General features: G+C 41.6%; 46 protein-coding genes, 2 tRNA genes, 4 pseudogenes and 1 riboswitch (1 of these 53 running past the window's edge). Of the genes and pseudogenes, 19 read left to right on the plus strand and 33 right to left on the minus strand.

The genetic code is table 11. The annotated features are described in order from the left end of the window. Nucleotides 1-190 precede the first annotated feature (190 nt). The 4 genes from DMI82_RS11800 to DMI82_RS11815 are packed head-to-tail and all read right to left on the minus strand — an operon-like array spanning nt 191 to nt 7,060. Nucleotides 191-2,230, minus strand: coding sequence for a hypothetical protein (locus DMI82_RS11800; RefSeq protein WP_110103424.1), 2,040 nt, complete (start codon nt 2,228-2,230; stop codon nt 191-193). Next, nucleotides 2,227-5,733 (minus strand): hypothetical protein, encoded by a 3,507-nt coding sequence (locus tag DMI82_RS11805; RefSeq protein ID WP_110103425.1) that lies wholly within the window; start codon nt 5,731-5,733, stop codon nt 2,227-2,229. Before DMI82_RS11805 ends, DMI82_RS11800 begins: the two co-directional genes overlap by 4 nt. Then, entirely contained in the window at nt 5,730-6,371 is a 642-nt protein-coding gene (locus tag DMI82_RS11810) for an HsdM family class I SAM-dependent methyltransferase (protein ID WP_110103426.1), read from the minus strand. Before DMI82_RS11810 ends, DMI82_RS11805 begins: the two co-directional genes overlap by 4 nt. Nucleotides 6,372-6,418: 47 nt before the next feature. Further along, nucleotides 6,419-7,060, minus strand: coding sequence for a CatB-related O-acetyltransferase (locus DMI82_RS11815; RefSeq protein WP_055166451.1), 642 nt, complete (start codon nt 7,058-7,060; stop codon nt 6,419-6,421). Between the two features lie 312 nt (nt 7,061-7,372). On the opposite strand from DMI82_RS11815, the gene DMI82_RS11820 reads away from it, so the two are divergent. Then, nucleotides 7,373-7,690, plus strand: a complete 318-nt coding sequence (locus DMI82_RS11820; RefSeq protein WP_227574206.1) for a DUF6061 family protein — start codon at nt 7,373-7,375, stop codon at nt 7,688-7,690. Here DMI82_RS11820 and DMI82_RS11825 read toward each other — a convergent pair. From DMI82_RS11825 to DMI82_RS11900, 16 genes and pseudogenes are all read right to left on the minus strand, one after another. Further along, entirely contained in the window at nt 7,587-10,031 is a 2,445-nt protein-coding gene (locus DMI82_RS11825; protein WP_110103427.1) for an ABC transporter permease, read from the minus strand. The genes DMI82_RS11820 and DMI82_RS11825 overlap by 104 nt on opposite strands. Then, on the minus strand, nt 10,028-10,702 hold the full coding sequence (locus DMI82_RS11830; protein WP_006426335.1) for an ABC transporter ATP-binding protein: 675 nt from the start codon (nt 10,700-10,702) through the stop codon (nt 10,028-10,030). Before DMI82_RS11830 ends, DMI82_RS11825 begins: the two co-directional genes overlap by 4 nt. 177 nt (nt 10,703-10,879) lie before the next feature. Continuing rightward, nucleotides 10,880-12,145 (minus strand): sensor histidine kinase, encoded by a 1,266-nt coding sequence (locus DMI82_RS11835; protein ID WP_110103428.1) that lies wholly within the window; start codon nt 12,143-12,145, stop codon nt 10,880-10,882. Beyond that, complete coding sequence (locus DMI82_RS11840) at nt 12,121-12,810, minus strand: response regulator transcription factor (protein ID WP_008120506.1); 690 nt, start codon at nt 12,808-12,810, stop codon at nt 12,121-12,123. Before DMI82_RS11840 ends, DMI82_RS11835 begins: the two co-directional genes overlap by 25 nt. A 20-nt stretch (nt 12,811-12,830) precedes the next feature. Then, nucleotides 12,831-13,001, minus strand: a pseudogene (locus tag DMI82_RS20690) (tRNA (uracil-5-)-methyltransferase); the annotation flags it as partial. 425 nt (nt 13,002-13,426) lie between these two features. Next, nucleotides 13,427-14,464, minus strand: coding sequence for a virulence RhuM family protein (locus DMI82_RS11850; RefSeq protein ID WP_110103429.1), 1,038 nt, complete (start codon nt 14,462-14,464; stop codon nt 13,427-13,429). 65 nt (nt 14,465-14,529) lie between these two features. Then, on the minus strand, nt 14,530-15,600 hold the full coding sequence (gene mcrC / locus DMI82_RS11855; protein WP_110103430.1) for a 5-methylcytosine-specific restriction endonuclease system specificity protein McrC: 1,071 nt from the start codon (nt 15,598-15,600) through the stop codon (nt 14,530-14,532). After that, complete coding sequence (locus DMI82_RS11860) at nt 15,597-17,993, minus strand: AAA family ATPase (RefSeq protein WP_110103431.1); 2,397 nt, start codon at nt 17,991-17,993, stop codon at nt 15,597-15,599. The genes mcrC and DMI82_RS11860 overlap by 4 nt, the downstream gene beginning before the upstream one ends. 15 nt (nt 17,994-18,008) lie before the next feature. After that, a complete protein-coding gene (locus DMI82_RS11865; protein ID WP_199579969.1) occupies nt 18,009-21,080 on the minus strand; it encodes a type I restriction endonuclease subunit R in 3,072 nt (1,023 codons plus the stop codon). Nucleotides 21,081-21,093: 13 nt separating this feature from the next. Then, a complete protein-coding gene (locus tag DMI82_RS11870) occupies nt 21,094-21,852 on the minus strand; it encodes a toll/interleukin-1 receptor domain-containing protein (RefSeq protein WP_110103432.1) in 759 nt (252 codons plus the stop codon). Further along, nucleotides 21,852-23,138 (minus strand): restriction endonuclease subunit S, encoded by a 1,287-nt coding sequence (locus DMI82_RS11875; protein WP_110103433.1) that lies wholly within the window; start codon nt 23,136-23,138, stop codon nt 21,852-21,854. Before DMI82_RS11875 ends, DMI82_RS11870 begins: the two co-directional genes overlap by 1 nt. Before the next feature lie 12 nt (nt 23,139-23,150). Further along, entirely contained in the window at nt 23,151-25,253 is a 2,103-nt protein-coding gene (locus DMI82_RS11880; RefSeq protein ID WP_110103434.1) for a type I restriction-modification system subunit M, read from the minus strand. 83 nt (nt 25,254-25,336) lie between these two features. Beyond that, a complete protein-coding gene (locus DMI82_RS11885; RefSeq protein WP_110103435.1) occupies nt 25,337-27,613 on the minus strand; it encodes an AAA family ATPase in 2,277 nt (758 codons plus the stop codon). A 21-nt stretch (nt 27,614-27,634) separates the two neighbouring features. Next, nucleotides 27,635-27,835 carry a helix-turn-helix domain-containing protein gene (locus DMI82_RS11890; RefSeq protein ID WP_008976224.1) on the minus strand — a complete coding sequence of 67 codons (201 nt, stop codon included), beginning with the start codon at nt 27,833-27,835 and terminating at the stop codon, nt 27,635-27,637. A gap of 41 nt (nt 27,836-27,876) precedes the next feature. Continuing rightward, the gene (locus DMI82_RS11895; protein ID WP_110103436.1) at nt 27,877-28,524 is read right to left on the minus strand and encodes a hypothetical protein; all 648 of its coding nucleotides are present in this window, start codon (nt 28,522-28,524) and stop codon (nt 27,877-27,879) included. After that, nucleotides 28,514-29,416: a hypothetical protein gene (locus DMI82_RS11900; RefSeq protein WP_110103437.1), complete on the minus strand. Its 903-nt coding sequence runs from the start codon at nt 29,414-29,416 to the stop codon at nt 28,514-28,516. The genes DMI82_RS11895 and DMI82_RS11900 overlap by 11 nt, the downstream gene beginning before the upstream one ends. Before the next feature lie 311 nt (nt 29,417-29,727). Here DMI82_RS11900 and DMI82_RS11905 point away from each other — a divergent pair, with 311 nt between their 5' ends. From DMI82_RS11905 to DMI82_RS11940, 10 genes and pseudogenes are all read left to right on the plus strand, one after another. Next, nucleotides 29,728-30,246, plus strand: a complete 519-nt coding sequence (locus tag DMI82_RS11905; RefSeq protein WP_110103438.1) for a helix-turn-helix transcriptional regulator — start codon at nt 29,728-29,730, stop codon at nt 30,244-30,246. A gap of 144 nt (nt 30,247-30,390) precedes the next feature. Beyond that, entirely contained in the window at nt 30,391-30,600 is a 210-nt protein-coding gene (locus DMI82_RS19655) for a hypothetical protein (RefSeq protein ID WP_146207156.1), read from the plus strand. Next, nucleotides 30,536-30,850, plus strand: coding sequence for a DNA ligase (locus DMI82_RS11910; RefSeq protein ID WP_110103439.1), 315 nt, complete (start codon nt 30,536-30,538; stop codon nt 30,848-30,850). Before DMI82_RS19655 ends, DMI82_RS11910 begins: the two co-directional genes overlap by 65 nt. Before the next feature lies 1 nt (nt 30,851). Further along, nucleotides 30,852-31,964: pseudogene (locus tag DMI82_RS11915) on the plus strand (DUF2800 domain-containing protein); the annotation flags it as partial. An 18-nt stretch (nt 31,965-31,982) separates the two neighbouring features. Further along, the gene (locus tag DMI82_RS20095; RefSeq protein WP_173740051.1) at nt 31,983-32,555 is read left to right on the plus strand and encodes a DUF2815 family protein; all 573 of its coding nucleotides are present in this window, start codon (nt 31,983-31,985) and stop codon (nt 32,553-32,555) included. 15 nt (nt 32,556-32,570) lie between these two features. Further along, the gene (locus DMI82_RS11920; RefSeq protein WP_015524375.1) at nt 32,571-32,759 is read left to right on the plus strand and encodes a hypothetical protein; all 189 of its coding nucleotides are present in this window, start codon (nt 32,571-32,573) and stop codon (nt 32,757-32,759) included. Between the two features lie 66 nt (nt 32,760-32,825). Continuing rightward, nucleotides 32,826-33,011 carry a hypothetical protein gene (locus tag DMI82_RS11925; protein WP_110103440.1) on the plus strand — a complete coding sequence of 62 codons (186 nt, stop codon included), beginning with the start codon at nt 32,826-32,828 and terminating at the stop codon, nt 33,009-33,011. 54 nt (nt 33,012-33,065) lie between these two features. Continuing rightward, nucleotides 33,066-33,419 (plus strand): annotated as a pseudogene (locus DMI82_RS11930) (hypothetical protein); the annotation flags it as partial. Continuing rightward, nucleotides 33,415-33,768: pseudogene (locus tag DMI82_RS20695) on the plus strand (ATP-dependent helicase); the annotation flags it as partial. The pseudogenes DMI82_RS11930 and DMI82_RS20695, both read left to right, overlap by 5 nt. After that, nucleotides 33,687-34,718: a recombinase family protein gene (locus DMI82_RS11940; protein WP_270406393.1), complete on the plus strand. Its 1,032-nt coding sequence runs from the start codon at nt 33,687-33,689 to the stop codon at nt 34,716-34,718. The pseudogene DMI82_RS20695 and the gene DMI82_RS11940, both read left to right, overlap by 82 nt. 64 nt (nt 34,719-34,782) lie before the next feature. Here DMI82_RS11940 and DMI82_RS11945 read toward each other — a convergent pair whose 3' ends face one another. The 3 genes from DMI82_RS11945 to DMI82_RS11955 all read right to left on the minus strand — a co-directional run bounded on the left by DMI82_RS11945 (nt 34,783) and on the right by DMI82_RS11955 (nt 39,001). Next, a complete protein-coding gene (locus tag DMI82_RS11945; RefSeq protein WP_110103442.1) occupies nt 34,783-36,408 on the minus strand; it encodes a hypothetical protein in 1,626 nt (541 codons plus the stop codon). Between the two features lie 280 nt (nt 36,409-36,688). Then, nucleotides 36,689-38,050, minus strand: coding sequence for a 23S rRNA (uracil(1939)-C(5))-methyltransferase RlmD (rlmD, locus tag DMI82_RS11950; RefSeq protein ID WP_110103443.1), 1,362 nt, complete (start codon nt 38,048-38,050; stop codon nt 36,689-36,691). Nucleotides 38,051-38,053: 3 nt separating this feature from the next. After that, complete coding sequence (locus tag DMI82_RS11955; RefSeq protein WP_022426377.1) at nt 38,054-39,001, minus strand: 3'-5' exoribonuclease YhaM family protein; 948 nt, start codon at nt 38,999-39,001, stop codon at nt 38,054-38,056. Between the two features lie 308 nt (nt 39,002-39,309). Between DMI82_RS11955 and DMI82_RS11960 the strand changes: the two genes are divergently transcribed. The 3 genes from DMI82_RS11960 to DMI82_RS11970 are packed head-to-tail and all read left to right on the plus strand — an operon-like array spanning nt 39,310 to nt 43,814. After that, nucleotides 39,310-41,691: an endonuclease MutS2 gene (locus DMI82_RS11960; RefSeq protein ID WP_110103444.1), complete on the plus strand. Its 2,382-nt coding sequence runs from the start codon at nt 39,310-39,312 to the stop codon at nt 41,689-41,691. 15 nt (nt 41,692-41,706) lie between these two features. Beyond that, entirely contained in the window at nt 41,707-42,408 is a 702-nt protein-coding gene (locus DMI82_RS11965) for a response regulator transcription factor (RefSeq protein WP_110103445.1), read from the plus strand. Next, nucleotides 42,405-43,814, plus strand: a complete 1,410-nt coding sequence (locus tag DMI82_RS11970) for a sensor histidine kinase (RefSeq protein WP_110103446.1) — start codon at nt 42,405-42,407, stop codon at nt 43,812-43,814. Before DMI82_RS11965 ends, DMI82_RS11970 begins: the two co-directional genes overlap by 4 nt. Nucleotides 43,815-43,915: 101 nt before the next feature. On the opposite strand, the gene trmL is transcribed toward DMI82_RS11970, so the two are convergent. The 3 genes from trmL to DMI82_RS11985 all read right to left on the minus strand — a co-directional run bounded on the left by trmL (nt 43,916) and on the right by DMI82_RS11985 (nt 46,890). After that, complete coding sequence (gene trmL, locus DMI82_RS11975; RefSeq protein WP_015524365.1) at nt 43,916-44,416, minus strand: tRNA (uridine(34)/cytosine(34)/5-carboxymethylaminomethyluridine(34)-2'-O)-methyltransferase TrmL; 501 nt, start codon at nt 44,414-44,416, stop codon at nt 43,916-43,918. 72 nt (nt 44,417-44,488) lie between these two features. Beyond that, nucleotides 44,489-45,100 carry an AIR synthase-related protein gene (locus DMI82_RS11980; protein WP_110103447.1) on the minus strand — a complete coding sequence of 204 codons (612 nt, stop codon included), beginning with the start codon at nt 45,098-45,100 and terminating at the stop codon, nt 44,489-44,491. Between the two features lie 104 nt (nt 45,101-45,204). Continuing rightward, entirely contained in the window at nt 45,205-46,890 is a 1,686-nt protein-coding gene (locus DMI82_RS11985; protein ID WP_110103448.1) for a B12-binding domain-containing radical SAM protein, read from the minus strand. 376 nt (nt 46,891-47,266) lie between these two features. Here DMI82_RS11985 and DMI82_RS11990 point away from each other — a divergent pair, with 376 nt between their 5' ends. Next, nucleotides 47,267-47,947, plus strand: coding sequence for a Crp/Fnr family transcriptional regulator (locus DMI82_RS11990; protein ID WP_110103449.1), 681 nt, complete (start codon nt 47,267-47,269; stop codon nt 47,945-47,947). On the opposite strand, the gene DMI82_RS11995 is transcribed toward DMI82_RS11990, so the two are convergent. The 3 genes from DMI82_RS11995 to DMI82_RS12005 form a co-directional block, all read right to left on the minus strand. Further along, complete coding sequence (locus DMI82_RS11995) at nt 47,944-49,767, minus strand: DUF6020 family protein (RefSeq protein WP_110103450.1); 1,824 nt, start codon at nt 49,765-49,767, stop codon at nt 47,944-47,946. The genes DMI82_RS11990 and DMI82_RS11995 overlap by 4 nt on opposite strands. A gap of 102 nt (nt 49,768-49,869) precedes the next feature. Continuing rightward, on the minus strand, nt 49,870-50,169 hold the full coding sequence (trxA, locus tag DMI82_RS12000) for a thioredoxin (RefSeq protein ID WP_021651804.1): 300 nt from the start codon (nt 50,167-50,169) through the stop codon (nt 49,870-49,872). Nucleotides 50,170-50,218: 49 nt separating this feature from the next. Next, the gene (locus DMI82_RS12005; RefSeq protein WP_021651805.1) at nt 50,219-51,121 is read right to left on the minus strand and encodes an NAD(P)/FAD-dependent oxidoreductase; all 903 of its coding nucleotides are present in this window, start codon (nt 51,119-51,121) and stop codon (nt 50,219-50,221) included. 312 nt (nt 51,122-51,433) lie between these two features. Here DMI82_RS12005 and DMI82_RS12010 point away from each other — a divergent pair, with 312 nt between their 5' ends. Then, nucleotides 51,434-52,618, plus strand: coding sequence for an iron-containing alcohol dehydrogenase (locus tag DMI82_RS12010; RefSeq protein ID WP_015524359.1), 1,185 nt, complete (start codon nt 51,434-51,436; stop codon nt 52,616-52,618). A gap of 130 nt (nt 52,619-52,748) precedes the next feature. Further along, nucleotides 52,749-52,821, plus strand: a tRNA-Phe gene (locus DMI82_RS12015). A gap of 104 nt (nt 52,822-52,925) precedes the next feature. Here the strand turns inward: DMI82_RS12015 and DMI82_RS12020 are convergent. Then, complete coding sequence (locus DMI82_RS12020; RefSeq protein ID WP_015524358.1) at nt 52,926-54,005, minus strand: 3D domain-containing protein; 1,080 nt, start codon at nt 54,003-54,005, stop codon at nt 52,926-52,928. A gap of 162 nt (nt 54,006-54,167) precedes the next feature. Between DMI82_RS12020 and DMI82_RS12025 the strand changes: the two genes are divergently transcribed. Both DMI82_RS12025 and DMI82_RS12030 read left to right on the plus strand, forming a co-directional pair. Beyond that, the gene (locus DMI82_RS12025) at nt 54,168-54,857 is read left to right on the plus strand and encodes a lysozyme family protein (RefSeq protein ID WP_044961647.1); all 690 of its coding nucleotides are present in this window, start codon (nt 54,168-54,170) and stop codon (nt 54,855-54,857) included. A 166-nt stretch (nt 54,858-55,023) separates the two neighbouring features. Continuing rightward, nucleotides 55,024-55,096 (plus strand) — tRNA-Gly (locus tag DMI82_RS12030). A gap of 164 nt (nt 55,097-55,260) precedes the next feature. Here DMI82_RS12030 and DMI82_RS12035 read toward each other — a convergent pair. The 3 genes from DMI82_RS12035 to DMI82_RS12045 all read right to left on the minus strand — a co-directional run. Continuing rightward, a complete protein-coding gene (locus DMI82_RS12035; RefSeq protein ID WP_110103451.1) occupies nt 55,261-56,445 on the minus strand; it encodes a phosphoribosylaminoimidazolecarboxamide formyltransferase in 1,185 nt (394 codons plus the stop codon). 38 nt (nt 56,446-56,483) lie between these two features. After that, a complete protein-coding gene (locus DMI82_RS12040) occupies nt 56,484-57,197 on the minus strand; it encodes an IMP cyclohydrolase (protein ID WP_015524355.1) in 714 nt (237 codons plus the stop codon). A gap of 86 nt (nt 57,198-57,283) precedes the next feature. Then, nucleotides 57,284-57,365: riboswitch (ZMP/ZTP riboswitch) on the minus strand. Between the two features lie 97 nt (nt 57,366-57,462). Then, a protein-coding gene (locus DMI82_RS12045; RefSeq protein ID WP_044961668.1) for a peptidoglycan recognition protein family protein crosses the window boundary here: on the minus strand, nt 57,463-57,671 show its 3' end. Its footprint extends 508 nt past the window's final position; only the last 209 of its 717 coding nucleotides appear in the window; its start codon lies beyond the right edge, outside the window; it ends in the stop codon at nt 57,463-57,465.

The following is a 57,671-nucleotide window of genomic DNA, read 5'->3' on the forward strand; positions in this document are numbered from 1 at the left end:
ATGCGGACCTGACGTGTGATCTTATCCATAAGATCCTCCTTTAAAAAACTTTTAGTTTTACAAAGGGATTATCTCATGGTTTTAGGTGAAAAGCACGGTACTAACTATTTACCGTATACAAAAATCCAGCGATTATACCAAGCGTAAAAACGAAGAAGGCCGCTAGTACTGCGCTAGTGACCTTCATTGTTTATACGCTCTTTTCTTCTTTCACAATATATTCCCTTAAATACTTAAACGGAAACGGAACAACCGTTAACATTCCATACCTTACAAACTCTACTCCCATAAGTGGCAACACTTTCTTAAAAATTAACTTGCTGCCTTCTACCGCCTGTATCTCACGCACTACGCTGGCTCTCTCAATTGTGTATTTCATTCCATTACCAATTTCACCAACTGAATATTTTGCATGCGTATCATCATAATCAAAATAATTAATGTCTATATTTCCGGAAAGATACTCGCGTCTCTCTTCTTCTCCACGCAGGTAGGCATATAGCATAATACCGGTATTCTCAAAAACATAGCGCACAACTTCTTTCTTTGTTGTAATTCCTTTGAATAATCCCATTACATTGGCTTTCGTGTATTCTGCATTCACGTCGATATGCGGGATAACTATATCCAATTCTGCGTGTACTTTTATTTTATCTGTTGTATCCATTACTAGACGAAGCCAAGTTACTACGTCTTTTCCTGGAAATCTACCTTCACTAGCTACATTCTTAAGCACATCACCCATCGCAGTATAATCAGGCATAGAATACATATTAGTATCCTTTATAAGATTAATATTACCCTCTGCATCTTTTACTAGACCTATAACTCCTCTATAATCATTTTTATTTTCTTCATTCAAACCGAAATAATCCATGTATTTATCATACTCTGTCATGGTAAAAAGATTTCGTTTCAATGCTTCAATTTTAAATGAACCGTCCGGATGAATGGTCATGAAGTAATATGTACCGTCTAAAACTACACCAAATAACCAGTCTGCTTTATATCCGTATTGACTCCAATCCACCAATGTAATTTTACCAGTAGCAATGTCCTTCTTAATTACAAGCTCTTTCAGAATATTATAAACTGCCGCTGATGATTGGTGTTTAAAATTCTCTACTGTAATATGCTGAACAACATAATCCTCCATGCTTTCTTGATGCGGGTCCACTTCCGAATCTGAATAGAAAGATTTATCATGTATATATCGTACGTTAAGCTTCTTCTTTGATAATCTTTTACCAACGCTGCATTTTGCCTCTGGAATAATTTTATTAATACCATCCGCTACATCCTGCAAATAATCTTCAGAAGTTTCAGTGTGTACAGCATCCACTATATTAATTCCAGAATTCAAAACTTCCTTTTTAACAATATCCTTATATAACTCCAACGACGCACGCTTATATTCCAAAACTTCGTCAATACTATATTGTTTAAATTTAACGCGAATATACTTACCAAATTCATCATGTAAGGCATTCAAAATATCATATAAAACACCCATCTTGGTACATGAAAACGTTTCATAATCCGTAAAGTCAAAGAATGTAATGCTACCCCTTTCACCATCTACGGGTTTTATAATAAAGTTTTCTCTACGGTCTTTATTTTCATTAGATACTCGTTTTAAAGTATTATTGTTATAACTAAACTCATATTGCGGAAAATCCTGTAACTTTCTTTTTTCAAATTTCATTTGCTTTTTAAGTGCCAGTGATGTCAACCTATGTGCTACCAATTTTACACACATATCATCTCCGATTTTCACCTCAAGGCACTGCATACCCCAAATAAAATTCTCCTTATCCTTATTCAGCCATGCAGGTCGAAAACATAATAATTTCCCTGACAGATTATTAAAAGATATCATTTCATCAACCGGACTCGTTAGCGCATTCAAAAACAATTGTGTCAACAAATACTCCGGTATACTGCTACTTGTCATAGATTTTATAGACAAACTATCTCCATCCTCTTTTGCATTCAACAAACGTACAAACTCAGCTCTGGAAATAGCGTTTTTAGGAAGCATAACCCAAAAACTCTTTCCGCTTTCAAATTGCAGAGCTGATATCTTTATATCATCAATATCTAGAAAAGTAGCTCCACCTTTTATATATTTATCCGATGTTGTAACATAATAAAAATCATAATCTTTGTCAATGTTGGAATATTCAAACGAAGCCAGGAGTTCATTCGAATAAAGTTTCTTTATACTCATTGCAAATATCCCTCCCGATTTATTTTTGCTATGATTTCTGTTCCTATTTCTTTTCTATCCAACCGATATAAATATGGTATCTCAATAATTCTACCATTATCACTAGACGTAATCTGCATATTGTGATCAAGCATAATATTGATTATTACCGCTCTCTTTCCTCCACACTTATCTAGCTTTTCCAGGACGTTTTTCTTTTCTTCTTCCGCAGATATTAACATGGTTTCTTTCCATAACTTGAAATCAACATACACGCCATTACCTAGGGTATAATCAAACAATTCAAAAAACTCCGGTGGCATTTCCTGCAACGTTACTCCTGCATATTGTTCTAAAATATATTTACCAACAACTTCGCCTAAGGCACCTTTATAAATATTATTAAACATAGGTGGCGTCAATATAAACTCACTAGGAACAAAGCTCGTTGCATATCCATGCTTTTCAAACAATGCTTTCACTCCTGGGATTTGCATAATCTCTTTCAAATGCACCTCATCCTCTGACATCTTTCGTGGAAGACTACCGTCAAACTTGATATTTATATTTTTATTATAGTCTCCTTCTTGCTCATAAGAATAAGCTGTAATTTCTCCCGGCGCACACATATATACAAGCTGATATTGCGAATTCTGTTCTACGTTTTTTCTGCTTAGTGTAGGCCTCATAAGGCATAGCTCACGCAATGCTTTCCAATAATCTATACTATCCTCAGTCCAATTGCGCTTCAGCTCATTTATAATCTGCATTGCCTTCAGTGCTAATGTTCCGGCACGATTTTCCATTACGGCAATATCCGAATTTTCATTTGCCTGACCATTATAATATGTTTTACCCACTTTAACTAATTCTGCAAATTCAGGATTCAACATTCGTTGCTCCACAACAGACAAATCGTAATCTGTTAAAATGGTATTATCCACATAAATATATATATCCGGATTCTTAAGACCAGTTCTACATATTCTTCCTACTGCCTGTATTAATGTTCGAATCGCAAAATTATTTACAGAATCTGTTTTATATGGTTCTCCCTTTTTTCCCGAAAAAGTATATCCACCACTGAAGCATATAAATGCATCTTTAATTACTGCAATCCCATCTTTACGAGAAACTTCGCCTCTTTCCATCAAGAATTCCATCTGATATACAAAACGAATTAAATCTTCAGCTTCAATTCCCTTTTTGCTATCCACATTCACCAGAAGATTCGTCGGCTTCTCAAGATATATGCAATCGAAATCCTTTTCCATATCTCCTCTATCGTAATCATTAACTGCTACAATAGTAGCATTCCCCGGTGCTTTATATTGCAAATTTTGTCCCGCACCAACTGTATTATAGGAAGATATAACAAAGAGTTTTTCTCCCTTTGACAATCTCTGTATAAACTCCGCACGCTTAGCATCATAATCTTCACTATTTATACTGTATAACAAGTCTTTACCTTTTAATCCCTTGATACCATAAAGCTTAATAATAGCGTCTGCGAATTCCTCTAATAATTTAATATCAAAAAGCCCCTTATTCTCCTGCGGCAATTTATTATTAAGACACAAGAAGGATTTAACCGAATCATTTAAGATAAATGCCTTCATTACCTTTACAACACGAATAAAGTTATTCTTTGCATATTCAACGCGCTCAAATGATATTGATAATTTTTCCGCATACTTCTTTATAAGTGCTTCGTTTCCGTTAAATATCTCTGATAATTCAACTCTATCATCCGCATTATAAGAAACTGGCTCCACATGAATATTTACTTTATCATAGTTTGCAACAAAAGTTTGAAATGACTCCTGTAATCTACACCTATCTGCTTCTGGCATCACATAATATTTATCCTGCAACATCCTTTGAAGATATTCTAAGTCATAATTGCCAACAACCGTTTCAAGTGTTGCGGTAGCTGAAATACCTATAATTTGAGCCTTTTCAGACAAGTGAAGTAAAATACGTTCTGGCGAATCCTGAAAATCAAATAATTGAATCTCCGAACGCATACTGTGATTAGGATCATCTATAAAATCATAATAGCGAAATCCCCTATTATAGACAGAGCGGTCAAAATACTTTAACGACATTTTTCCATTGCTGTCTTTTTTATCTTTCTTCGACTTTACCTGGCCTCCCATTACGATAGGCTTCAAATACCTTATCTGTTCTCTTGATAAATGAAACTCTGTCAGCACTGACTCAATTGCATTTTCAAACGTATAATCATCGTCACCCGACCTTTTATCCTCATCCTTATGATGCTTATAATTAAACGAAAGATTTCTAGCTCCGTTCTGAAAATAAGTCAAGCAGCCTTTAACACTGGCAAGCAAACTTAATACGCCACCATCTTTCTCTGTTGGTCTTCTTTTTGTAAAACGCAACCAGTTCTGTTTTGCCTTCATATCGGTATCTATATCAATAAAAGCATTTTCTCCCTCAAATACCGAATGAAACTGTAAGTCATTGAAAATAAAATTACGACTTCTATCGCCCTTACCATCTTCTTCTGTTTTGAAGCTATATTGCATCGCAAAACGGTTATATGTTTCATCAAACACACCACCAAATCCTTCTATAATTTCCATAGGATTTTTCGCGTTTTTTTGTTCATCAAGATATACTTGTTGTAACTTCGATGCAGTAGTAAGCTCTGCCGGAAAATCTCTCGTCTTCAAAGATGCATATACACGATGAAACAGACCTAAATAATCAATATGATTTTCTAAGCCTCTTGTTATGATCTGATTAAGTAACCTGTCTCTTGTTGCATCAAACTCATCTATAAAAATAATTGCATTTTTTGTAATATCATTATTGTAAAAGCTATATGTAGGTTCAATAATAGTAGTGTTTCCCAAGAAAAACTTATCCATTGACATAAAAAATATTCGCTTCGCTCTCGTATATACCGCCGGATACAATTCTCCTATCCAATGATATTCCGGATTATTAGCGATATTCTTTAACTTTTCCTTTGGTGTTCTGAACTGCTTCAGCTCGCTTTCTATCACCTTACGAAAGGCACCTTCCTGCTGCTTACGAATTGCATCCTCTGCGTTCTTGCATAAAACATTTATAATGTCCTTACTGGTTCCTTTTAATTCACGTTTTTTATCTCTGTATTCGTTTAATAGTTTTACTGAACCATGTAAATCCTTAAATTCTTGTTTCATAGTGATTGCTGCTGGAATTTTTCTGGCACGATATAACTCATCCAATTTTTCTACAACCATATCTGCATTAGCTTCTATTCGCAAACAATATTTATCATAATCATCTGCTTTACCGCGCTTTGCAAAATGTTCACGCAACTCCTTATCCGGCAAATTTTTCTTAAGAGTTGTAACAAAAAAAATCTTCTTATCCTTGAATTCCGGCGAATCATAATAGTCGACCATAAACTCAAGTACACTATATGTTTTTCCGAAGCCGGTCGGCATATCTAGCAAGAACAATCCCGTATCCGTTGACTTGCAAAAATTTACAATCGCCTGTTTCATAGTATCCTCCAAGTTTTTCTTAGTATGGTGTGAAGATTAAAGTCCTTCAAAAGCTTTTCTCTTACCTGTGCTGTTGCACCAGTATCTGTAAGTACACTATCCGGAAGAACTACACCAACACGTCCACCTGTTTTTACAATAGACATGATATGCTGTAAGAAGTTAACCTTATTATCGGATGTTTTTACAAACTCAGGTCTATTAGCTGCAACCTCCACACTTCCTTGAGGTCTTGTTCCAAATGGTGGATTCGCTAGTATCACCTTGTACATCTTATCTGATGTATCAATAAGAGAATCCTGATATGCAATAGGGCTCTTGTTTACACCGATATCATGTAAGTAAAGATTCATTGATGCAAGTGTTACTACAAGTGCAGTATTATCTGCTCCAAATAAAGCATGATTCTTAAGGAACTTCTGCTTTTCAATATCCTTGCTCTGTCTCTTCATATGCCCATAAGCTGCAAGCAAGAAACCACCCATACCACACGCAGGATCGGTTGCCCTTACAAAATTGATACAATCACACGATTTCCCCTTTTGTACTCGTGAACGATGAACACTATGTGCATTATGAACGATACGCACAGTGTGCAAGATGTGTGCATAATCGAACGATAGCTTTTGTGCGCACATCGGCAGGTCTCCTTTTCTAGGATTTAGGTATTGCAAACTAGAATTTGTCAGCCTAATTGCTTTTTGATTTCAGCTTTCACTTTATCCAAATCACTGCAAGTCAAGATTGGAATCAGCCGGTTGATTTCGTCAATGCTCCTATCCCACCACTTGAATCTCAGCAGCAATTCAATCAGTTCATCGTCAAAGCGTTTTTGAATTGCTCTTGCAGGATTCCCAACGACCTTCGTATATGGTGGAACATCACTTCCCACAACGCTGTTTGCACCAATGATTGCACCATCTCCAATGTGAACGCCGGGAAGGATTACCGAATTTTGCCCGATCCAAACATCATTTTCGATAACGGTATCTCCTTTTAATGGCAGATCCGTCTTTGCAGGCGGCGACATTTCCCATCCCTCCAAGGTATAGAACGGGAATGTAGAGACGGCGTTCATCTGATGGTTTGCACCGTTCATCACAAACTCAACTCCGGCGGCGATTTGACAGAACTTTCCGATGATGAGTTTGTCATCATTCCACTCGTATAAGTGTGAAACATGACTTTCAAAATCCGAATCGGCAATATAAGTAAAGTCCCCGACAATAATATTCGGATTTGTAATCGTCGGCTTCACATATATTTCTTTATCATACCCTGCAATTGGATGGATTGTATTGGGGTTTGGGTGTTTTCCGTCTTTCATCTTAACTACCTCTTCAAATTCCGATTGAGATTTCACCTGTTTTAAGAGATTTAATAACTGTTATATTTTGTTATTAAATTCTCCGCAAACCCTTGAAAACACTGGATTTGTCGCAGGTGAGCTTTCCCTTATTTTTTCCCTTGTGTTATATCGTCCCATCAGTGTTTATGAACTCTGATAAGGGCAAATACAAGGGCAAAAAAATTATATAAAACAGTATAACATAAAATAAAAGTGACATGGTGGACTGATTGAAATGCTTCTTAATTTTTGCTACTAATGATTGATTAAATGATAAGGAGATGGGATACGATGAGAACAATATTTGCAGAATACAATCCACAACGAAACAGCATTGACATTTATACAAATGTTGGCTATATGCTTCGCATTGACTGCTGGGAAGCCGAAAAGGATTTAAAAACCACACCCGGATCAGACTGTGCATTGACTTCACTTGCAGTCGATGAACCACTTGAATATGCGAGATTATATCTTGAGGGCAATTTACAGATGTGGGTAGGTGCTATCCCTGATACCTTATTCTTTCTACCAGCGTTTCTTTTTTCAGATTACTGCTTAAAACGCAGGAAAGTACAATCTGCAACAGACCGACCAAAAAAATCATAATAAAAATTGGTACGATTGGAACATGATAGATATTCATTCCAAATATTCCATTATGTTTTGCATAGGAAAAAAGTGCATAGCCGAGCGGCAGACCAATGATCAAAGCTACGCATATGGTACCAACCGTAAACATCATTCCCTGTAACTGCAGACATAAATTTAATTGTTTATTTGTCATACCCACAGCCTGTAATACACCATATTCCTGCTTTTTTGTCGTAATATTCATGATTATGGTGTTTGCCATATTCATAAAACCGATGAGTCCTACAACCGCCATAAACAGATAACAGCCAAGCTTCATCATGCGAGCTGTGAATTCTGCAGATTGTAACTGTGCATGATAGGTATCCATTTTTATATGCGAAGTATTAGAAATCAAAGTATTCAGACTCTGTTCCACAGATGCAACATCTTTTTTATCACAGTCCACCCACAGATAGCCATAGGCTGTTCCCCTCGGATTCATGGAACGGTATACACCTTCCGGAATGACAAGATAAGTGTCCGCGCTTACAAAGGATCCTGCAATCTTTCCCTGATAGGTATAGGTTTCACTTCCATTCTCAAAGTCAAATGCAATGGATTCACCCGGAGCATATCCATCTTGTTCCATCCACATCAACCAACCAAAGAAAATTTCACCATTCTTTACCGCCTGATCATAGTCCATAGAGCCAATATCCCCGTCTTGGCGCATAAAATCAAAATCATTTTTACTCACAATATCAGCCGGAAATCTTGTTCCGTTCAGATTTACAGAGACAATCTCTCTCGTCATGACATCTGTCACTCCTGGAATGCTTTTGATTTCTTCAATCATTGAATCATTCAATGGATTATCCGTCAGAATCGTATCCAGATTATTCTCCGGATATCTTTCATCGTACTCAGCAGAATAGTCAAGCTGCAGTTCAAATTGTCCATGATTAACGGAAAGACGTGCTTCATGCTCCGTATCAATATTTCCTACATAATTAGAGATAATCACAAACAATGCGCAGGAAAGCCCCAGTGTGAGGATGGTACCAATGGTTCTTTTTGGATTACCCGTTATATTTGCCATTGCCATAGAAAACACGGTGACATTTTTTCTGCCATTTCGTTTTCCTTTTTTGTGTGTTTCTGCATTTTCTAAATACCGTGTTGCTTCGATAGGTGAAATCCGTGAAACAATTTTCATTGGTTTACGCAGCGCCAAAGCAACGGTAAAAAATGACACGAAAATACATAGAAGCATAACAGGCAGGGAAAACAGTGGCATCTGCTGATTTTGGACTCCCATAGAGCCAGTTCCGGTTGATACAAGTTTTCCCTGTTCTACCAGCCAGTTAAAACCGCATTTTGCAATCAGAAAACCAAGAAGCAATCCAACTGGTATTGAAGAAATTGTCAAAAACATACCCTCTCTGAAGATCAGTTGTTTCATCTGCTTTTTTGTCGCTCCCAGAGCCTTGATTTTTCCATACTCCTGTATCTTGTTGGCAATACCAACCTGAAAAATATTATAAATGACCACAACAGAGAAAAGTACAATTGCAAAAATCAAAACCCCGCATACCGCAATCGTTTCATAACTCGGCTGCAAGACCCATTGCAAATAGAGATCATTGACTATAACGTTTTTTTCTTCGATCCCACAAGCTGCTGCAATCTGCTTTATAACCGAATCAATATTATTCATAGATACATTTGCAGAATCATTTAAAGTAAAATAAATATTATACTGTCTGTCATTCTCTGCGACGTGCTCATCATAAAACTCCTGTGACCCGAAAGCAACATAAGATGCCTCGATGGTATACTTATCCCGATCATATAGGATTCCGCTGACAACAAATTCTTCCGGCTTATATTCTGACTGCATCCCTGCGCGGTAATCCAGTGTAACCGTATCTCCGATCTTTACATCACCATACCCCATTGCACGAAAAAATGCTCTTCCTGCGGCAATTTCCTGCATTTTTTCCGGATACTTTCCTTCCTTCAACTCATATTCTTTATTATAAGGAAGCATTTTTCTTGCAGTCTCATCCATGCAGACAAACCCGCCTTTTTCATTGCCTTTTATGATACCTTCGGTGCACATAGTGCCTGTAGCATCTATTTCCGCACGGCGGTTTACTTCTTTTAACTGCGATCCGTCTGCGGAAACAAACAGACCATAATTGCTTCCATATGATCCTGCCGCCTGACTTTTCTGTAAATGAATTACCCCATTTCCCACAGTACTGATGATAACAAGCAGCATCGTGGTCAGACAGATTGCCATCATGATCAGTATACTTCTTGTCCTGTTCCTTTTGTCATTGCTATATGCAATCCTGCTTATTGTCTTCATCTGAAATCCACCACCTGTCCGTCCTCAATCACCAGAATACGGTCAGCGACCTGTGCAATTTCGTCATCATGGGTAATCATTACAATTGTCTGTCCATATTTTTTTGCTGTCATCTTAAGCAGAGCGATTACCTCATCACTGGTCTTAGAATCAAGATTTCCTGTCGGCTCATCTGCAAATATAATTTCCGGACGATTCACCAGTGCTCTTGCAATTGCTACTCTCTGCTGCTGTCCTCCGGATAACTGATTTGGCAGATTATAAATCCGGTTTTCAATCCCCAGAGTTGCAATAATATCATTTACATACGCTTCATCCACTTTTCTTCCATCCAGCCCCAGTGGCAGTACAATATTTTCCCAGACATTAACAGATGAAACCAGATTAAATGCCTGAAAAACAAATCCGATTTTTCTTCTGCGGAAAACAGCAAGGGCATCTTCCTTCATCCTGTATAAATCTTTCCCTGCTAAAGTAACACTGCCTTTTGTCGGGGTATCAAGCCCTCCAAGCATATGAAGTAATGTACTTTTACCGGAACCTGACTTTCCAACAATTGCGACAAATTCTCCCTGCTCAATCTGAATGTCCACCTGATTGACCGCTTTGACCTGATTCTCACCTGCGCCATAAAACTTACAAAGCTGCTTGGTTTCTAATATCACACTCATGTGTTGCCTCCTTTTCAATTCTGTAAAGCGTACCTTTTCAGCACGCTTTCTTTGCCTGTTTATATATTTGGTCATTTTTCAACCTACATCCAAATTGTATCAGGACAATCTTTCATTTCACTTTCAAAAAACGAGCAGAAATCTTACAGAATTGTAAGATTTCTGCTCACTTAAAATTTAACCAACATATGGTAATTGAATCACAAACGTGCTTCCTTTTTTCTTTTTGCCGGAGGTTACCGTAATCGTACCTGCGTGTTTTTCGATAATTTCTCTCGATAGAAAAAGTCCGATTCCTGTACCACTCTTTTCCATGACCTCCTTGGAACTTCCTCTGTAAAATCGTTGGAAAATTTTGTGATACTCATTCTGCGGAATACCAATTCCCTGATCCTCAATTTCCATTCTTACAAGATCGTTTCTTTTTTGTAACCGGATAAATATTTTTGAACCACACGGACTGTACTTGACCGCATTATCCAGAACGTTGATCACAGCTTCACCAAGCCACCTTTTATCCTGCATAATCGTGCATGTTTCCAGCTCTTTTTCATAGTCAAAAACGAATTCAATTTCTTTCTCATCCGCTTTAGGATAAGTGCGGTTCACAGCAGATATGACAGTATCCATAAGCGGAAGTTTTTTCTTATTAATCTGAATCAGTCCAGTTTCCATCTTGGATATTTCAAGAAGCGACTGCAATAATGTCTCCAGTCCATCCAGAGCACTCCGACAACGGATACGAAACTCCTCCTGTTCTGTGGCACTTAAGTCATTCTGCATCAGCACACTAAAACATGTATCCAAAGCTGCAACCGGTGTCTTTAACTGGTGAGAAATATCAGAAACCATTTCTTTCGTGTTCTCCTTTTCTGCCCTTGCTTCTTCCTTTATCAACTGAATATGATGTCCGATTGCTTCAAGCTGGTCATTCAATTTTTCCAGTTCTGCATGATTTTCCGTTTTCAGTAAATCATCAAATTTATTTTCACGGAATCTGATCAGAATTTCTTCCAACTGGTCTAAAATTTTCTGATGACACGCATCTTCTTTTTTCTTCCAATAAAGTAAAAAAGTCAAAAGAAGCACGCATATCACAATGCTTACAGCACCGGTCACCATAACCTGATGCCGGAATTGCGAATAAAATGCATTCCCTTTATTCCCCCAGTATCCATATTGCTCCAATAATCGCCTTCCCTGTTCGTTAGTTTCAATATCCTTATCCTTAAGCAATTCCGAAACAGCATCCAGCCCGGAAAATTCTTCCTTTGCAGCAATCTCTGTCATAAGATTCATTTTATATTTATAATCTTCATAAAACACATACGTGGTAAAGCAATTTAATATTACAAACACTAATATGACCGGCAATACCAAAGACAAGGCTGATGTGAGTTTCCTGTGATATCTCTTTGTCACTGCCTTACCTCCTGATTCCATATATACCCAAGACCTCTGATATTCTTTATATAGACCGGTGCAGCCGGATTGTCTTCAATTTTCTCACGGAGTCTTCTGATATTGACAGCGATTGTATTTTCATCCACAAAATCCCCTTCCAGATCAAACACATTTTCCAATATTTGTGTTTTTGAAAGAATCTGTTTCGGATTCTGAAGAAAAAAAGTCAGCATTTTCAACTCCGTTTTTGTCAGACTGATTTCACGACTCTTTATCAGGACTTTCATTTCTCCTGCGATAAATACGATATCTCCCGAAATCATCTTTCCGGCTTCCGTTTTCTCCTGTCTGCGGCGGAAATGTGCTTCTATTTTCAAAAGAAGTACCGAAAGACTAAACGGCTTTGTAATATAATCATCTGCCCCTGCTTCATATCCCATGACCTGATCCATCTCCTGATCTAGTGCTGTAAGACAAATAATGTATGTATTATAATTGCATCTCATCCACCTTACAAATTCCAGTCCATTCCCATCCGGAAGATTCACATCACAAATGGTAACATCCACATTATTATCACTTGCAATTCTTTTCGCTTTTTTCACTGATTCTGCTGAAAAAACCTCATATCCGGATTTTTTCAGTGAGAATGTAATTCCACGATTTAAATTTTCATCATCTTCAACCACGAGTATACCTGGCATAGCATCTGCACCTCTCTTTATTAACTATTCATCTTAAAATGCTTCAATGCCTCCACAATTGCACTCTCTTTATCTTCTGGACACTGCGGTTGCCTGCTATCTTCATTTTTAGGTAAATTATAATTCTTTCCAACCTCAATTCCGCATTTTCTCTTTACCTGTGAGATATACAGATTGGAAACCTTCATGCCGGCTTTTGTTTCAGTTGGGACAAAAGAACCACAGTCTCCACATGGCTCGATAGGTCCGGATTGATGTCGGTCATCGGGAACCTATCCAGACTAATATGGTATGTACCAAAATATCTCCGTTTGTTTGCGGAAACATATCTACAAATTCTGTAGCAGAAAATTCTTGATACATTCCGCTATCCATATCACAGCCTAAACCTCACCTGTTCACGGAAAAAGTTCAACTTTTTTATTCGTTTCTACTATTATAGTGATTCAAACATAAAAGTCAAATTTTGCAAGGAACCTCCATCGCCTCAACCTTGTCCGTTCTTCCTACAAAAACAGGTCAACAGCTATTTTTCGTCCTAACTGATAGCCAGGTTTCCATGCACTCGACCTTATCATACCTGAAAATCCAGCATTGAAAGAGAGGACCGATCCTATTACTTCTTCGCATTCTCTTCCAGTTCCAACATGTATTTATCAAAGTCAGACATGAACAATCTGTCCTGAATAACACGATACTTTTCAAATTCAGTCTCGGCTTTAGCCTTGGCAATCTCTGCCGTGATCTTTCCTGCATCCTGAAGGACCTCTCTGTCATCAGCCATCAGGAATAGATCCAGACGCTTTGCCCAGTCCTCCATTGTCATCGGAATGTAACGTTCTGCACGATCCTCGGCCAGATCCAGATAAGCAGAAACGATACGCTCTAATGAACGCATTTCCTGCTCTGAAAGATAATTCTTCGCAACACTCACATCACTTTTTACAATCTTTCCTTCCGGTGCTGCTGCCCACGTGGTCAGCCCCATATGTGGCTTATCAGCATCTGCTCGCTCATAAATCAACTCTGCTGCCGTATGTCCGTGAACTGCATAATGCATCTTGTTCTGCACCTTGGCAAAAAACTGCTTTGTTGTTTTGGATGTGCGGTCGTAATCAAGAGCTGTAGCATAGATGTCCGTTATCTTCTGATAGAATCTACGCTCAGATAAACGGATCTCACGAATCTGCTCAAGCAAACGATCAAAATATTCTGTTGTAAGCACTGATCCACCATTTTTTAGACGTTCGTCATCCATAACCCAGCCTTTGATGGTGTAGTCCTTGGCAATTTGATTGACCCATTTACGGAACTGAACCGCACGCTCTGAATTTACTTTAAAGCCTACTGCAATAATCATCTCCAAGGAATAGTGATTTGTGCTGTAGCTTTTTCCGTCAGCGGCAGTTATCCGAAATTTTCGGATAACTGAATCCTCTTGTAATTCGCTATCACTGAAGATTTTTTTTACATGATAATTTATGGTGCGAACATCCACATCGTACAACGTGGCCATCATCTTCTGTGTCAGCCATATATTCTCATCCTCATAGCGCATCTCAATGCTGTCCTGCTGATCACCGACAGAAGCAACATAAGTCAAATATTCTGCAGCGCTGGAACGGATGGTTATTTCATCTTTTTTCTTTTTCAAATAAGAGACCTCCTTCTGCTTTCTTCTCATTTCACCAATTGAAAATCACAACAAAATTGATGGCTTTAATATTTCTTTGCAAGTCCAGAAAAATGTGACTCCACAATTCTATCCATCTGATTAGCAATCTCCGCAAAAGGCTGGTTCAAGTCTAGAGTTTTAACACTTATCTGACTTCCATGCATTTGATACACATTGTCCGGTTGTATTTCTTCTTCTGTCTTTGCATAGAGAAGCATTCCAGAAACTGTATTTTTCTCCTCTCCAAATTGATAACTCCGATTTTTTACGTATGTAAAAATCTGATACAAATTATTGGAATGAATCGTATGTTTATCAAACTGGGACTGTGTTGTGTGACTATAGTATTTTGCGTCAATAATAAGTACAGTATTGCCACGTTGCAGATGAATATCACTTTGCATGACCGGAAGCATGGTTCCAATACCATCATCCAGTGACCACGGAATCTGTGATGCACTGACAGATAATTCAGGATAATGTCTGCTGTAATATTCCAGAATAAATTTCTCATACAACCTACACATACGTTGCTCATCTACGAAAGAGGCTAACCTATAGTCACCTGAATCTGTTGTAATAAGCATCCCCTCAATAATCAACTGGCAAATACTTACAAGCATTCTATATGTTTGATTGTTACGCTGAAAACGAATGGACGACCATTTAATTCCTGTTGGTTCTATTATCTCTACATTTGAAAAATACAACATTTTCTTTTTTAGATCATCTTTGTATTTTGCTTGCACTTTTCCATTGCGTAAAAGAAGCGTAACAGTTGTTTTCAGTATTTGATTCAGTAAATTGTTTTCTGACAACTCATCAAAGTCGCAAGTAAGTACCCTTTTATGTGCCAACCTATTTTTAATTGTACCCGGCATATTTATTTTGCCGCGCATAACTGAAAGTTCTTCCTGACGACTTATGTATTCTCTATATAGCCCTTGCTTTAACTGCAATCCAATTCCCTTAGACAGAATCGCTGCCAGCAGATTATACATCTCGTCAAAAGACTCTACTGCAACATCTTCATAGGTTTCTTGGTTCAGTGCCTGAAAAGTATAAGAAAGCATATGATAAATATTATTGATTAAAATGCTCTTATCCTTTGTCATTGAAATACACCGTGCAAAATATTCTCCCAACGTTGCAGTTTGTCTGTATCATCAAACCAGTATTCTGCTAACATAGGCAACACATCAAAATCAACCACATCTTGCATCCATTCTTCTGTACACTCATCTGTGTTACAGAAATAGCTATGCCCAATACAGAAACCTTTACCAAGTGATTTATCTTTAGCAATTTCTTGGTTCAATTCCTTAATACGGTCAATCAGAGTATTGAATGTGTCGTTTGCGAATCCTTCCTGATATTTAATAAAACCTTCTGAATCAAATCCCGGTTCCATATCAAAGAAGCTAAAACGACGACGAAGTGCGTAATCAATCATCGCCAGACTTCTATCAGCAGTATTCATCATACCAATGATATGTAGACGCTTTGGGACAGAGAAACTTAGGCCATTGTAGGCTAATGTTGCTTTCGTATCTCTATAATCTGCCTCAATTAACATGAGTAACTCACCAAAGATCTTACTCATATTTCCACGGTTGATCTCATCAATGATAAAGAAATAATCTTTATCAGGATGGTTTGCAGCCTTTTGACAAAATCTATAGAAAATACCATACTTCAATTCAAATCCATCTTCAACCGGCTTATACCCCATCATGAAATCTTCATAGGAATAATTTTGATGGAATTGCACAAACTCTATGCGATCATCATCCTTCTCACCCATAATCGAATATGCAAGTCTCTTTGCCGCAAATGTCTTTCCAACACCTGGAGCACCTTGAAGAATAATATTTTTCTTCTTTTTCAAAACTGCAACTAAGCGCTCATACTTTGCTTCAGTCATATATACATCATTTAAGAACTTTTCTTTGTCATATTTTTCAATACTATCTGCTGCAGGTGGTGCTGGATTTTCATCACGAATCATGTCATAAATGAAATCATATTCACCCTTTGTCAGTTTGAACAGACTACCCTGCGGATTACCAAAGTACTCCATCTTTTCAAGTTCTGGACAAGCTTTCAGAGTTGCATAATCAATTGGAGAAGACAGCCCTTCTACTTTTTCAAAATAAATTGATTTTCCATCTTGTTCCGCACTAATTTTGAGAATTGCAACTACCTGCTTTACCGGTGTGGACTCATAGCCGATTATCATATCTCCAGCCTTTGCATCTAAGAAATTCTGAAAAATACGCCGTTTATTGCCATTATCATTATATAATGTATAATCCTGTACTTCTCCAACTGGCATGCTAGCCATACTCCATATTTTGGGATTTGCATTCAAAAACCAGTATCTATGATCTTCTTCTCCTTCTTCATCTTGCGCATACAAAAGGACTTCTGATAAATCGACTTGATCTAGAGCTTCTGCTAATTCATCACGAAGTTTCCAAACATAAGATCCTTCTTCATCTTTTGCAGCATTCTTACCAACATATAATACAGGCCAAAATCGAGAGTTTTCTTCATCTCTTGCAATTACTGGACATCCAGTTTTTTGAACAATACGTCTTGCCAATGCAACAGATCCACTATTATAAAAGTTCTTGGTTTCTCCATATTTCACAGCAAGCTGAGTGCAAGTAGCCTTTCCACCATAATCCTTCATTCGTTTCATGATTTCGAGACTGCTCTCATTAAATACGTCTTTATCTGTCAGAAGCTCTAACCAATCCTCTACCGTTAATGCCGGAGTATAATCAGTCGGCCACCACTCATCCGCTTTAGGACCTGGTTCCTCCTTGTTCCAATAGCGAGAAATAAAGAAGCCCACATCTATTGTAAGAGTTCGTAATTCAGGATCAGCGTAACATGTAGATGTCAGCTGAGAATTAAGCAGATTTTTAAGTTCATCATCCTGCTGAAGTTCAGCACAAATCTCATCATAAAATGCCACAAAATTCCTGATGTTATCAGCATAAGCACCCTTTTTGAATCGATAATCACTTTCCAGCTCCGACGAGACAGCTTTTACTTCACTCAATTTGTAGATGTAATATTTATCCGGATATCGAAGCCATAAATATGTCATTATCGCATTTTCATACTGGTAATGCTGAGCCGCTCCATTGCCATACCTCTCTAATAACGTATTAGATTTATTTTTGAAGCTGGCTACTCTCTCGTATAAATCCTTGCTCTCATCATACAGTTCAATATACATTGAGCGTACTTCTTCTGGCGCAATCTCTGCAAACTTGGTAATCATTCTTGCTGGGAAGTTATTTACCGATGTCAACAAATTAGCCGTCTGAGCAAGTGACTTTGTTAGCATCTGTGCAAAATCATCTGAATTGACATCCCAATTTAACTGAAAGCATTGCACAGCCTCCCATTTATATTTTTCATTAGGCCACTGTTGTTGCACAAAGCGTTTTTTGTACTCTACCAGCACTTCTTTTAGTCGAAATTTATCGAACACTGTCTTTCACCGCCTTTATACTGATTCTCTAAGACTTTTATAAATCTCATCAGAAAAAATTCCCATCACCTGATGTTTCATTTCATCATTTGACAACAACATTGAAAAGAAATCTTGATTCTGTGACAATCCTTCAATAAGTGCATCATCAATATCATCAAAATAAGAGAACTCAAAGTCTTGCTGTGTATTATTCTTAGCACTTGTTTTAAGTTTATCTGATTTCATAAGGATATCTCTAATCTGCAGCATAGCCTTTACAACAACATCGTTATCATAGTTCTTGCCAGTCTTGCTGTTAATCTCATCGATTATTTCAGACAGTCTCTTTTCTTTATCCTCACTCAAACCAAAGTGTTCCGCCGTTGGCAATTTCATTACCGGCTTTGCAACCAGATCAGATGAAACATGTTCTTCACCCTTTTTCTGAACAAATTGAGAGGCTTTGATCTTTCCATCTAAATTAAAACCACCACCCGGATGCTTAATATTGATATAAGCTAACAGGTATGAAATAAAGTTATATTTCTTGTGCAAATCAGTATCTTCAAAACTAGAAACTTGAAGCAAAAACTCATAATAACGAACAAATCCACGCATATCTGCCACAGCTTGACGCTGTGTTTCATATTCATAATGTTCCAGTAGCTTCTTGCTTTTCTGCAGGAAGAATGTCAATCTTTGCTTCTGTTTTCCTGTTACTTTCTGTGAATACAATATATCATTTGCAGCTTCAATGTCAGCCGGATCAAATAATGCATAGGCATCAATAGTAGCTTCCAAGTCGTAAATTGCATTAGGCGTTACTGAATTTGCCAGTAATGTTGTGGTGTAGTATGGAGCAAATGCAGCTTTGATATCCTCGTATGTATTTACAAAATCCAACACAAATGTCTTTTTATCATATGGAGCACAAATACGATTCAGTCTCGAAAGTGTCTGGACAGCATTAACACCTCTTAGTTTTTTCAGAACATACATTGCGCACAGTTTTGGCTGATCAAAACCTGTCTGATATTTATTAGCAACCAAAAGCACTTGATAATTATCTGTATCAAATTCTTTGGTGAGTCTATCCTCCGGAAAACCATTGATAGATGCCTCTGTATATTCTTTATCATCATCCGGTAGTTTTACTTTTCCAGAAAATGCAACCAGAGCATGAATTCCGTCGTAACCTTTCTTGGTAATGTACTCCTCAAAAGCCTGTCTATATTTAACAGCACCTTGTCTGGACGCGGTAATAACCATTGCCTTAGCCTGGCCACCCAGTTCCTGCATTACCGTTGTTCGGAAATGCTCAACAATTACTTCTACACGCTGTGCAATATTAGTATCATGCAATTCTATAAAGCGTGCAATCTGCCTCTTTGCCGCATTCGTTTTACAACGAGGATCGTCTTCGATTTCCTTGTTAAGCTGGTAAAAAGTTGAATACTCTGTATAGTTCTGCAGAACATCAAGAATAAAGCCCTCTTCTATAGCCTGCTTCATCGAATAAACGTGAAATGCTTCTCTCTGGCCATGCGTATTCAAACGACCAAACAACTGAATTGTTGTCGGCTTAGGTGTAGCTGTAAATGCAAAAATTGATACATTTGCTTGCTTACCGTTTCTTTTGATTTCACTTGAAATCATATCTTCAACATCTGATTCAGTTTGATCACCAGAACCAAGCGACATTGTTACCGCAGCCATATCTTTACCTGCAGTAGAAGAATGTGCCTCATCAATAATTACTGCAAAACTTTTATTCTTAAGGTCCTTTACACTATCAACAATATACGGGAACTTTTGAATTGTGGTTGCAATAATCTTTGTATTACCATTCAATGCAATCGCAAGGTCAGCTGAATTGCACTTATCGTCCATAACACGAATCAATCCGGCCTTATGCTCCATTCCCATGATTGCTTTTTGAAGCTGACGGTCAACAACAACTCGGTCAGTGACAATAATGATGTTGTCAAAAATTATCTTGTTTTCTTCGTCATGAAGAGATGTTAAACGATGTGCCAACCATGCTATAGAATTTGTTTTTCCAGATCCAGCGCTATGCTGAATCAAGTAATTCTGTGCAGTGCGATTTTCTCTAACATCGGCAAGCACTTTTCGAATAACATCCAGCTGGTGATAACGAGGGAATATCAAATTCTCAGAACGTTTGATTTTCCCGGTCTTATCATCTACTTTTTCTTTTGTCTCGACAAAAATAAACTTACTTATTAAGTCCAAAATCGTATCCTTTGTAAGGATATCTTCCCACATATAAGATACGCTATACTTATCTTCAAACGCAGGATTTCCAGCACCAGCAGTTACACCTTCTCCGTTTCCCATATTAAAAGGAAGGAAGAATGTAGCGTCACCTGCGAGTTTTGTTGTCATATACACTTCTTCTAAGTCCATAGCAAAGTTTACCAACGTACCTGCTTTGAACATAAAAAGACGTGTTTTGGGGCTACGGTCGGTTCGGAACTGATAAATTGCATCCTGATAAGACTGCCCAGCTGCATTGCACTTAAGTTCAAATGCAATAATAGCTAGTCCATTCAAAAAGATAACAACATCAATTCGTTCTTTATCGCTGGCCCACACTTCCTCCATTGCAGAGAAAATATTCTGTCCATACTTTCTAGTCAAATCTGGATTGAATGTAGTTGCCGGTTTTGTGTACATGAGTTCCAGCTTCTGATTAGAAATTTCGATTCCATGCTTCAGCACATCAAGAAGGCTGCCACGAGTTTTTGTCGTTTCAGCATTGATAAAACTAACAATCGTCTCTTCCAAATCAGACTTATATATTTTTCTCAGATATTCCATCGTTTCGTGCTGAGTATCTTCTAGAAACTTAAAGAGCATCTCACGGTCAACTGCAAAATAACGATCAAAGTCACTTGCCTTACGAACAACGTAACCATTATCCTTTTCCAGTCTTTCAAGAAGAAATTTCTGATATTCTTTTTCGGAAAGAATTGATGCGTGATGAAGAAGCTTCTCGCTGTATGAAGCAACTCGTTTTGCAGCATTTTCTGCATGTTTTTCCGCATCCAAGTTCGTAATATCAATTATCGTTTTATCATCCATTGATTATCCCTCCTTACTCACTTTTCAGCCGTTTGATTAGTTGACGTGCAAAAAGCAAAGCAATCTGGTCGCAACTATACTTGGATGAGTCAATCGCTTGTATATCCGCTATAGATGGATACTTTTCTTGTAACTGTGAAACCGTAATGTTGTGCAAAATCGGAAGAATCAGCTTCTGTCCATTTCTATTCTGTCGATTTAAAAACTCATTCAATTCACGCTCGGTCCACTCTCGATCAAAGAAGTTTTCCGAAATAACGATAATTGCAAACTCTGCTTTTTTCGTGCCGTTCAGAATACGATCCTTCCAATTATCTCCCCACTCCAAAGACTCTTTATCATAAAAAATCTTAATCCCCAGTTTGTTTAATGACTGATATAATTCTTCAATCAAATCTTCTTTGTCCTTGTTAGCATGGGAAATAAACACATCAAATTCAGGCAAGGTTTTTGCCTGATACTTTGGTACACTAACCATTGAAATTCCGTTCATTTTATTTATAAAATCTTGGTCCTTACTGATGCTCTCCAAACATCCAACGAGATTTTTGTAAGCATCCAGATTTCTATGAAACAGAATTGTTTTCATGCGGTCGCCTAATGGATGTTCTTTAAGATAATTATTGTAAAAAATCTCTACATCATTGATCCATACTTCACTCGGACGATTATATTCGTTTATATCCGTACCGATTGCCGCTGCATTAATTGGGCTTTTAATAGAATGAGTCCTTTCTAGCAGATTATTAAGTTGTTCTTCAAAAGTAGCCATTAGACAACCTCCTTCTTCCCAGTTACATACTCAAAGATGAGTGATTTCTTATATTCGTCAAGTGTTGCAAGCTGCTCTTTCTTATCAGAGATAACATCATCCGCCTTTGCAAGCACTGCATCGACATGTTCAACAATCGCTTTTTGTTCATCCAGCGGTGGAACAGGATATGAAAGATCCGCTAACTTGTTCCAACGCAAATCACAAGAACGAACTCGAATTCCGGTTGCCAGTGCAAGGAATACATCACTGTACGCCATGCTACGAAGATAGTACATAATGTATCGCTTGTTTTGGTTGGTATCTAAAACATTAAGCACAGGTGACGCCTTGCCTCTTGAATCAGAAATGCCAATAGCGCCTGCAAAGCCGTCCATACCATGTACAACCAGATCACCGATATCAATGCCTTGATAACCGATTTCTTTATCAGACATCGTAAAACCATCTTCACGTCGATTGCTTCTCAGGGTTACCTCACCATCGCGGAAACAGGTTATTACACCATCATCATCACGCACCGGCTTCTGCATATATCGTAGAATGTACTTGCCACGAATAACCTCCCAATGTGAAGGCATATTGCCAATCCATTGAATCCCGCTGTCCTTCATCTCGGCATCGGGATTCAGTCCTTTGGTGACAGTTTCGGTGATAACAGACCGCTTGTACTGCTCCAGCGTGTCGATCTGAGTTTGAATGTCGGTGGTCAGCACATCAATTTCAGCGCATTTAGCATCGAGAAAATCGGCAATGCGGTGCTGCTCACCTGTTGGAGCAACCGGTATAAAAAGGCCGCCAAACTTATCCATCGGAATGCGCATTCGAATTGTATTCAATTTTCCATTTCCAGATTCTTTAATAAGAATGCCATTTCCAAGTCCAAACAAACTGCGTTGAAACATCGTTGTCTGAAAGATATAGTTATAGTAGCGTACATCTTCCTTTGCATTCCAAGGGCGAAGCATATAATAAACAGGACTAACACAACCAAAATATTGCGACAGCCCCACAGAGCCAGACAATATATTCATGCTATTCATTACGATATCCCCAGGATAAGCCAGTCTGTATGCACTCACATCCTCTTTAGGTTTGTTTCCTCCACCTTCTTTTTGATCGTATGGAATGACGCCTTGTTTAGCAGTCAACGAAAGAATTTCTGTTGTCCTAACAGGATTATTTTTCTCAACTCGTTCTTGCAAACAGTATTTTATTTTTCTTAGTTCCCAATTGGAGGGAAGCTCTCCCAACCAAGAGATTCCACTCGCTTTCATTTCTCTCATATCAGCACCACCTTACTCAAACAGCTTTGCCACACGCTTTGAAACCGAAAATTCCAGTTCCATAAACTTTGTTTCCAGCTCTTCACTTGGCGTTGATGCCTGATATTTGTAGAAATACCGCGTGAATGGGATTTCAGCACCGGTCTTGATGACAGGTTTTTTCTTTCCAAGATCTTCCTCAAAGAAAGCGGCGGCATCCGGGATATGAGGCAAAACCTCACGTGCCATATAATCTTCGATGCTTTCCTCCCATTTCACCAGTTCGGTGTCCTTGGTTTCTTTGTCGTAAATAATCCTTCCCTTGCGGTCACGTTGAATTTCTGCATTCTTATCCATAATAGAGAGGCCATTAGCAATCTTGTCGAGCAATTTTTTATCAGATGTTGCCGAAGCAAGTGCCTTAGTCAGTACAGGCATAAACTCAGTCGGTGAATTATATACTTGTTCTGAAGTGACAGCTTTCAATGTAGTAATAATCTCATCGTATAAGGCCTGATTGTTTTGGAATGATTCCAATTTTTTCTGTTCTTTGCCAGTTAGTTCTTCAGCATTCTCCAATTCATTAACCTTAGCCTGATCATAGAGAGAAGAAAGCGCACCCTTAGACAGCATAGCTTCGATACGCTCCTCTGTAATGGCATAGCTACGCTGAAGAGGCTGCATAACCGTGTACTCACGGTAAATGAACTCCTCGTTGTCGTAAATCTTGCAGTACTCGTTTTCTGCAAATTCTGCATAGAGCTTCGTTACGGTGCTGCGGTCTTCCGGAGATATTTCATTTTTCTTATCACCCAGAGCCTTGCGCAGTTTGTGGAAGAAGGACGAAGCATCTATCAACTGAATCTTGCCCTTGCGCTCAGCACGTTTATTTTTTGAAAGCACCCAGATATATGTAGCTATGCCCGTGTTGTAAAACAGATCTGTTGGCAATGCAATAATTGCTTCGATTAAATCGTTTTCTAACATCCAACGACGAATTTGGCTTTCGCCAGAAGCTGTACCACCTGAAAATAATGGACTACCATTTTCAATAATAGCAGCACGACCAAAGTTATCATCCATTTTGTCAATAGCAGATTGCAAAAACAGCATCTGCATATCGCCGGAACCAGGGAGCCCAGCACCCCAACGGCCTTCAAATCCCTTTGCATATTCATCATTAACTGCTTTTTCTACACCTTCAGCTGCATCTTTACCTCCCCACGGAGTACCAAATGGCGGATTTTCAATAACAAAGCGCATCTTGGTTTCAGCAAATCGATCTTTCTTCATAGTGTCCTGATAGCAGATATTCTCTGCATTCTGACCTTTGATGAGCATTTCTGCAAGACAGATAGCATAAGATTCCGGATTGATTTCCTGCCCAAAAAGACGAACATCTGCAGTAGGATTATATCTCTTAATGAAGTTATAGCTTGTGGAGAGCATACCACCTGTACCACATGCTTGATCCAAAACTGTAATTACTTTTCCGTCGTCAAAGATATCGTCACAGCCTTCAGCTAACAAAATATTTACCATCAATTTAATGATATCTCGTCCAGTGTAATGATCACCAGCCTCAGCGTTTTCAGAGAATCTACGAATTAAATCCTCGAAAATGTATCCCATCTTTACGTTATCAATCGTGCGAGGATTCAAATCCAATTCTGAAAATGCTTTGACGACACTTAACAGGCGATCGTTTTTATCCATCTTGTCAATTTGCTTATAAAAGTCCAAACCTTTCTCAGCAGACACAATAATCTCCTGCACATTAGGAGAAAAACTCTGAAGATACGCTTTAAAGTTGGCTGCTAAATTGTCGGCATCATTAATCAATTCTGCAAGTGTAAATTCACTAGTATTGTAGAACTGAAACCCCGAAATACGATACATAGCTTTTGCCGGGTAATTTGGGTTTGCTTTAAACTGTGCAACCACCTTGTCTTTGGTAGGTTCCAGCGCACACTCAAAACGTCTGATGATAACCATCGGAATGATTACATCTTTATATTTATCACTCTGGTATGTACCACGCAGCTTATTTGCAATAGACCAGATAAAATTCACCTCTGTTGATACATCGATAGGGCTATCGTCCCACATTGCATCGATAGTCTGCTTTTGTGCCATTATATTTTCCTCCAATCAGACTAAGAGCTTCCTAACCCTAGTCATTGTTAATTTTATATGTTTAAGTGTCCAAAAATCGGGACTTAGTCCTCGATTCCCATCATCATCTTATAGTGCTGTTCCTGATGCATGGCAGTGAAAATCAACTCAAACACTTTTTTGCACTGTTCCACATCACTGCCATCATCAATATAGTTGAAGCCATCACTTATAACAGCTGGGCCGTCGTTCATATATGTGAGCATGCTTGAAGCAAGGTTGTATCGGTCATAATTAGGCTTCTGTCCTTCCACTTCATCCACAAACAACAGCTTATTCTGTTCCAGAACAATCTTGTGAAGGTCGTTTCCTTCGTAGCCACATATCTGAATAAAGTAGTATTCAAGAATATGTCGGATTACATTCTTCACCGTATTTGCTGTTTTCAGTTCCTTATATTCATCCCACAGAGCAGCATACGAGTTTTGAATTGGATTATAGTTCTCTTGCTCGGTAGGTACTCTCTGACTCTGACGCACACAAAGTTTAACTGAAGAAATGTTTTCTATCTTACGAATCATATAGAACGAAACGCTGTGATATCTCTTTGCTTGGTGATGCGTAATTTCCTTATGGAAATAAACATTGTGAGTCAGAATGAAAATCTGCTTAATATAGTCGCCGTCGACTTTATGGCTTCGATAGTCCGTATTGTTGTAACAAACCTCAATCATCTCTCTGACCAGAGCACTGACGATGAACAATGCTCCACTATCCATACTGGATACCGGGTCATCAATAACAACAATTTTATCTTTTACAGCTTCACTATTAAGGCTTCCTTTCACAAGGTGATAGTAATACAAGAATGCAATAAAGTTTCTTTCACCTTCGCTCAGTTTTTCTGCAACAGTTCCATCCGGCCGAATAACCTCATATGTATTTGCTACTCCGTCCTTTGCACGAAGATGGAAACCTTCAAAACCAGAATTATCAAGCAGAACATTGATGCTATCGATAGTGGCCTCAGTATTCACAATCTGTTTGTTTAGTTCATTGGCCTCTTTCTTCTTGGCAGTAGCATCCTTTTTTAACTGTTCCATTTTATCTTTCAATGCTTTTATTTCAGTGTCCAAATCAGACAGTGCTTTGTTGTACGCAGCTACATCAGCTTTCAAAAGCTCTGCAAGATACTCCCACACCTGCTTTTTGCATAGAACCTTCTTTGTTTTGAGGTCTCTGACTATCTCGTTATTTTCTTTGATTTTCTTATTAAAGCCATCAATCAGAGTGCCAATCTCAATGAGCAAACTATCAGTATCTTCTAAGGAAGCAATGGATGTCGGCTCTTTAATCTTTGCTGCAATTCTCTGTTTATTAATGGTTATCGCATCCACAAGAAGCTGAACTTTTACTTCATATTCTGACAAGTCTAATTCCGGCATAGCAGCAGATACATTGCCCTCCAGCGTTGCTACAACGGAATCCATCTCTGATTCATATGTTCTTTGAAAAGCATTAATCGCAGAGATGTCATCTTGATACTGTGCATCAAAGCATGCAGCTATTTCTTTATCAAAGTTAGACGGGAGTTTTTGCTGGCAATATGGGCATTTTCCGTCTGTCTGGCCAGCAAAATGAGTATGACCACTTCGCACCCAATCAGTAGCTTTTAGGGCTTTAATAAATTTTGCAAAGTCCGTATCACTGCTGCTGGAGATTGGTTTTCCCATCAATTCATATCCCGGCAGGGATGCATAGGTAACTTTACCTGCCTTAGACAGCATGTTGTACTGCTGTGCATCGCCAGAAAAAACGGTCCCATATAGAGTTTTTAAATCTTCAACATCATGAGCAACCGGCGTAATTGCTAAAATTTCTTGAGCGAATAATGCAGCTTTTTTCTTACCCTTAATAGCTTCATCGAATAGTGTTCTGGCTTCCGCACTCTTGCTCCAGCAGTCTGATTGAAATGTCGATAAAGCGGTATTCTTATCCGCTGTTTTCTGGTCTATAGCGGCCTTATGTCCGTTATATTCCTCACCCATTTTCTTGCGTTCTGCATTGAGTGTATCAACCTGCTCTTGAATAGCAATATTAGTTTCATTTACGGTGAATACACCAGCAAGATTTCCATAGTTACGCAAGTTAGCATTTATAAAATCTGTATCATACACAAGAACATCATAGTCAGTTGATGCCTTCCCAGCTTGCCACTGTAAACGCTCATCGTTTGCCTTAAACGTTCGTGCAATGGTAGATTTGCCTGCACCATTCTTCCCATAGAAGAAATTTACATACGTCGGTTCTATAACCTCATTGGAAAATGTGGCATCGTTTAACGTTATTTTTTCTATTGCTGATTTCATTTTAGGGTTCATATGCAAATCTACCTCCTGCTTCTATTCTTTAATTTTTCCTTCTCTGACCCATTCGTCAACTTCAGAGATTTTGAATTTATATCGTTTTCCAGCTTTATATACAGGTAATTTTCCTTCTTTTATCCAAGTACGGACTGTATCCTGACTCAAACTTAGGTGTTCTGCTACATCTTCAAGGTTTACCCATTTTTCAACTTGCATGTTTTCATATTCTGCACTCATATTATTCCTCCATGTTCGATTCCAGATGAGTGGTTGCGTATTTATAAAGAAAAGACTTGTATCCCAGCTTCCCTTAATACCTCTACTGCATTTATCTTTTTTATTGCCCAGTGCATACGATTCAATTCATTCGTTCCGCTGCAGCCTTCGATTCCGAGTTCAAACCGAAGTTCATTTATTTTCTGCTGTGGTATCCAGTTAAGTATTTGATAATATACTTTAATGCCATTGTCCTGAATCTTTACATCAACAATCAACCCATACGCAGCATAGTGGTCTTCATCTGTTTTCCCATAAGTGTGGTTCTCAGTCGCAATAATTGCCGGATAGGTTTTCAGCACCGATATTGCATCTTCTGACAAAGCCGCATAAGCTGCTTTCAGTTCTTTTGAGGTACTTTCCGTTATTGCTCTGTCCTTTCGAACAAGGCAATGACAGTACTGAGGATTTAATTCATCATCTCCAACAACCAGAAGGTGATAGAAATCTGTATTTAATGTAATGGTGTGCACTGCGTTAGGGCTTCCCGGCATGGGTGGTGCCCCACCCACCATCATTACGCTATAGGTATTGTTCACAGCGTCTGTATGAGCTACCAATGTATTATTGTTACCGGGCAAATTAAATGTCGTATTCGGTGTTTGCGCTTGCAAAGCTCCCGGTTGTGATGGCTGTAATTTATTCTCCATCTTTTTTCTGCCCTCCATAATAATTGTTCGTAATGCTATCGACATGCTGAATGAAGCTATTGTTATTTCCAGTTACGTTGAAATTAAAAACCATTTGCTGTTTAGATTTTTCTTTGTTCTGATGAGGATCTTCACAGTCCGCTTCAACTATGACATCTTCTGGTGAGCCATTAGCATCATTCTCAGCTATGTCACAATCTTCAAGCTGAATGTATCTGAGTTTGATATCTACTGGCCAATCGGCACCAATATCTCCTTTGTAAGTCCTTTTTGCTCCACCGGCAGACGGACACCAGAAATCGAATGTTTCAGCTCCAACTACATTATCAACACTACATACCGAATAATGAAATATACCTAATAGAAATGACTGCAAAGGAATTTCTTTCATATTTATGAGTTCTTTTTTCTGCGCTGTTGTTCCATCTTCTTTGATATAGAAAGATTGGCTATCATCAATGCAATTATCCAACGATATTAATTCGACGAGTGCTTTCACGAGTAGCTCGTCTTTTTTTATATCTCCTCCAGCATCAATGAAGTCATCCACAAAGCGGCACATTTTTCTCAATGTATCCACATACTCGTTCTTCACTCTTTCGTCAAAAACTCTCAATGCCGTTTTATCACCGAACGGGAAGTAGCCTCCGCCTGCATTCTTACATTTCTTATATTCTGAAGCGTTACCCTGAATTGTTTTAATTTCAGTCGGCATTGGTGTCGCTAAATCAGAACGTATCACTCTGGCCAAACCAATCAAAGTTTCATATTCAGTTAATCCATCTTTTTTTCCTGCGTAGTGTTCATTTGCACCCAGCAGTTGCTTTCTAGCCTCTAAAAGCAAGGTGAAAAACGTACCGCCACACAGTCTTAAATTTTCATTTTTTGTCATTGATTGTCCCTCTAACCAAATTTACCTACTCAACTTACTCAACTGTGAATGGCAAGCCTACTCAACTTACTATTTTCTAGCCCTGTGAAAAGCCACAGGGATTTTTTGATGTTTGTCGGCCGTCGAATCTGATGAATATAAACCAGAGCAACCCCCAACAAACCCTACTAAATCATCATAACACTTTTCGACATTATTTTCAATGTAGCGAGTATGAACGAACAATAAACTCTACAGCGAAATATGCCTGAAATCTCTGTTTCCACCTGTGACTGGTCACAAATCTATGCCAATCACAGGAGGTAAATGTTATGGCAAACAAAGACAATCAGAGCAAACAGTATCGTATCTACATCAAGGAATCCAAAAGCTGGGTAGACGTAAACAAGGAGTTCTACACGAACTACTACCGTGACATCAACGCCTACCGTAAACGCCAGCAGGAACATGGCCGTTGTGTCTGCCCTGCAAGCAAACGCTATTTATGCGACATGGACTGTATGACCTGTCCGTATGTCAAGGCTGGCGATCAGCTTTCTCTCGATAACACCGTAAGCGACGGTGAAGGAAATGAAAAGAGCTGGCTTGATGACATGCCGGATGAATCCGCAGCTATCGCTGAATTAATGGAGGACGCAGAACTTCTTCGTGCCCTCTACGCAAAGCTGAACGAGCTGGACCCGGAAGGCCGTCTTATCTGCCAGCTTATTATGGAAGGAAAATCGGAACGTGACTGCGGCAAGGAAATGGGCCTCTCTCGTAATACATTCGTGTATCGCAGGGACAAGCTGTTCCAGAAGCTCCGCTCCGAGCTTAAGGACTACATCTAATATGAATGGTCGTCCTCTGATTTTTTAGGGGACGATTTTTCTTTTCAAAAACTTTTTTATATTTTTTCGGCCAAACGGCAATCTCACCTCCATTGAGTAGTGTAAGGCGAAACAAAGCGACCTACAGAAAGCGAGGTGAACATCGTGAAACAGACTTTTCACAACCGAAGCGGCACTGACGCAGAAGTGATTGCTACTCTCACTGCAATCAGTCAGGTATCCGCAAGAATGGCGAAGAATCTCAGAATCATCGCCGCACACAGACAATCCGAGGAAGGAGGAACAGAAAATGTCAAAAATGAGCGATATGGCTATGACCATCGAAGAGCTGAGAAATGCCGCCGCTGCTATTAACGATGTAGCAAACTGGCTCGCACAGCAGTTTGGAGGAGCATCCGAAGCTACTGAAAAAGCAGAAGCCCCTGCTGCTCCTGCGAAAACTGCATTGACCCTTGAGGAAGTTCGAGCTGTTCTGGCTGATAAATCTCGTGCCGGGCATACAGCTGAAATTCGAGAGCTTCTTAAAAAGTACGGTGCAAGCAAGTTGTCACTCGTAGACCCGAAACATTATGAAGCCCTGCTTAGGGAAGTGGAGGTGCTCTAATATGCCACCTAAAGGACATTCAATCCTCTCCGCATCATCTTCTGACCGCTGGCTCCACTGCCCACCGTCAGCAAGACTCTGCGAAACCTATGAGGATAAAGGTAGTGATTATGCTGCAGAAGGTACCGACGCACACGCTCTTTGTGAATACAAGCTCCTTAAAGCTCTCGGCATGGAAGCTACTGATCCAACCAAAAGTCTCGACTGGTACAACGCCGAAATGGAAGATTGTGCCACCGGGTACGCCAGCTTTATTATGGAGCTTTTGGAAGATGCCAAGCAGACCTGCTCCGATCCAGTTGTTCTGATTGAACAACGAGTGGACTTTTCCCGTTGGGTGGAACAAGGCTTCGGAACCTCAGATGCTATTCTCATCAGCGATGGAACTATGCATGTGATTGACTACAAACACGGTCTTGGAATACTTGTTTGCGCTGAAGACAATCCACAGATGAAATGCTACGCTCTTGGCGCTCTGGAGCTTTTCGATGATATTTATGACATCGATACGGTCAGCATGACCATCTACCAGCCCAGACGTCAGAACGTTTCTACCTATGAAGTCAGTAAGGATGACCTGTATCAGTGGGCCGATGAAGTTCTGAAGCCTACCGCAGACCTCGCCTTTGCCAGTGATGGAAACTTCCTGTGCGGTGAATGGTGCGGATTCTGTAAGGCAAAGCATGAATGCCGGGCCAGAGCAGAAGCCAATCTTCTACTCGCACAGCACGATTTCAAACTGCCACCACTGCTTACGGATTCAGAAATTGAAGTCATTCTTTCCCGTGTCGACGAGCTGGTCTCCTGGGCCAACGACATCAAGGAGTATGCACTCCAGCAGGCAATCAGCGGTAAAGAATGGACCGGTTGGAAGCTGGTCGAAGGTCGCTCTAATCGCAGATATACCAACGAAGCCGCTGTATCAAAGGCTGTCGAATCTGCTGGTTTTGACCCTTATGAAAAGAAGCTACTTGGTATCACTGCTATGCAAAAGCTACTCGGCAAATCTCGCTTCGAGGAACTCCTTGCAGCCTATATTGAAAAGCCACAAGGCAAACCTACTCTTGTGCCGGAAAGCGATAAACGCCCGGCAATGAACACAGCAAAAAATGATTTATGGAGGAATATGACAATGAGTAAAAATGTAAAAATGACAAATCCCATGAAGGTTATCACTGGTCCTAACACACGTTGGAGCTATGCCAACGTCTGGGAACCTAAATCCATCAACGGTGGCACTCCGAAATATAGTGTCAGCCTGATTATCCCAAAATCCGACACAAAGACTGTTGCAAAGATTGAAGCTGCTATCGAGGCTGCATACCGTGAAGGTGAAGCAAAGCTCAAGGGCAATGGTAAATCCGTACCTGCTCTTTCTGTACTTAAGACGCCTCTTCGTGACGGAGATCTTGAAAGACCGGACGATCCTGCATACGCTGGCAGCTTCTTTGTGAATGCAAATGCAACCTCTGCACCTGGTATCGTAGATGCAGACCGCAATCCTATCCTCACTCGTTCTGAGGTTTACTCTGGAATCTACGGTCGTGCCAGCATCAGTTTTTACGCTTTCAACAGCTCTGGCAATAAAGGCATCGCCTGTGGCCTTAACAATTTGCAGAAGATTCATGATGGCGAGCCTCTTGGCGGTAAGGCATCTGCTGAATCTGACTTTGCAACTGATAACGACGATGATTTTCTTGACTAATGGAGGTAGCAAACTATGGAGACAATCGTGATTAGCACAATTCTTGTAAACATCTGTATCGGCTGCTTCGCTTGCGTCGGTCTCACTACTGCAATCTCTATGATTCAGAGTATCATCAACGACCATAAACGTGAAAAGCGTGAGCAGGAAAAAGACAAGCGCGACCTCGAATACCACGAAAAGCGCATGAAAGACTTTAAGTAATCTATCAACCTGCTGGCGGTGGAACTCACTGCCGCCAGCACATTTTCTGACAAAAGGAGACAACCTATGAATGAATTTGCAGAAATCTTAAATCTATTTATTGCTAATGTCATCTCCTATACCTTTTTTGCGGCGGTATATGGCTTCATCATCTACAACGTAGGAAAAATCATTTTTTACCTTGTTAGTTATGCGGTATACCACATTCGTCGTGACATCAATAAATATAAATCCAATAAAGATAAACAGTAACAAGGCAGGCGGCAGGGATTTCTCTGCTGCCTGTTTTGTAGAAAGGACAATCTCATGAAAACACTTAGTATCGATATTGAAACCTACAGCGATGTGCCACTTCAGAAAACCGGAGTATATCGCTATGTAGAGTCACCTGATTTTGAAATCTTACTCTTTGCCTACAGTGTAGATAACCAGCCCGTTCAGGTCATTGATCTTGCCTGCGGAGAACAGATTCCAAAAGAAATCCTTCTTGCTCTAGAGGATGAATGTGTCATCAAGTGGGCCTTCAACGCTACCTTTGAACGCATCTGTCTTTCTCGTTTCTTAGGTTATCCGACCGGAGAATATCTGAAACCGGAAAGCTGGCGTTGCTCTATGATATGGTCCGCCACGATGGGGCTTCCACTCTCCTTGGAAGGTGTCACGAATCAAAAAGCGCTTTGATGTGAGAGAAATAAAGTCCAGCAAGGACATCACCGACTGGAATGCTGGAAAGATACCAGTCGCAGTCATTCATCCTGCATCTGCTGGTCATGGACTCAATCTACAGGCTGGCGGTTCCACCCTTATCTGGTTTGGTCTGACATGGTCACTGGAATTATATCAGCAGACCAACGCCCGACTTTGGAGACAGGGCCAAGCCGCCGGAACCGTGGTGATAGAGCATATCATCACAAAAGGAAAATACAAATCAACCACAATCGTTTTCTTGGATACACGAAAGACGCGGACGGCAACCTCATCATCGATCCAGAACAGGCAGAAATCGTAAAGCGCATTTATCGAGAATATTTAGAAGGTCTCAGTATGGACAAGATTGCTGCAGGCCTGGAGCGTGACGGTATCCTTACCGGTGCCGGAGGGGAAAAGTGGCACACAAGCACCATCAACAAAATTCTCCGAAACGAGAAATACATCGGTGATGCCCTGCTTCAAAAGACCTACACTACAGACTTTCTAAACAAGACCAGAGTTAAAAATAACGGTCTTGTTCCACAATACTATGTAGAAGGCGATCACGAAGCCATTATTCCGAAGAACATTTACCAGCAGATACAGGAAGAACTTGTCCGCAGACGAGTGGTAAAAACCAGTGACAATGGCAAAAAACGAAGCTACAGTTGCAATCACTGCTTCTCCCAAATCGTCATTTTCGGCGAATGCGGTGAAATGTTCCGAAGACTCCACTGGAACAATCGAGGCGTCAAATCAATTGTCTGGCGCTGCATCAGCAGGCTGGAATCCACCGGACTTGAATGCCACGCTCGAACCATCAATGAGCTGGTTCTTCAGGATGCCGTTGTCAATGCCATCAATCAATTACTCGGCGACAAAAATAACTATCAGGCACAGCTCCAGCTTAACATTGCCGCAGTCATCCGAGCTTCACAGGTAACAGCCATAGACAGCATTGACAAGAAGCTAATGGCCCTGCAACAGGAGCTGATTCAAAAAGCCAACAGTAAAGAGGACTACGACGAAATAGCGGATGAGATCTTCAGATTCCGAGAACTTCGTCAGAAAACCACTGTCGATACCGCCGCAAGGGATGAACAGATAAAGAGAATTAACGACTTGCAGGATTACATCTCACAGCAGACCGCCCTCCTTACTGAATTCGATGAATCACTGGTGCGACGCTGGATTAAGCAGATCACCATCTGGGATGACCGCATAATAGTTGAATTGAAATCTGGCGTCAGCATTGATGTGGATGCATAACTCTATAGATATACAATGGCTCCCCACCACTGGATAATTCCCGGTGATGGGGAGCCTTTTCATTTTATTTCAAATTTTCAATATTTAATTCCATGAACGTTAAAAAGTTAGTAGCATCTTTTAACAAACAGGAAAAGGTTTCTGCATAGTTTTCTTTTTTCACATCAAGCTTTTTCGTAATTTTTTGATATCCCTTTCCTTTACGATGTCCCGTTCCACTTGAACGTAACTCCTGTAGATTTCTCAAGAACTTAATATGCTCATTATAGTTTTCGATATTACTTTCACATAGCCAAGCTTCTATTTTTGAAATGCTACCTACAAGTTTTTCGTAATTACCAGTTAACCGTTTTGAAATGCTCTTTTCATTTAAAGAATCAATCAGTATTTTGACTAAAGAAAGAACCAGCATATCCATCTCAGTAATTGAATTATTTACTGGAACTCGTAATATTTCAAAATTATAAGCATCCTGCTCTGTTAATGATAAAAATAAAGGCCATCCATACTTTTCAGTGAAAACTCTATTTAATCGTGTATAAGCTTTCTTAAAAACAAAATCTGGAGACTCTGAGTCTGATGCAATACACATAAAATCTCTCTTTATTTTTGTTTTGCTCAATTTTCCTCCAATCGACTTGTTAAATCCCCTCCAATAATGCTGCTCGGCTTCACTTGGTAAATCTCTTCCTAAATCACCTAAATAAGCTGATACATAATCTGAATTACTATTATCAATATACAATGACCACAATACACCACATCGAATAATTCCATCTTCGACTTTATAAATTTCAGGTTTCGAATAATACTTATTCAGTACTGCACTGTCAAAATATACAGGTGTTAAATAGTGCGGCGCTGTTGGATTTGCCCCGAAGTAGTTGTTTAATTCTTTCGGATTACAAGTATGGCGTATTTCTTTTCCGTTCTCATCTATACCAATAATAAAATCAACATAAGTCTTTTCTTCATTATACGGCCAAATATTACTATCACATAAACTGCAACCTGAGACAACATTTTTTGCATAAATGATGGAATAATTTTTCCTTTTTAGTCCAGTTGATGTATTTCCGATATTAAGTGCATAAAAAATTGTGTTTTCGCTATTTCTATAAACCAATCCATCTTCCTTGATTTTTTCCGAATTATCGATAGAAACGCACCTGCTATCAATATGTATCATCAATACTTTTTCTTTTACTGCTAGATACGTTTTTAAGTATCTTTTATGTATAGTTACATACCCATTATCATTCATTTTCACTACGGTAATTCCTTCACCGTTAGAAACATCAATATATTCATTTTTTTGTGAATTGAAATACAGATTGAATAATAATCGAAACTCTTCAACAATTTCTATTGAATCTGTAGCTACGCCATTATATTCTCTTTTTATAACAAGTGGTTCATAACCATTGTCATTTCCCCAACGATGATAAACCTTTTCATCATCCTCCCAAGAACCGTAAACTGTAATTCCAGGCATCAATGTATGTGCATTATATGTATCATTTTCCATATCATTTTCAACTTCATTCAAAGGAAGAAGAAAACTCTGAAGGTATATATCATACTTTTTATCAATTTTATTTCCTGATACAGGAACCATTATGTCAGCATCTAATCCTCTCTCTATCCATTCTCGAATATCAATCTGATACAAATAATCTTTATCCATCATCTTTCAAATCCTCCTGTTATCTATTCCACTGCCAAGTCTGCCCCTTAGTATCGAGTGGCTTAAACTGCGGTCGGCTCTGACAACAATCCTAGTGACACAACCTCTGACATCTAATCCACAGCCTAAACCCTACCGCTATTCTCCGGTACTCAATTTCTCTCCAATCAGACCGAAAAGTAGATATGTTTCCATATAATAAAACCGAGCTTTCCGCAAGGCTTCTCTGATGATACCAACCTTACAAAAAGCCCGGAAATACGCCGCTTTTCAGCACTTGATTTTATTTTCTTGACAGCAAACACACAGTCTCAACATGGACTCCCTGCGGAAACATATCAGTAGTAGAAACCCGCACCAGTTCATAATCCTCCGCACACAGCACCTTCAGATCCCTCGCCAGTGTCGCACTGTCACAGCTCACATACACAACCCTCTCCGGCTTCATTTTAAGGATCGTATTCAGAAGTACCTCATCACAGCCCTTCCGTGGCGGGTCTACCACGATAACGTCTGCATAAACGCCATTCTTCTCATACTCCCTCGGCAGTACTTCCTCTGCTTTTCCAACAAAAAACTCCACGTTCTCGATTCCATTAAGCTTAGCATTCTCTCTTGCATTGTCAATGGCCTGTGGTACGATCTCCACGCCGCGGACAAATTTTGCTTTCTGAGCCAGGAACAGGGAGATGGTTCCGATTCCACAGTACAGGTCCCAGACTGTTTCATTTCCGGTGAGACCTGCGTACTCCAGGGCCTTTCCGTACAGTTTTTCGGTCTGGATGGGATTGACCTGGAAAAAGGACAGTGGTGAGATCTGATAGGATATATTTCCGATACTGTCCGTTATATAGGACTGTCCCCAAAGAAGACGGAGCTGGTCTCCCAGGATTACATTGTTCCGTTTTTTGTTGACATTGATGGTGATGCTGGTCATTTCCGGAATTTCACACAAAGAATCCACCAGAGCTTTTTCTGCAGGGATCTTATCTCCGTTTAAGATCAGACAAACCATCATCTCGTCTGTATGGAAACCATAGCGGATCATAATGTGGCGTACAAGGCCTTTGCCTGTCGTCTCATCGTAAGGCTGGACATGATATTTTTCCATGTGGCCGATCACACGGTCCAAAACATCCTTATTCTGTTTCACTCCCAGAATACAGTCCCGGTTGTCAATAATAGAGTGGGTCCTTCCTGCATAAAAACCGGTGATGATCTTTCCGTCTTTATTTTTTCCTACCGGGAACTGTGCCTTGTTGCGGTAATGGTAAGGCTCGTCCATTCCCATGATCGTCTCCATCGGGAAATCCTTAAAACCGCCGATCCGCTCCAGATGGCCACGGACTTTTTTCTCCTTGAATTTCAGCTGCTGCTCGTAGGATAATGCCTGAAGCTGGCATCCTCCGCACTGGCGGGCAATAGAGCAGGCAGGTTTCACACGGTATGGAGACGGTGTGATCACCTCCATCAGACGGCCATAGCCATAGTTCTTTTTTGCCTTGATGATCTTGGCTTTGATCCGGTCTCCGATCACGGCGTCTTTCACAAAAACGGTGAAGCCATCGGCTTTCCCGATACCTTCACCGTCAACTCCGCAATCCTCTATATCTAAAGTGAGTATATCGTTTTTACGGAATTCCATGTATTAAATATCTCCTGTTCTTCTTAAATTGGACTCAAAAAGCCGGTTGAAACCAAGCCATTCTTTTTTGCCTTTGTCTGCGTGGAAAATTTCTGTCAGTGTCTCCATCCTTGCATCTGTATTGTCTGCCAGATTCAGGGCAACTGCCTCCGCAAGTGCCGGTTTCTTGGGAGAACCGTACTCCAGCTCACCATGATGTGCAAGAATACAATGGATCACCTGATTTTCAAGCTTCTCCGGAAAATCCGGGATCTCTTTTGCAAGATCATGTACCATCTGTGCCCCGATCACAATATGTCCAAGAAGCTGTCCCTCATCTGTATAATCATTCATCGGAAAAGCAGAAAGCTCCTTCGTTTTGCCCACATCATGAAGAAGTGCGGTTGTGATCAGAAGATCTCGGTTCAATAGCGGATATGCATTCGCCATATAATCGCAGAGACGGGTCACTCCAAGAGTGTGCTCCATCAGTCCGCCGATAAAGCCGTGATGTACGGTCTTGGCTGCAGAATGTCCCTCAAATATCTTCATAAATTCCTGATCTTCTACAAAAAGCTTCTTCAGAAGCTGGGAAAGATAGGGATTCTTCACACTGTTGATAAGCTCTCGCAGCTGGCTCTGCATATCATCCACACTGTTCTCACTGGTAGGAAGATAATCTGCCGGATCATACTCCCCTTCTCCTGCCTTGCGTGCTCTCTTGATATTCAGCTGCATGGCGCCTGCAAAGCTTGTCACATCTCCCATGATCTCAATGTAATCCAACGCATCAAACTCATCAATTCCCAGAGAATTGGGATCCCAGATCTTACCATCGATCACACCTGTTTTATCCTGAAGGATCAGATTCTCATAGGGCTTACCATTCTTCGTTGTAGCTGCCTGTTTCTGTTTGCAGAGATAGATCCCGTTTACTCTGTCTCCCTCATGTAATTCATTTAAAAAACGCATAAAATTCTTGCCTTTCTGTTCTTTTTACTTTCAAAGCAGACATACTCACAAACACATCCGCTTCACACTTTGCATTCATAGCCAGACTTTCTTTATGATCTTTGGCCGCATCCCGGTCCAGGCTTTCTGGCATTTCTGCACAATTTCCACTTACTTCCGGGCTTTATTCAGTATCATAACACATTTTACTTTCCTTTGCTATGGAAATCATGTAAAATAGGAAACGAAGTGTTTTTTTTGCATATCCTGTGTTACGCAGAAAAGCACGGAATCAACAGAAGTAACAAAAAGGAGTAACTACAGCAACAATGAACAAAAAAGCATACAAAGCACTTGAATACTATAAAATCATAGATCTGCTCACAGACAAGGCCTCCTCCCCCATGGGAAAGGATCTCTGTCGGAAGCTTACCCCTTCCACAGACATTGAAGAGATCCGGTCCATGCAGCTGCAGACACACGATGCCCTTGCACGCCTGTTCAAAAAAGGCGGCATTTCCTTCGGCAGTGTCAAGGACATCCGCGGCACATTAAAACGTCTTACTGTTGGCAGCGCCCTGAATGCACCGGAGCTGCTTTCTGTCTGCAGTCTTCTTGAGAATACCGGTCGTGTAAAGGCCTATTCCAGAAGTGACCGTGATGACGGAATGACCGATTCCCTTGACGGAATGTTTGCGGCACTGGAACCTCTGACACCACTCAGCACAGAGATCCGCCGCTGTATCCTTTCCGAGGATGAGATCAGTGACGATGCCAGCAGCACGCTTCGTCAGATCCGCCGCAGCATCAAAGCCACCAACGACCGGATACACACCCAGCTTTCTTCTCTGGTTGCAGGAAGTGCCAGGAATTATCTTCAGGATTCCGTTATCACCATGCGCGACGGTCGCTACTGTATCCCGGTAAAAGCTGAATATAAAGGCCAGGTTCCCGGTATGATCCACGACCAGTCCGCCACAGGTTCCACTCTTTTCATTGAGCCTATGGCTGTTGTCAAGCTGAACAACGACATCCGCGAGCTGGAGCTGAAAGAGCAGAAAGAGATCGAAGTGATCCTTGCATCCTTAAGCCAGCAGGTAGCTGCTGAGCTGGAGGCTATTCACGCAGATCTTTCCATCATGGTACAGCTGGACTTTATTTTTGCCCGTGCCGCACTTGCCATGGACATGAACGCCAGTGAACCTATTTTCAACATAGAAGGCCGGATCCGGCTTCGCCAGGCCCGTCATCCACTGATCGATAAGAAAAAAGCCGTTCCTATTGACATCCGTCTCGGGGATGATTTTGACCTCCTGGTTGTCACCGGACCAAACACCGGCGGTAAAACTGTTTCTCTGAAAACCGTAGGTCTTCTTACCATGATGGGACAGTCGGGTCTCCATATCCCGGCGCTGGATCGTTCCGAACTTGCACTTTTCCGCGAGGTTTATGCTGATATCGGAGATGAGCAGAGCATTGAACAGTCCTTAAGTACCTTCTCCTCTCATATGACAAACGTGGTTTCCTTCCTGAAATCCGCAGATCAGGATTCCCTGGTCCTCTTCGATGAGCTTGGTGCAGGTACGGACCCTACAGAGGGTGCCGCTCTTGCCATTGCGATCCTGTCACATCTTCACGAGCAGGGTATCCGTACCATGGCAACCACCCATTACAGCGAACTGAAGATCTATGCCCTCTCCACTCCAGGTGTGGAAAATGCCTGCTGTGAATTCGATGTAGAAACCTTACGTCCGACCTACCGCCTTCTGATCGGTGTTCCGGGAAAAAGTAACGCATTTGCCATTTCTTCCAAGCTGGGGCTTCCGGATTTCATCATCGACAAAGCAAAGGAACAGATCAGCGAGCAGGATGAATCTTTTGAAGATGTTCTGACATCCCTGGAGCAGAGCCGTGTCACCATCGAAAACGAGCGTGCTGAAATTGCCCGTTACAAAGAACAGGTAGAAGATCTGAAAAAATCTCTTCAGGAAAAAGAAGAAAAGCTGGATGAACGTAAAGAGCGGATTCTCAGAGAAGCCAATGAACAGGCACATGCGATTCTCCGCGATACCAAGGAATACGCAGATCAGACCATGAAGCTTTTCCATAAATTCCAGAAGGATCACGTAGATACCGCTTCCGTGGAAAAAGAGCGCCAGAACCTAAAAAAACGTATGTCAAAAGCCGAAAATGGAATGTCTTCCAGGCAGCAGAAGCAAAAGCCAAAGAAACAGCTGAAGCCATCCGATCTTTCTCTTGGCGATACCGTAAAGGTGCTCAGCCTGAATCTGAAAGGAACAGTTTCCAGTCATCCGGATTCCAGAGGATATCTCTTTGTGCAGATGGGTATCATCCGTTCCAAGGTTCATATCTCCGATCTGGAGCTTGTGGACGAGCCGGTGATCACCACTCCGTCCATGCAGCGTACCGGCGCCGGAAAGATCCGTATGTCCAAGGCAGCCAGCATTTCCACAGAGATCAATCTTCTGGGGAAAACCGTAGATGAGGCAGTTGCAGAGCTGGATAAATATCTGGATGACGCCTATATCGCACACATGAAATCCGTCCGTATCGTTCACGGAAAAGGTACCGGTGCCCTCCGCAAAGGTGTCCACAATTACCTGAAGCGCCAAAAGCACGTAGCTTCTTTCCGTCTCGGCGAATTCGGAGAAGGCGATGCCGGCGTGACCATTGTAGAATTCAAGAAATAAAAAGGAGCTGAAGCCATGGCTATAAAACAGAAAATCCTCATTGTTGACGATGACAACAACATTGCAGAGCTGGTTGCTCTCTATCTCACAAAAGAATGCTTTGAGACTAAGATCGTAAATGACGGCGAGGAAGCCCTGAAGCAGTTCCATATTTTTCACCCGGATCTGATCCTTCTGGATCTCATGCTTCCGGGCATTGACGGATACCAGGTATGCCGTGAGATCCGTCACACCTCCGATGTACCGATCATTATGCTTTCCGCCAAGGGAGAAACCTTTGACAAAGTCCTGGGACTGGAACTTGGAGCGGATGATTACATCATCAAGCCTTTTGACTCCAAAGAGCTGGTGGCACGTGTCCGTGCGGTACTGCGCAGATTTCATGTAAAATCTCCGTCTGCCGCACCAAAGGAAAAATGTGTTTCCTATCCGGATCTGGTGATCAACCTGACCAACTATTCTGTAACTTATATGGGACACCAGATCGATATGCCGCCAAAGGAGCTGGAGCTTCTCTATTTCCTGGCAGCTTCTCCCAATCAGGTTTTCACAAGAGAACAGCTTCTGGATCACATCTGGGGCTATGAATACATTGGCGATACCAGAACCGTAGACGTTCACATCAAACGTCTCCGTGAGAAGATCAAGGATAACCCAAACTGGGCTCTTTCCACAGTCTGGGGGATCGGTTACAAATTTGAGGTAAAGGATTCATGAAACAGCATCTTTATACTAAACTGCTGATCCTGTACTTTATGCTGGGCGGAATCTGCTTTCTGCTGCTTTCCTCCGGTGGCTCCTACCTGGTAGAAAAAAGGCTGGAGCGCTCTACCGGAGAGTCCCTTTACCGCACTGCCAGCCAACTGGTTTCCAAAAATGAACTTCGTCAGGCTGTAAAAAACCCCAAAAACGAATCCCTCACCCTGGCTCTTTCCTCTGCAGCAGCCTTTCAAAATGCAGATTTCTGGGTTATGGATACAGATGGGAACGTTCTGATAAACACAAACCAGCAGTCCTCTGATTCCGGTGATATCACCGTCAGGAACTTCCGACCGGAAGATTACGAAGATACCTGCTATTCCTCCGGTACGTTTTACGGGACATTAAAAACCACACAGCTAAGCACAGTCGTTCCCATAAAAGATACGGATCTGGTGACTGGTTATCTGGTGATCCACTACCCTATGAAAAACCTCTACGAAAGCCGCAGCAATATCGTAGAGGTTATGGTCCTGATCTTTATTGTGATCTATGCACTGTTTTTCAGTTTTCTTCTGATCTATTTTTACAGGGTCCACAAACCTCTGAAAGAAATCTTAAAGGGTGCCCTGGAATTTGCCAACGGAAATCTTACCTACACGATCCCCGTAGATTCTGAAGATGAGATGGGATATCTTTCCCACTCCCTGAATTACATGGCAGACAAGCTAAACAAAAACGGAGAGTATCAACGACAATTCATTTCCAATGTGTCCCATGATTTCCGCTCGCCTCTGACCTCCATCAAAGGCTATGTGGAAGCCATGCTGGACGGTACCATCCCACCGGAAATGCAGGAACGTTATCTGAAAGTCATTGCTTTTGAATCCACCCGTCTGGAGAAGCTTACCCGAAGTCTCCTTACCTTAAACGAACTGGATGTCAAAAAGCGTATGATGCATATGCGGCGTTTTGATATCAATGAAACGATCCGTACCACAGCCGCCACCTTTGAGGGAACCTGTTCGGAACGAAACATCCGTCTGGAGCTCCTCCTTGCGGGAAAAGAGCTTTTTGTCCGTGCAGATATGGAACAGATCCAGCAGGTACTGTACAATTTATTGGACAATGCAGTAAAATTCAGCAACGACAATTCTTCTATCACACTGGAAACCACAGTCAATCATGGCAAGGTTTTTGTCTCAGTCAAAGACCATGGAAGCGGAATTCCAAAGGAAAGTCTTTCCAGGATCTGGGACCGTTTCTATAAGATCGATGTCTCCCGTGGAAAAGACCGCAAGGGTACCGGGCTTGGCCTTGCCATTGTAAAAGAGATCATCAACGCTCATAAGCAGAATATCAATGTGATCAGCACCGTAGGTGTTGGAACAGAATTTATCTTTACACTGGAAAAAGCAAAATAAAACATCAAAAAACCTCTGATCCGGAAGGCTGTAAAAGAAATATCTCTCAATATCTCCTACAGTATTTCCGGATCAGCGGTTTTTATTTACTCTTTGCAGGCTTATTTCCAATCGTAATTTCTCAGGTGGCCTTCCAGATTCATATGCGTAAAATTATGCTGTCGCAGCGCCTCATAAAGCACAATGGCAACTGAATTGCTTAAATTCAGGGAACGGATATCTCCGATCATCGGGATTCGCACGCAGGTTTCCTGATTGTTTACCAAGATATCCTCCGGGATTCCCGCACTCTCCTTGCCAAACATAATGAAACAGTCATCCTCATACTGCACATCTGTATAAGTCTGAGGTGCCTTGGTGGTTGCGTAATAAATCTTTGCTCCCGGATTCTTTTTGAGAAAATCCTCATAGTCTAGATATCTGGTCACATCCAGATGTTCCCAATAATCCATACCTGCACGCTTGATGGCCTTTTCATTCAGGCGAAAACCAAGCGGTTCGATCAGATGCAGCCTGGTTCCTGTTGCCACACAGGTTCTTCCGATATTTCCTGTATTTGCCGGAATTTCCGGCTCATGGAGCACAATATTCAAAACTCCCATTTATTTTTTTCCTCTTTTCTACATAGCATTAAATATACAAAATATGCATTCGCAATCCGCTTCGCTGCTTGCTCATGAGATCAAAAAGCCAAGCTTTTTGGTCTCATCTTCTGCCGGGCGTTCCAGATATCTGGCATTTCCGCCGCTGTAAAGAAGCCTGTTATTTCCGGAATCGGTCTGCCCGATCACTGCTGCCATGATCCCCTCTCGCCGCAACTGCTGCACAAACGCATCACCGCCATGGATTCCCATAAGAATACTTCCGCCGGAAAGCAGCTTGTACGGATTCACATCAAGGATCTCACAGATCTCTATGGTTTCCTGTCGGATGGGCACACTTCGAAGATCTGCACTAAGACCTACTCCGGATGCCTCCGCCATTTTCCAGAGGGCAGCAAGAAAGCCGCCTTCTCCCATCCGATATCGGGCACTGGCTCCGGATTCTTCCGCCATTTTCCAAATTTTATCATTCTCTGTTCCTGTTCCGTAAACCTCAGGAAGCTTTACAGCATCCTCGAGAAACCGTTCTGCAAAAAACTCCCGCAGCCTGTCATGATAATTCTTTGTGATCCATGCAGTTCCTTCTGCTGCCACAGGGCCTGCCACGATCAGCTCGTCTCCCGGCATAAGCCGTCCGTCTATCTCTGCCTGAAGCGCCTCCAGTGCTTTTTTTCCAAGTTTCATAACTGCCGCCTTAATAAATGATCAGCGAAAGCACAGTCGGAACTACCATTGCCAGTACCAGAATAACTGCGATGATCGCTGTGATCACTTTTCTTTTTTTCGGATCAAACATTCCCATAATTATCATTCACCTCATCTGTAATATCCGTTAATTGCGCATTGTTGGTCAAAGGATCCCTGTCTGTATAATCAAAAAGAAGCTTCTTTCCATCCCGGAACACCTCGATATGGGCGGTTTTCGGGATTTTTTTCGCTTTCCGGTAATCCCAGATCAGCCGCTCATACGGCTTCTGGTCTGAAGCAAAGGATGGCCTGCTCTTTAAATTCTCTCGAAGATAAAGATCCAGGAGCATTACATCGGAAAGTGCTTCCGACGGGATCTCTTTCTGTTCTCCGGCAAACTCCATAAGGATCTCATAGCGCCTCATCCTGGAATGAGAGATCTCCGAGTATCCTTTTTTCTCATAAAATCTGCCAAGTGCCTCATACATCCGGAAAGGATCGTCAAAATACTTCTCCAGAAATACAAGGGTATTTTTGAACTGCCCACTATTATAATACACTTCCACCATACTTTCCACCATTTTCAGCCTTAAAATCTCCCCGTAGGTCAGCCAGGCTGTGGAAAGTACCTCATAGGGTTCCCGATCCTTGTAAAGAATCTGATATTCCCCTGTCATTTCCATCATGTGTGAGCCCTTCAGCACCTTCAGAAAACCAAGCTGAAACTGTTCCGGACGCAGTGCGTAAACATCGCAGAAGGACTTGTGGAAGCTGTCGTATCCCTCATAGGGAAGTCCTGCGATCAGATCCAGATGCTGGTGGATATTTCCAAAGCTGTGGATCTGCTCTACAATCCCTTTCAGCTTTTCAAAATCCATGGTTCTACGAATGGCTTTGATGGTCTGAGGATTGGTGGACTGTACACCAATCTCCAGCTGGATCAGGCCCGGACGCATGGTTTTCATCAGCGCCAGCTCCTCCGCACGGAGAAGATCTGCTGAAATCTCAAAATGAAAATTGGTGATCCCGTTATCATTCTCCGTAATATACCTCCAGATCTCCATGGCATGGTCATGCTTGCAGTTGAAGGTACGATCCACAAATTTGACCTGAGGAACTTTATTATCAATAAAAAACTGCAATTCCTTTTTTACAAGCTCAATATCACGGAACCGAAGCTTCTTATCTATGGAAGAAAGGCAGTAGCTGCAGGAAAAGGGGCATCCCCTGCTGCTCTCATAATAAATAATGCGGTTTTTAAACTCTGTAAGATTGCTGTATGCAAACGGAACTTTACTTAAATCCATCAATTCCCGCCAGCCCGTGTGTACAATATCCCTGCCTTTGTTTTCATCACGAAAAGCTACTCCGCGGATCCCGCTCAAAGTTTCCGGTTTTCTTTCTATATAATAACCTGCCAGTTCATGGAAGGTTTCCTCTCCTTCTCCCACCATCACTCCAAAAAACGCAGGATTCTTTTTCAGAAATTCCACCGCATCGTAGGATACCTCCGGGCCTCCTGCCCAAAACTCCACCTGTGGAAGGATTTTCTTAAGATCCGGCACCAGCTCCCTGACAAAGGAAATATTCCAGATATAGCAGGAAAAGCAGACCACATCCGGCTGCTCCAGATAAATATCTTTTAAAATGTCATCCCTGATCTGATTGATCGTATACTCTTTGACCACAACCCTGGAGCTGTATTCTCCGGAACAGGATTTCAGGTTATATACCGCCAGATTGGAATGGATATATTTTGCATTGCATGCTGCAAGTAAGATTTTCAAATTTTATATTCTCCTAACTTCTGTCGGATAATTTCTTTCCCCGGCAGTTTTCATTATTTCTCTGTTGATCCTTTTCGCTTTATGATTATAACGTTCCCGCCACCGGATGTAAATAGAAAAACAGGGGTTACTGTTCACTGGTAATATTCCGCGAGGTGTTTTTTGTGAGCGAAGGTCACAGAAAACCCGAGACATACCGCGCGAATTTATGCGATCAGCATAAATTCTGTGCATCGCGAAGCGTGTTGCTGAGAACGGAGTGAACAGTAACAAACAGGGATTTCCCTCCTGCCGCAAAAATGCCGTTTTTGTTGTATTTCCATCCAAACAGCGTTAAAATGAGTACTATATATTTTTATAAAGGAGTAATCTTTTTATGGATCGAAACAGCTGTCTGAATTATTTTCAGGTGTTTCCCTTCTGGGAACATATGACGGAAGAAGATCGGAATTTTCTTCTTGATAACATTCGCGAGCTTCATTACCCGGCAGGTGCTGCCATACAGTCTGAAGAGCGCCAGTGCCTAGGAACTCTTTTTCTTCTGAAGGGAGTTCTCCGTGTTTATCTACTGTCCGCTCAGGGAAAAGAGGCAACCCTATACCGTTTAAGGGACAGTGACATCTGCACTCTTTCCGCCTCCTGCATGCTTTCTGCCATTACATTTGATGTACAGATCGATGCAGAAACAGACTGTGATCTGCTTCTGCTTCCGGCAGTTCCTTTTTCCCGGCTGATGAAAAACAATATCTATCTGGAAAATTTCATCTACAAACGGACAACTGAACATTTCTCAGATGTGATCGCAGGAATCGAACGGACATTTTTTATGACCCTGACTCAGAGAATCGCAGCCTTTCTTCTGGATGAAGCTGCAGATACCGGTTCCGATGAACTCGCTCTCACACAGGAAGCCATCGCCCGCTCCATCGGAAGTGCCAGAGAAGCTGTCAGCCGCAGCCTTAAAAAAATGAATAAAGACGGCTCTATCCAGATCTCACGGGGATCGATCCGCATTCTGGATAAAAGACGTCTTTATGAAATGATGAATACTTTTTAATTTGAAGATGTTTTAGGTGCCGGCTGCAGGATCCACCAGAACAGCATCGGCATAATAGTCATTACCGGCCACATATAACGGATCATCCCATTTACAGGAGACACAAGACATATCAGTATATTCAGCACCGGTATGGCAAAGATCAGGAGTTTTTTCCATTGCTTCTTCACCAGAAGATATCCCATCAGCAACAGAGTAAGCCAGGTATACGTTCCTGCACTTAAGATAAGTCCCAGGCCAGGTGCGCGCATCCATAATTCATCATAAAGCCGGAATATATACTGGATTTTTTTTGGTCCAACATAACTGACATCGATCCCGGCTTTCTTCTGATACAGTTTATCTATGTAAAACCGGTACACGCCCTGCTGTCCTCTTCCCATATGGAACGGATCATTATAACTGTAGATATTATTCAATGTCGCCTGGATATATACTCCCGGATGACGACGGAACATGGCAAACCAGGCTTTAAAATAATCGTTCATGTATCCATCCAATTTAGGATCATTATCATCATCTCTGAACCTGAATGTAATTTTCACAGGATCCGACAGTTCCGGATTATACTTCTCGGCAAGAACATCATAATCCAGGATCCTGTTTATCGCTTTCTTCTCACTTGCGGTTACATCATCCGGATATTCTCTCAGATATCGGGCAGTCTGCTGAAACGGTACCGAAAGCATTTCACATCGGGATCCAGGTGCCACGCCAAGGGCAGGTGCTGCCCCCTTTTCTACGCCCAGATAACAGGCAAAAACACAGACAGCCACAATAAATGCATATTTCCTCGCGCCCTTTACCAGGAAGAAAAACAAAAGGATCAAAGAAGGCAGGACTAGATGAATGCCATTATTTCGGGTAAGACAAACACTGATTCCCAGAAGAAATAAATATACTGCCTTTCTCTTGGAAAAGGAATGACAAATATCTATATACACTGCAAAATACAAAGTAATGACTGCCGTATATAATCCATCTTTGATCACTGCCTGGGCATAGCTTCCAAATATGGGAACAAATGCAAACAGCAGAACAGTACCAAAAAGTATCCATTTTGGAGCCTTCCATCTGTACAGATAGCGGACTACCGCACTGTAACACCAGATTTCCACAGAAGTAAACACAATGACGATCAAAAATACTCCAAAATTATAACACCAGATAGTTTTTCCAAGTGTCAGCAGTCCACCCATGATCATCGTCAGGACCCATGGATGATGATTGTCCAGCGGCATAGCTCCCAAAAATACATCCAGCTGCCGAAATCCATCTGCCGGGATCGAACCTGGGAGAAATGCCAGGATAAACGGTGTCCATCCAATGATCATAGATATCTTTGCCAGGCGGAACCACATTACTTCTTCCTCTCTGGCCGGGATACGCCCGCAGGCCTTTCGGAAAAACTCCATCTCAGGAATCCTCCAGAAATAAGTGATTCCCATATCACAGATAATATAAAATCCTATAAAACATCCGGCTGAGATCAGGATCTGTTTCTTTGCGCCAAACAGAAAATCCCAGTTTCCATTTGTAAAATAAGAAGTTCCAAGAAGCATTCCCGCCGAAAAGATCACTGCCAAAACATGTGCCTGCCAGTTTCTGTATTTCCGGTAGCCCTCCCATCCTTTCACGTATAAAATAAGAAGCAGGATCCATGCAAGCAAGCTCGTGCATCCCAATCCATTATAAACATCGCTCATTTTTTCTACAGAAGTATTTCCATCCATTGGAAGGCCCGTAAAAGAAAAGGCCAGCGCTGTGATCATTGCCGCGATCACAGGCACTGCATTCTTTTTTATTATTTTCTCATCCATATTTTTATTAACCCTTGTCTAAAATTTTCAGTAAATCAACAATGCTCCGGAAACCGTTTCGGTTCCCAGAGCTGTATCTGTTTTTTCTGTTTTCTGTTTTGGTTACTGAAGCGCTGCCTCAAGCTCTGTCTTTGATGTCAGTCCCACAAAACGTGCGGTCTCTTTTCCTTCTTTGAATACCAGCAGTGTGGGGATACTCATGATCTTGTACTGCTGTGCCAGTGATGGCTCTTTGTCTACGTCAACCTTGCCAACCTCATATCCGGCTTCTGCAAGCTCTTCCACGACCGGAGCCTGACGTCTGCATGGTCCGCACCAGGTTGCCCAAAAATCTACCAGTACCGGCTTTTCTGCCTTTAATACCTCAGTTTCAAAATTGTCTGTTGTAAAAACTTTTGCCATGATAAAATTCCTCCTTGATCCTGTATTTATTTTTAGTATCAGCTTATGCTTACGCCTTCAGAAGCTTCCGCACATACTGACAGGCGGAAAGTCCTGCCTGGGCACCGTCATGAACAGCTTTTGCCACCTGGAGAAGTCCACCGGTGCAATCACCTGCTGCATACAGTCCCGGAACTGTAGTCTCCATCTCTTCATTGACCCGGATATTTCCTTTTTCATTCAGTTCCGCTCCGATCTGGCGGGCCATCTCCGAGCTTCCGGCTGTACCAAGTGCCACAAAGACTCCCTCTGCCGGCACAAAAGAATCTGCTCCGGTACCTGCTTCCTGCATGGACACATCACTTTTCAGGCGGATGCCGGAAACACGCTCATCCCCTTCGATTGCCTGGATCTTCATGGTGTTAACCGGAAGCGGATTTTCTCTTGAAAATTCCGGTTTCTTTCCATCTGTAAAGATCGTCACACGGGAAGCGGTATGAGAAAGTTCTTCTGCTTCATGAAGAGCAAAATCACTGTTTCCAAGCACTGCCACTTCTTTTCCTCTGTAAAAAAATGCGTCACATACTGCGCAGTAGCTGACACCTTTTCCCTCAAATTCCTTTACTCCCGGAATCCTGGCAGAAGCTCTCCTGCTTCCGGTTGCCAGGATCACGCTGCGTGCCTCAAAATCTCCTGCGGTAGTTTTCACCTCAAAAGTATCAAAACCACCCATTCCCACAACCTGGGCATCCAGGATCCGTACTCCAAGTGCTCTTGCCTGGGCAAGACCTCTTTCGAAAAGTTCTCTGCCGGACAGCGGCTGCTCCAGTCCGTAATAGTTCTCGATCTTCTCCGCTTTTTCCAGTGAACCGATTCCTGTATTTATGATCAGCGGATCCATATTTCCTCTTGCCGCATAAAGTGCTGCCGAGATCCCGGCCGGACCTGCTCCTATGATAATGATATTCTCCATTTCAGACACCTGCTTTCTTCTTCGTTTGGATCTGTTCTATAATATACGCTTCGCATTGGTCTGTTTCTGTGATCAGGTCACTTTTCCTTCACAGAAGTCATTATATCACATTCCCCCAAAATTACACCTTTTTTTCAATAGCTTTTATTTGCGTCTGTTTCTCTTCTATGCTATTATTATAACGACTTTAAACCAATTAAATGAATCAAGATGATACCCCTGCGGGATCATAAATATCTGCTTGACCTGTAAGGAAACAGATTCCTTATATTTATCAATAGATCATGAATCATAAAAAGGAGCCTAATCTCTATGAGAAATTTTGAATATTTTACCCCTACCCGGGTTATTTTCGGAAAAGATACACACCTTAAGATCGGCACTGTTCTAAAAGAGCAGAACTGCAGCAAAGTACTGATCCATTATGGCAGCCACAGTGCAGTAAGCTCCGGTCTGATCGATGAGATCCGATCTTCTCTGGATGAAGCTGGAATTTCCTATGTCACTCTTGGCGGTGTGGTTCCCAATCCCCGTCTCTCCAAGGTACGTGAAGGTATTGAGCTTTGCCGCAAAGAACAGGTTGATTTTCTTTTGGCTGTTGGCGGTGGCAGCGTTATTGATTCCTGCAAGGCCATCGGCTATGGACTTGCCAATCCGGATACAGATGTGTGGAACTTTTTTCTCCGCACCGAAACCCCAAAAGCCTGTCTTCCTGTAGGCGTTATCCTGACGATCGCAGCTTCCGGAAGTGAAATGAGCGGATCCTGTGTGATCACCAATGAAGAGGGCTGGCTGAAACGAAGTAGTGCCCGCAACGATCTGTGCCGCCCACGTTTTGCTATTTTAAATCCCCGCCTCACCTATACCCTGCCGCAATATCAGACCGAAAGCGGCTGTGTGGATATCCTGATGCATACTATGGAACGGTACTTTGTAAATATCGAAACCATGGAGATCACCGACAGTATCAGCGAATCTCTGATGCAGACCGTGATCTATAACTCCCGGATCCTGATGAAGGAGACGGATAATTATACTGCACGGGCAGAGATCATGTGGGCCGGCAGTCTTTCCCACAATGGACTTACCGGCTGCGGAACCGGCGGTGGTGACTGGGCCTGTCACCAGCTGGAGCATGAACTGGGCGGCACCTACGATGTGGCTCACGGAGCCGGTCTTGCCGCTTTGTGGGGAAGCTGGGCACGTTACGTTTATGATGCAAATCCGGAACGCTTTGCCCAGTTTGCAGTCAATATCTTTGACATTCCCTGCAGTACCGACTTCAACAAAACTGCTCTTGCCGGCATAGAAGCCATGGAAGATTATTTCCGTTCCATCCAGATGCCTACCAGCCTTCATGAGCTTGGTCTTGATCTTACAGAAAAGGAGATCCATGATCTAGCGTTTAAATGCAGCTTTGAAGACACCCGTACCATCGGTGTGTTCAAACAGCTGAACATGAAAGATATGGAAAAAATCTATCTTGCTGCCAGATAAATCTGTAGCCATAATATTGCAGATGTTTTTTTGAAAATCAGATTTTTCAGAAAAACATCTGCTTTTTTTATTTTTTCCTTGCATTCTCTACATAAATGTGTTAAAGTAACAAAGTACTCGAAAGAGACATGCCCAGATAGCTCAGTTGGTAGAGCAGAGGACTGAAAATCCTCGTGTCGCTGGTTCGATTCCGGCTCTGGGCATTATTTTTTTACTCTGATCGCAGAATAGCCTCTGCTGGTCAGAGTTTTTTTATACAAAAAACTGCTGCAAATCCCTTGTGGAATCTACAGCAGTCTTTTTCTGATCACTGAAGCAAATAAACTTCTGTATAAAACACGCCCTTCTGCTCTGCTTCGGAGTGTGTTGCCACATATACATCAATGCAATTGGTCCGGATCGCTCCTCCGCAGTCCTCTGCAACATAAACCTGTCCATTGATCACTACTTTGGAACCGTATGGGATCTGACTCGGATCCACTGCGATCGTACGGTTGGTAGTGGCCGTTACTCCTGTGGAAGTAATTCCATTCGCCCATGGTCCGCAGCAGATGCTACACGGACAATAATGCGTGATCCGGAATGTTCCCAGTGGTTTCAATGTCGCGTCCGAAGATACTGATACCGGCGTTCCGATCTGTACGCCAGCTGCGGTACTTCCGGAACCACCTGTGGAAGTTACACCATCCACCGCATCCGCAAAAACGCCCTCCCCGGAACTCTTAGTAAGGGATCCTGCTTTTGTATTCTTTTCCTGCTCTGCCTTGGCCACTTCCGTAGCCTGATAACCTTCCAGACAGCTGGTCGGAATATAGCCGACGTGATCTGAACCACTGTCATCTGTGTAAACGATCCTGCTCCAGATAGCATCTACCGTACCTGTTCTTTTCAGCTCATCATCCTGAAGGACCTCTCCTACAACCTCTCCGTCCTTCTTGCCGGGATAATCCAGGATATCACTGTCCTGTGCCGCTGTAACTGTATCTGTAAATTTATTTACGATCTCCGTATCACTGAGCACGCTGTCCGAAACATAACCGATGATCTTGTCCTCACCTTTCTTTTGGAAGGTCACCTTGCTCCAGCCATTGTCACAGACTGCAACTCTTTCAAGCTTCGTTCCCAGGATCACAGAACGCAGCTCTGTACCACTGTCTCCCGGATTGGACCGGATTTCCGTATTTTTCGCTGTAACATAAAGCGTATCACTCTTCGCCAGAGCATTTACTGTATTTCCCGCCCCATCATCGATCTGAAACTGCTGAGGTGTTTTTTTCTCCTTTGTATATGTATCCAATGTTGCTTCATATCCCAGTACCTCTGCTGATACGGATGCAGGGAAAAGCATAGAAGCACATAAAATAACTGCCAGAAGCTTTTTTCGCATGAAATCTTGCCTCCTTTATTCCGGCATTCTACGGTTTGTCCCGACTATCATAGCATATCAGATCATATTTTGCAATTTCACAGGACAGTCTTCAGAAATTTTTAACAAAAAGATCATATTTTTTAACTGGTCAAATCTATCCGTAACGGATACAATACTTATATGAATACAAAACACAAGAAACCAACCCTTACTAAAAAACAGCGCCACAAACTCCGTGTACAGCAGGTGCGAAGGCAGAAGATCTTTCTGACATGTCTTTTTCTGCTGATCGTGGGCTGTATCCTTCTGCGTTTTTCCAAATTTTCCGGCAGGCAGAAGGAAACCCATCAGATCAATGCAGCCTGTGAAGCTTATCGCGATGAGGTTTCCAGCGAAGCAGCACAATATGATATGTCCGACTATGTAGACCTGATCCTGGCTGTGATGATGCAGGAAAGCTCCGGACAGGGTACCGATCCCATGCAGTCCTCAGAAGGAGCCTACAACACCAGATATCCTCAGCAGCCCAATGGTATCACAGATCCTTCTTACTCTATTTCCTGTGGCATCCAGGAACTGAAATATGCTCTGGAAAAGGCCGTCTGTACCGGTCCGACTGATCTTTCCAAAATCCGTCTGGCTCTGCAGGCATACAATTTCGGAGCCGATTCCTATTTTGCTTATCTGGAAGAAAACGGTCAGACTGTGTGGACGGCCCAAAGTGCTCAGGCCTTTGCTCAGATGGCAAGCGGCGGCACACAACGTGATGAAGATGATCCCCTTCATGATCCTGCCGGTCCATGGGACTATGGTGACCAATACTATCCGGATCATGTTTTGCGCTATTACCACTTAGACAATAACTCATAAACCACCGAAATATTGTCATATACAAGTTCTATTTCAGACGTCTGGAATAAACTTTATATGTTGTGTATAATTTCAAAAAAATTCCAAAAAACATTTGACAGAATATAAAATCTATGCTAATATATGTCTTGTTGCTGAGGGAAACACTTGAAACGATAAGACATATGCGATAGTGGCGTAGTTGGTAACGCGCGACCTTGCCAAGGTCGAGACCGCGGGTTCGAGCCCCGTCTATCGCTCTTCAGAACTCTGAGTTTTTCAGAGTTCTTTTTTATTTTTAAAACTATCCTTTTTCGATCAAAAAGTCCCGGGTCTGATCTCTTTTTTCCAGAAATTCAGATTCGGGACTTTATATTTTTTATCTTTTATTTCAGCTGCATATCATGGCCAAGGCATGCATCTTTTAGTGGTGGAAAAGGCGGATTCCTGTAAATGCCATCACCATTCCATACTTATTACATGTATCGATAACTGCGTCATCACGTACAGATCCACCCGGCTCTGCAATATATTTTACACCGCTCTTATATGCGCGCTCGATATTATCACTGAATGGGAAGAATGCATCGGATCCCAGTGTCACGCCGGTAAGACCATCCAGCCATGCTCTCTTCTCTTCTTTTGTGAACACTTCCGGCTTCTCTGTGAATGTCTTTTCCCATGCACCATCTGCAAGGACATCCATATATTCCTCACCAATGTAAACATCAATGGCATTATCTCTCTCCGCACGTGTGATCGTGTCTTTAAACGGAAGCTCCAGTACTTTCGGACACTGACGGAGATACCAGTTATCTGCCTTCTGACCTGCAAGGCGTGTACAATGTACACGGGACTGCTGTCCTGCACCAACGCCGATAGCCTGTCCGTCCTTAACAAAGCATACAGAATTGGACTGTGTATATTTCAGGATGATCAGAGAAACCTTCATATCTCTCTTGGCTTCTTCCGTAAGCTCTTTATTCTCTGTTACAATATTGGAGATCAGCGCATCATCAATTGCCAGCTCCTGGCGGCCCTGCTCAAAGGTGACTCCAAATACCTGTTTGTGCTCCAAAGGTTCTGGAACATAGTTTTCATCGATCTGGATCACATTGTAATTGCCTTTTTTCTTCTGCTTCAGAATTTCAAGAGCCTCCTCTGTATATCCTGGTGCGATCACACCATCAGAAACCTCTCTCTTGATCAGCATTGCGGTATCTTTGTCGCAGACATCAGAAAGAGAAATAAAATCACCAAATGATGACATACGATCTGCACCTCTTGCTCTTGCATACGCACATGCAAGCGGGGAAAAATTCTTCCAGTCCATATCACCTACCCAGTAGATCTTTGCCAGTGTCTCATTCAGCGGAAGTCCGATGGAAGCACCTGCCGGAGATACATGCTTAAATGAAGTTGCTGCCGGAAGTCCGGTTGCTTTCTTAAGGTCACGTACCAGCTGCCAGCCATTAAAGGCATCCAGGAAGTTGATGTATCCTGGTCTTCCGGAGAGTACCTGGATCGGAAGCTCACTTCCATCTGCCATATAGATCTTTGATGGTTTCTGATTTGGGTTACATCCGTATTTTAACTGTAATTCTTTCATGAAAAAGCTCCTCCGTTCTCTGTGATATCCCTATTTTCTTATTTATTCTTGTTTACGATCCTGGATTCATATTTTCCTGTCTCAATGTCAATAAAACGAACAAAGAGAGAAACTTTATTATCCTGGTTCAGGCTCTTCCAGAGGAGATCCGTAAACTCATCAATATCGCTTGGGATCTCTACCAGCTTCGGCTCTCCCTCGAAACTTGGAAGTGGATTTCCATCGCATTTATAAGTATGGATAAAACGTCCCTGTCCTGCCGCCGCATTCTCATAGGCAAATGTATAACGAAGACAGGAATCCGGATTTCCGTTATTGCTCTTTAAAATAGACATCGCATAATTGAATTTACCGTCTTCAACATGAAGAACACCTGAAATACGAGGTGTATAGTTCGGCGCATCCGGCTCAAACTCTCTGCTGCGGAGAGACTGTTCAAAGGTGAGCTGTCTGTCCATTCCCTCATAGATCGTATCTGTCTGATCACCGTTTGTTACGATGGTCTTATTTCCAAGGACACGTACCGGTGCATAAATGATCAGGCTCGGGTCTGTAAGCTTGGACGGATCAAAAGCCTGTGTACGGATTCCTTCCCCATCCTCAACAAAAATACGGTTTCTGCTGTTCTCGCTTCTTCCCATAATAAAATATGCAGTAACTGCATGTTTCCCGTCAGCGGAACGTCCGATCACAATTCCTCTTCCCGGATAGGAATTTTCTTTCAGTTCTTTTTCAAGTGAAAATGTCGTCATTTTTCACAGTCCTCCTTGTCTAATGTAAGGCCCGGGGCTTATCCCAGGATATGAACGGTAACAAAAAACCGCCTGGACACCCCTTATCAGGCTGCCCAGGCGGTCGGCTTCTCACTTCACTGCACTCCCTGTAGGTAATCCTACTTTCCGCCAGTCATGCAGCTTCTGCTGTTATACTACAATACTTCTTCTTAATTTTCAAGCCCCTATTTTCAGAAATTATTTTTCCAGACTTCTTGTTGCTCACAAAATAAACAATAACACTTTATTTCCCCTGTAATGCATAATCTGTCTGGATCTGTGCTGCAATGTCTGATTTCATCTGGATCCATGCATCGGGATTTTCCACGTAATACTTCGGACAGTCTTTACCTGTGACATCATAATGACGGATCACCTGATCCGAAGTCAGTCCAAAGCGTGTACAAAGCCACGCTGTCAGCTTTACGGCCGAATCATAGGTTGCTGTATTAA

Source organism: Blautia sp. BCRC 81119, from assembly GCF_003184505.1.
GTDB classification, from domain to species: Bacteria; Bacillota; Clostridia; order Lachnospirales; family Lachnospiraceae; genus Blautia_A; species Blautia_A fusiformis.

Coding starts and splice junctions, on each gene's coding strand:
- DMI82_RS11800 (WP_110103424.1), bottom strand. CDS start 2,230: ATGAGTATAAAGAAACTTTATTCGAATGAACTCCTGGCTTCGTTTGAA.
- DMI82_RS11805 (WP_110103425.1), bottom strand. CDS start 5,733: ATGAAACAGGCGATTGTAAATTTTTGCAAGTCAACGGATACGGGATTG.
- DMI82_RS11810 (WP_110103426.1), bottom strand. CDS start 6,371: ATGTGCGCACAAAAGCTATCGTTCGATTATGCACACATCTTGCACACT.
- DMI82_RS11815 (WP_055166451.1), bottom strand. CDS start 7,060: ATGAAAGACGGAAAACACCCAAACCCCAATACAATCCATCCAATTGCA.
- DMI82_RS11820 (WP_227574206.1), top strand. CDS start 7,373: ATGAGAACAATATTTGCAGAATACAATCCACAACGAAACAGCATTGAC.
- DMI82_RS11825 (WP_110103427.1), bottom strand. CDS start 10,031: ATGAAGACAATAAGCAGGATTGCATATAGCAATGACAAAAGGAACAGG.
- DMI82_RS11830 (WP_006426335.1), bottom strand. CDS start 10,702: ATGAGTGTGATATTAGAAACCAAGCAGCTTTGTAAGTTTTATGGCGCA.
- DMI82_RS11835 (WP_110103428.1), bottom strand. CDS start 12,145: ATGGAATCAGGAGGTAAGGCAGTGACAAAGAGATATCACAGGAAACTC.
- DMI82_RS11840 (WP_008120506.1), bottom strand. CDS start 12,810: ATGCCAGGTATACTCGTGGTTGAAGATGATGAAAATTTAAATCGTGGA.
- mcrC (WP_110103430.1), bottom strand. CDS start 15,600: ATGACAAAGGATAAGAGCATTTTAATCAATAATATTTATCATATGCTT.
- DMI82_RS11865 (WP_199579969.1), bottom strand. CDS start 21,080: ATGGATGATAAAACGATAATTGATATTACGAACTTGGATGCGGAAAAA.
- DMI82_RS11870 (WP_110103432.1), bottom strand. CDS start 21,852: ATGGCTACTTTTGAAGAACAACTTAATAATCTGCTAGAAAGGACTCAT.
- DMI82_RS11875 (WP_110103433.1), bottom strand. CDS start 23,138: ATGAGAGAAATGAAAGCGAGTGGAATCTCTTGGTTGGGAGAGCTTCCC.
- DMI82_RS11880 (WP_110103434.1), bottom strand. CDS start 25,253: ATGGCACAAAAGCAGACTATCGATGCAATGTGGGACGATAGCCCTATC.
- DMI82_RS11885 (WP_110103435.1), bottom strand. CDS start 27,613: ATGAACCCTAAAATGAAATCAGCAATAGAAAAAATAACGTTAAACGAT.
- DMI82_RS11890 (WP_008976224.1), bottom strand. CDS start 27,835: ATGAGTGCAGAATATGAAAACATGCAAGTTGAAAAATGGGTAAACCTT.
- DMI82_RS11895 (WP_110103436.1), bottom strand. CDS start 28,524: ATGGAGAATAAATTACAGCCATCACAACCGGGAGCTTTGCAAGCGCAA.
- DMI82_RS11900 (WP_110103437.1), bottom strand. CDS start 29,416: ATGACAAAAAATGAAAATTTAAGACTGTGTGGCGGTACGTTTTTCACC.
- DMI82_RS11905 (WP_110103438.1), top strand. CDS start 29,728: ATGGCAAACAAAGACAATCAGAGCAAACAGTATCGTATCTACATCAAG.
- DMI82_RS11910 (WP_110103439.1), top strand. CDS start 30,536: ATGTCAAAAATGAGCGATATGGCTATGACCATCGAAGAGCTGAGAAAT.
- DMI82_RS20095 (WP_173740051.1), top strand. CDS start 31,983: ATGAGTAAAAATGTAAAAATGACAAATCCCATGAAGGTTATCACTGGT.
- DMI82_RS11920 (WP_015524375.1), top strand. CDS start 32,571: ATGGAGACAATCGTGATTAGCACAATTCTTGTAAACATCTGTATCGGC.
- DMI82_RS11925 (WP_110103440.1), top strand. CDS start 32,826: ATGAATGAATTTGCAGAAATCTTAAATCTATTTATTGCTAATGTCATC.
- DMI82_RS11945 (WP_110103442.1), bottom strand. CDS start 36,408: ATGATGGATAAAGATTATTTGTATCAGATTGATATTCGAGAATGGATA.
- rlmD (WP_110103443.1), bottom strand. CDS start 38,050: ATGGAATTCCGTAAAAACGATATACTCACTTTAGATATAGAGGATTGC.
- DMI82_RS11955 (WP_022426377.1), bottom strand. CDS start 39,001: ATGCGTTTTTTAAATGAATTACATGAGGGAGACAGAGTAAACGGGATC.
- DMI82_RS11960 (WP_110103444.1), top strand. CDS start 39,310: ATGAACAAAAAAGCATACAAAGCACTTGAATACTATAAAATCATAGAT.
- DMI82_RS11965 (WP_110103445.1), top strand. CDS start 41,707: ATGGCTATAAAACAGAAAATCCTCATTGTTGACGATGACAACAACATT.
- DMI82_RS11970 (WP_110103446.1), top strand. CDS start 42,405: ATGAAACAGCATCTTTATACTAAACTGCTGATCCTGTACTTTATGCTG.
- trmL (WP_015524365.1), bottom strand. CDS start 44,416: ATGGGAGTTTTGAATATTGTGCTCCATGAGCCGGAAATTCCGGCAAAT.
- DMI82_RS11980 (WP_110103447.1), bottom strand. CDS start 45,100: ATGAAACTTGGAAAAAAAGCACTGGAGGCGCTTCAGGCAGAGATAGAC.
- DMI82_RS11990 (WP_110103449.1), top strand. CDS start 47,267: ATGGATCGAAACAGCTGTCTGAATTATTTTCAGGTGTTTCCCTTCTGG.
- DMI82_RS11995 (WP_110103450.1), bottom strand. CDS start 49,767: ATGGATGAGAAAATAATAAAAAAGAATGCAGTGCCTGTGATCGCGGCA.
- trxA (WP_021651804.1), bottom strand. CDS start 50,169: ATGGCAAAAGTTTTTACAACAGACAATTTTGAAACTGAGGTATTAAAG.
- DMI82_RS12005 (WP_021651805.1), bottom strand. CDS start 51,121: ATGGAGAATATCATTATCATAGGAGCAGGTCCGGCCGGGATCTCGGCA.
- DMI82_RS12010 (WP_015524359.1), top strand. CDS start 51,434: ATGAGAAATTTTGAATATTTTACCCCTACCCGGGTTATTTTCGGAAAA.
- DMI82_RS12020 (WP_015524358.1), bottom strand. CDS start 54,005: ATGCGAAAAAAGCTTCTGGCAGTTATTTTATGTGCTTCTATGCTTTTC.
- DMI82_RS12025 (WP_044961647.1), top strand. CDS start 54,168: ATGAATACAAAACACAAGAAACCAACCCTTACTAAAAAACAGCGCCAC.
- DMI82_RS12035 (WP_110103451.1), bottom strand. CDS start 56,445: ATGAAAGAATTACAGTTAAAATACGGATGTAACCCAAATCAGAAACCA.
- DMI82_RS12040 (WP_015524355.1), bottom strand. CDS start 57,197: ATGACGACATTTTCACTTGAAAAAGAACTGAAAGAAAATTCCTATCCG.